General features: G+C 74.1%; 48 protein-coding genes and 1 tRNA gene. 31 read left to right on the top strand and 18 right to left on the bottom strand.

Annotation, left to right across the window (positions count from 1 at the left end):
* Window positions 1-32: 32 nt before the first annotated feature.
* Together IF45_RS0126290 and IF45_RS0126295 are read left to right on the top strand one after the other, a co-directional pair.
* Entirely contained in the window at window positions 33-1,229 is a 1,197-nt protein-coding gene (locus tag IF45_RS0126290) for a P1 family peptidase (protein WP_051720741.1), read from the top strand.
* A gap of 407 nt (window positions 1,230-1,636) precedes the next feature.
* Window positions 1,637-2,389, top strand: coding sequence for a DUF6227 family protein (locus IF45_RS0126295; protein ID WP_008408836.1), 753 nt, complete (start codon window positions 1,637-1,639; stop codon window positions 2,387-2,389).
* Between the two features lie 362 nt (window positions 2,390-2,751).
* Here IF45_RS0126295 and IF45_RS0126300 read toward each other — a convergent pair whose 3' ends face one another.
* Window positions 2,752-3,750, bottom strand: coding sequence for a sigma-70 family RNA polymerase sigma factor (locus IF45_RS0126300; protein WP_003950213.1), 999 nt, complete (start codon window positions 3,748-3,750; stop codon window positions 2,752-2,754).
* 173 nt (window positions 3,751-3,923) lie between these two features.
* Here IF45_RS0126300 and IF45_RS0126305 point away from each other — a divergent pair, with 173 nt between their 5' ends.
* Window positions 3,924-4,469, top strand: coding sequence for a GNAT family N-acetyltransferase (locus IF45_RS0126305; RefSeq protein WP_030309927.1), 546 nt, complete (start codon window positions 3,924-3,926; stop codon window positions 4,467-4,469).
* A gap of 45 nt (window positions 4,470-4,514) precedes the next feature.
* Here the strand turns inward: IF45_RS0126305 and IF45_RS0126310 are convergent, their stop codons facing one another.
* Window positions 4,515-5,297: a dioxygenase family protein gene (locus IF45_RS0126310; protein WP_008408846.1), complete on the bottom strand. Its 783-nt coding sequence runs from the start codon at window positions 5,295-5,297 to the stop codon at window positions 4,515-4,517.
* 109 nt (window positions 5,298-5,406) lie between these two features.
* On the opposite strand from IF45_RS0126310, the gene IF45_RS0126315 reads away from it, so the two are divergent.
* On the top strand, window positions 5,407-5,925 hold the full coding sequence (locus IF45_RS0126315) for a MarR family winged helix-turn-helix transcriptional regulator (protein WP_003950210.1): 519 nt from the start codon (window positions 5,407-5,409) through the stop codon (window positions 5,923-5,925).
* A gap of 37 nt (window positions 5,926-5,962) precedes the next feature.
* Here IF45_RS0126315 and IF45_RS0126320 read toward each other — a convergent pair whose 3' ends face one another.
* Window positions 5,963-7,528 carry an MFS transporter gene (locus tag IF45_RS0126320; RefSeq protein ID WP_030309928.1) on the bottom strand — a complete coding sequence of 522 codons (1,566 nt, stop codon included), beginning with the start codon at window positions 7,526-7,528 and terminating at the stop codon, window positions 5,963-5,965.
* A gap of 164 nt (window positions 7,529-7,692) precedes the next feature.
* Window positions 7,693-8,340 (bottom strand): TetR/AcrR family transcriptional regulator, encoded by a 648-nt coding sequence (locus tag IF45_RS0126325; RefSeq protein ID WP_030309930.1) that lies wholly within the window; start codon window positions 8,338-8,340, stop codon window positions 7,693-7,695.
* Window positions 8,341-8,584: 244 nt separating this feature from the next.
* Between IF45_RS0126325 and IF45_RS0126330 the strand changes: the two genes are divergently transcribed.
* From IF45_RS0126330 to IF45_RS0126360, 7 genes are all read left to right on the top strand, one after another.
* On the top strand, window positions 8,585-9,862 hold the full coding sequence (locus IF45_RS0126330; protein WP_003950207.1) for a M6 family metalloprotease domain-containing protein: 1,278 nt from the start codon (window positions 8,585-8,587) through the stop codon (window positions 9,860-9,862).
* 144 nt (window positions 9,863-10,006) lie between these two features.
* Entirely contained in the window at window positions 10,007-10,408 is a 402-nt protein-coding gene (locus IF45_RS0126335; protein WP_008408854.1) for a hypothetical protein, read from the top strand.
* Window positions 10,409-10,552: 144 nt separating this feature from the next.
* Entirely contained in the window at window positions 10,553-11,062 is a 510-nt protein-coding gene (locus IF45_RS0126340; RefSeq protein WP_030309932.1) for a helix-turn-helix domain-containing protein, read from the top strand.
* A gap of 349 nt (window positions 11,063-11,411) precedes the next feature.
* Window positions 11,412-11,645: a chaplin gene (locus IF45_RS0126345; RefSeq protein ID WP_010643146.1), complete on the top strand. Its 234-nt coding sequence runs from the start codon at window positions 11,412-11,414 to the stop codon at window positions 11,643-11,645.
* Window positions 11,646-11,804: 159 nt separating this feature from the next.
* The gene (locus IF45_RS0126350; RefSeq protein ID WP_030309936.1) at window positions 11,805-12,587 is read left to right on the top strand and encodes a chaplin; all 783 of its coding nucleotides are present in this window, start codon (window positions 11,805-11,807) and stop codon (window positions 12,585-12,587) included.
* 359 nt (window positions 12,588-12,946) lie between these two features.
* Window positions 12,947-13,270: a hypothetical protein gene (locus tag IF45_RS0126355; protein ID WP_008404251.1), complete on the top strand. Its 324-nt coding sequence runs from the start codon at window positions 12,947-12,949 to the stop codon at window positions 13,268-13,270.
* Between the two features lie 176 nt (window positions 13,271-13,446).
* Window positions 13,447-13,677 carry a hypothetical protein gene (locus IF45_RS0126360; protein ID WP_008404254.1) on the top strand — a complete coding sequence of 77 codons (231 nt, stop codon included), beginning with the start codon at window positions 13,447-13,449 and terminating at the stop codon, window positions 13,675-13,677.
* A gap of 198 nt (window positions 13,678-13,875) precedes the next feature.
* On the opposite strand, the gene paaK is transcribed toward IF45_RS0126360, so the two are convergent.
* Both paaK and paaI read right to left on the bottom strand, forming a co-directional pair.
* Window positions 13,876-15,231 (bottom strand): phenylacetate--CoA ligase PaaK, encoded by a 1,356-nt coding sequence (gene paaK / locus IF45_RS0126365; protein ID WP_030309938.1) that lies wholly within the window; start codon window positions 15,229-15,231, stop codon window positions 13,876-13,878.
* Window positions 15,228-15,605, bottom strand: coding sequence for a hydroxyphenylacetyl-CoA thioesterase PaaI (gene paaI, locus IF45_RS0126370; RefSeq protein WP_165397968.1), 378 nt, complete (start codon window positions 15,603-15,605; stop codon window positions 15,228-15,230). The genes paaK and paaI overlap by 4 nt, the downstream gene beginning before the upstream one ends.
* Window positions 15,606-15,881: 276 nt before the next feature.
* Between paaI and paaN the strand changes: the two genes are divergently transcribed.
* The 9 genes from paaN to paaE all read left to right on the top strand — a co-directional run bounded on the left by paaN (window position 15,882) and on the right by paaE (window position 24,497).
* Window positions 15,882-17,600 carry a phenylacetic acid degradation protein PaaN gene (gene paaN, locus IF45_RS0126375; RefSeq protein WP_003950199.1) on the top strand — a complete coding sequence of 573 codons (1,719 nt, stop codon included), beginning with the start codon at window positions 15,882-15,884 and terminating at the stop codon, window positions 17,598-17,600.
* A gap of 1 nt (window position 17,601) precedes the next feature.
* On the top strand, window positions 17,602-18,813 hold the full coding sequence (locus IF45_RS0126380) for a thiolase family protein (protein ID WP_003950198.1): 1,212 nt from the start codon (window positions 17,602-17,604) through the stop codon (window positions 18,811-18,813).
* A complete protein-coding gene (locus IF45_RS0126385; protein ID WP_030309941.1) occupies window positions 18,810-19,604 on the top strand; it encodes an enoyl-CoA hydratase/isomerase family protein in 795 nt (264 codons plus the stop codon). The genes IF45_RS0126380 and IF45_RS0126385 overlap by 4 nt, the downstream gene beginning before the upstream one ends.
* On the top strand, window positions 19,601-20,485 hold the full coding sequence (locus IF45_RS0126390; protein WP_030309943.1) for a 3-hydroxyacyl-CoA dehydrogenase family protein: 885 nt from the start codon (window positions 19,601-19,603) through the stop codon (window positions 20,483-20,485). Before IF45_RS0126385 ends, IF45_RS0126390 begins: the two co-directional genes overlap by 4 nt.
* Before the next feature lie 5 nt (window positions 20,486-20,490).
* On the top strand, window positions 20,491-21,471 hold the full coding sequence (gene paaA, locus IF45_RS0126395) for a 1,2-phenylacetyl-CoA epoxidase subunit PaaA (RefSeq protein ID WP_003950195.1): 981 nt from the start codon (window positions 20,491-20,493) through the stop codon (window positions 21,469-21,471).
* Window positions 21,468-21,785 (top strand): 1,2-phenylacetyl-CoA epoxidase subunit PaaB, encoded by a 318-nt coding sequence (gene paaB / locus IF45_RS0126400; protein ID WP_003950194.1) that lies wholly within the window; start codon window positions 21,468-21,470, stop codon window positions 21,783-21,785. The genes paaA and paaB overlap by 4 nt, the downstream gene beginning before the upstream one ends.
* Before the next feature lie 61 nt (window positions 21,786-21,846).
* Complete coding sequence (gene paaC / locus IF45_RS0126405) at window positions 21,847-22,707, top strand: 1,2-phenylacetyl-CoA epoxidase subunit PaaC (RefSeq protein ID WP_008404268.1); 861 nt, start codon at window positions 21,847-21,849, stop codon at window positions 22,705-22,707.
* Window positions 22,704-23,375 (top strand): 1,2-phenylacetyl-CoA epoxidase subunit PaaD, encoded by a 672-nt coding sequence (paaD, locus tag IF45_RS0126410; RefSeq protein ID WP_030309944.1) that lies wholly within the window; start codon window positions 22,704-22,706, stop codon window positions 23,373-23,375. Before paaC ends, paaD begins: the two co-directional genes overlap by 4 nt.
* A complete protein-coding gene (gene paaE / locus IF45_RS0126415) occupies window positions 23,376-24,497 on the top strand; it encodes a 1,2-phenylacetyl-CoA epoxidase subunit PaaE (RefSeq protein ID WP_030309945.1) in 1,122 nt (373 codons plus the stop codon). It begins immediately after the preceding gene.
* Between the two features lie 164 nt (window positions 24,498-24,661).
* Here paaE and IF45_RS0126420 read toward each other — a convergent pair whose 3' ends face one another.
* The gene (locus IF45_RS0126420) at window positions 24,662-25,072 is read right to left on the bottom strand and encodes a rodlin (protein ID WP_030309946.1); all 411 of its coding nucleotides are present in this window, start codon (window positions 25,070-25,072) and stop codon (window positions 24,662-24,664) included.
* 283 nt (window positions 25,073-25,355) lie between these two features.
* On the opposite strand from IF45_RS0126420, the gene IF45_RS0126425 reads away from it, so the two are divergent.
* The gene (locus IF45_RS0126425) at window positions 25,356-25,766 is read left to right on the top strand and encodes a rodlin (RefSeq protein WP_008404278.1); all 411 of its coding nucleotides are present in this window, start codon (window positions 25,356-25,358) and stop codon (window positions 25,764-25,766) included.
* Window positions 25,767-25,985: 219 nt separating this feature from the next.
* Here IF45_RS0126425 and IF45_RS0126430 read toward each other — a convergent pair whose 3' ends face one another.
* Together IF45_RS0126430 and IF45_RS0126435 are read right to left on the bottom strand one after the other, a co-directional pair.
* Window positions 25,986-26,486, bottom strand: a complete 501-nt coding sequence (locus IF45_RS0126430; protein ID WP_003950188.1) for a DUF5949 family protein — start codon at window positions 26,484-26,486, stop codon at window positions 25,986-25,988.
* 109 nt (window positions 26,487-26,595) lie between these two features.
* Entirely contained in the window at window positions 26,596-27,921 is a 1,326-nt protein-coding gene (locus IF45_RS0126435) for an ArsB/NhaD family transporter (RefSeq protein WP_030309948.1), read from the bottom strand.
* Between the two features lie 373 nt (window positions 27,922-28,294).
* Here IF45_RS0126435 and IF45_RS0126440 point away from each other — a divergent pair, with 373 nt between their 5' ends.
* Window positions 28,295-29,941 carry a hypothetical protein gene (locus IF45_RS0126440; protein WP_030309950.1) on the top strand — a complete coding sequence of 549 codons (1,647 nt, stop codon included), beginning with the start codon at window positions 28,295-28,297 and terminating at the stop codon, window positions 29,939-29,941.
* On the opposite strand, the gene IF45_RS0126445 is transcribed toward IF45_RS0126440, so the two are convergent.
* Together IF45_RS0126445 and IF45_RS0126450 are read right to left on the bottom strand one after the other, a co-directional pair.
* On the bottom strand, window positions 29,929-32,016 hold the full coding sequence (locus tag IF45_RS0126445; RefSeq protein WP_030309952.1) for a hypothetical protein: 2,088 nt from the start codon (window positions 32,014-32,016) through the stop codon (window positions 29,929-29,931). The genes IF45_RS0126440 and IF45_RS0126445 overlap by 13 nt on opposite strands.
* Before the next feature lie 53 nt (window positions 32,017-32,069).
* A complete protein-coding gene (locus tag IF45_RS0126450; protein ID WP_030309953.1) occupies window positions 32,070-32,594 on the bottom strand; it encodes a YbaK/EbsC family protein in 525 nt (174 codons plus the stop codon).
* A 232-nt stretch (window positions 32,595-32,826) separates the two neighbouring features.
* Between IF45_RS0126450 and IF45_RS0126455 the strand changes: the two genes are divergently transcribed.
* A tRNA-Arg gene (locus tag IF45_RS0126455) sits at window positions 32,827-32,902 on the top strand.
* A gap of 65 nt (window positions 32,903-32,967) precedes the next feature.
* Here the strand turns inward: IF45_RS0126455 and IF45_RS0126460 are convergent.
* Both IF45_RS0126460 and IF45_RS0126465 read right to left on the bottom strand, forming a co-directional pair.
* Window positions 32,968-33,342 (bottom strand): VOC family protein, encoded by a 375-nt coding sequence (locus IF45_RS0126460; RefSeq protein WP_051720739.1) that lies wholly within the window; start codon window positions 33,340-33,342, stop codon window positions 32,968-32,970.
* A 131-nt stretch (window positions 33,343-33,473) separates the two neighbouring features.
* The gene (locus tag IF45_RS0126465) at window positions 33,474-33,953 is read right to left on the bottom strand and encodes a cold-shock protein (RefSeq protein WP_008404291.1); all 480 of its coding nucleotides are present in this window, start codon (window positions 33,951-33,953) and stop codon (window positions 33,474-33,476) included.
* Between the two features lie 264 nt (window positions 33,954-34,217).
* Between IF45_RS0126465 and IF45_RS0126470 the strand changes: the two genes are divergently transcribed.
* Together IF45_RS0126470 and IF45_RS0126475 are read left to right on the top strand one after the other, a co-directional pair.
* A complete protein-coding gene (locus IF45_RS0126470) occupies window positions 34,218-35,054 on the top strand; it encodes a hypothetical protein (protein ID WP_174905228.1) in 837 nt (278 codons plus the stop codon).
* Between the two features lie 122 nt (window positions 35,055-35,176).
* Window positions 35,177-35,878, top strand: a complete 702-nt coding sequence (locus tag IF45_RS0126475; RefSeq protein ID WP_242536791.1) for a hypothetical protein — start codon at window positions 35,177-35,179, stop codon at window positions 35,876-35,878.
* Window positions 35,879-35,919: 41 nt separating this feature from the next.
* Here the strand turns inward: IF45_RS0126475 and IF45_RS0126480 are convergent, their stop codons facing one another.
* A complete protein-coding gene (locus IF45_RS0126480) occupies window positions 35,920-36,216 on the bottom strand; it encodes a helix-turn-helix domain-containing protein (protein WP_003950145.1) in 297 nt (98 codons plus the stop codon).
* 107 nt (window positions 36,217-36,323) lie between these two features.
* On the opposite strand from IF45_RS0126480, the gene map reads away from it, so the two are divergent.
* On the top strand, window positions 36,324-37,091 hold the full coding sequence (map, locus tag IF45_RS0126485; protein ID WP_030309959.1) for a type I methionyl aminopeptidase: 768 nt from the start codon (window positions 36,324-36,326) through the stop codon (window positions 37,089-37,091).
* 18 nt (window positions 37,092-37,109) lie between these two features.
* On the opposite strand, the gene IF45_RS0126490 is transcribed toward map, so the two are convergent.
* Both IF45_RS0126490 and IF45_RS0126495 read right to left on the bottom strand, forming a co-directional pair.
* Complete coding sequence (locus IF45_RS0126490) at window positions 37,110-38,942, bottom strand: DUF8823 domain-containing protein (protein ID WP_030309960.1); 1,833 nt, start codon at window positions 38,940-38,942, stop codon at window positions 37,110-37,112.
* Window positions 38,943-39,096: 154 nt separating this feature from the next.
* Entirely contained in the window at window positions 39,097-41,835 is a 2,739-nt protein-coding gene (locus IF45_RS0126495; RefSeq protein ID WP_030309961.1) for a serine hydrolase, read from the bottom strand.
* A gap of 199 nt (window positions 41,836-42,034) precedes the next feature.
* Between IF45_RS0126495 and IF45_RS31620 the strand changes: the two genes are divergently transcribed.
* From IF45_RS31620 to IF45_RS0126510, 3 genes are all read left to right on the top strand, one after another.
* On the top strand, window positions 42,035-42,796 hold the full coding sequence (locus IF45_RS31620; protein ID WP_008404303.1) for a GOLPH3/VPS74 family protein: 762 nt from the start codon (window positions 42,035-42,037) through the stop codon (window positions 42,794-42,796).
* Window positions 42,797-43,161: 365 nt separating this feature from the next.
* Window positions 43,162-44,019, top strand: coding sequence for a helix-turn-helix domain-containing protein (locus IF45_RS0126505; protein ID WP_008404305.1), 858 nt, complete (start codon window positions 43,162-43,164; stop codon window positions 44,017-44,019).
* A gap of 415 nt (window positions 44,020-44,434) precedes the next feature.
* Window positions 44,435-44,644, top strand: coding sequence for a DUF397 domain-containing protein (locus tag IF45_RS0126510; RefSeq protein ID WP_003950139.1), 210 nt, complete (start codon window positions 44,435-44,437; stop codon window positions 44,642-44,644).
* Window positions 44,645-44,741: 97 nt separating this feature from the next.
* Here the strand turns inward: IF45_RS0126510 and IF45_RS0126515 are convergent, their stop codons facing one another.
* Both IF45_RS0126515 and IF45_RS0126520 read right to left on the bottom strand, forming a co-directional pair.
* Window positions 44,742-45,857 (bottom strand): ADP-ribosylglycohydrolase family protein, encoded by a 1,116-nt coding sequence (locus IF45_RS0126515; protein ID WP_030309964.1) that lies wholly within the window; start codon window positions 45,855-45,857, stop codon window positions 44,742-44,744.
* Between the two features lie 165 nt (window positions 45,858-46,022).
* Window positions 46,023-48,764, bottom strand: a complete 2,742-nt coding sequence (locus IF45_RS0126520) for an ATP-binding protein (protein ID WP_030309965.1) — start codon at window positions 48,762-48,764, stop codon at window positions 46,023-46,025.
* A 232-nt stretch (window positions 48,765-48,996) separates the two neighbouring features.
* Between IF45_RS0126520 and IF45_RS0126525 the strand changes: the two genes are divergently transcribed.
* Both IF45_RS0126525 and IF45_RS33640 read left to right on the top strand, forming a co-directional pair.
* Window positions 48,997-49,617 carry a DUF4291 domain-containing protein gene (locus IF45_RS0126525; protein ID WP_030309967.1) on the top strand — a complete coding sequence of 207 codons (621 nt, stop codon included), beginning with the start codon at window positions 48,997-48,999 and terminating at the stop codon, window positions 49,615-49,617.
* Window positions 49,618-49,853: 236 nt separating this feature from the next.
* On the top strand, window positions 49,854-52,155 hold a 2,302-nt coding region (locus tag IF45_RS33640), incomplete at its 3' end, for a hypothetical protein (RefSeq protein ID WP_051720740.1).

Consider the following 52,155-nt stretch of genomic DNA (forward strand, 5'->3'; position numbering starts at 1 on the left):
CCACCGTCGTCCTGACCGGGCCCGGCGGGGCCGTGGCCGCTGTCGACGTACGCGGCGGGGGCCCCCGGGCGCGGGAGACCGAAGCGCCCGAACCCCCCACCCCCGGCCCCCAAGACGCCCTCACCGACGTCCCCGGCCTCCAGGTCGGCCATGCCACCCGCCAGGGCGACGGCTGGCTCACCGGCACCACCGTCGTCCTGACCGGGCCCGGCGGGGCCGTGGCCGCTGTCGACGTACGCGGCGGGGGCCCCGGGACGCGGGAGACCGACGCGCTCGACCCCCGCAACCTGGTGGAGCGGGTCGAGGCAGTGGTGCTGACCGGTGGTTCGGCGTTCGGCCTGGACGCCGCTTCCGGGGTGACGGCCTGGCTGGAGGAGCAGGGCCGCGGGGTCCGGGTGGGCCCCGGTCCGCACCAGGTGGTCCCCGTCGTCCCCGCGGCCTGCCTCTTCGACCTGGGCCGGGGCGGCGACTGGCGGGCCCGACCGGGGGCGGAGCTGGGCCGGGAGGCAGTGGAACGGGCGGCCGCCGCAGGGCCGGTCGGCCAGGGCGTCGTGGGTGCGGGCACGGGAGCGGTCGCGGGTGGGCTGAAGGGCGGGGTGGGGACGGCGAGTCTGCGGCTGGCGTCGGGCCACACGGTGGCGGCGCTGGTCGTCGTGAACGCGGTGGGTTCGGTGTGCGATCCGGCCACGGGGGTGCTGTACGGCAGGTACTTCACCCAGCTCCCCGGCGCGCGTGGCCGGGCGGTGTGGCCGTCGCCCGAGACCCACGAGCGGGCCCAGGCACGCTGGGCGGCCGCGATGGCGGAGACCGAGCGGCGCGGTGCGCCCACGGTCCGCCCGGGAGCCGCGGAGCCCCCGTCACCCGGCGCCCCGGCACCCGGAGCCCCGCCCGCCGGCCAGCCCCCGCTGAACACGACGATCGCCGTGGTGGCCACCGATGCCGCGATGACCCGCGCCCAGGCGCAGAAGCTGGCGGGGACCTCGCACGACGGTCTGGCCCGTGCGGTGCGCCCCGTGCACCTGCTGCACGACGGGGACACGGTGTTCACCCTGGCCACCGGTGACAGGCCGGTCGAGGGCGCCGCCGTCAACGAGATCCTGGCGGCCGGTGCCGACGCGATGACCCGCGCCATCGTGAAGGCGGTCCTGTCGGCGGAGTCGGTGGAGACACCGGCGGGCGTGTTCCCCTCGTACCGCGAGCTGTACGGGGACCTCGCCCCGGAGCCCTGACCAAGGGGCGGTCACCACCTGCCCGGCGTCTTTGGCACCGCCGACGACGGCCCGTTCCAGCGGCGCCGGCCTTCTGCTCGAGGTTCCCTCGTTCCCTCACCGCCCACGGGGTGTTCCAGAAGGCGGACCCCGCCCGCGTGCCCGCCCCCTCCGCCCGCACGACCGGTTTTCGGTGACGCGCGTCACACATCCAGGCGGGTTCGAGGTCGTCGGCGCGAGGCGGGATGAACGGCCGGAAGAGGGGTACGGACACGCATGGGTGACGGGCCGTCGGGTAAGAAAAGGCTGCCCTTACTGCGGGAACTCCGACGGGGCGTCACGCGTTTTCCGTTTCCCGGGCACGATGTCCGAGCCAGGGGCTACGGTATGCACCCACCAGGTGACATGGAGCAACGCCGGGAGAAACCTTGAGCGTTCCGTACGAGACATGTGGGACCCACGAGGCATTCGAGTCGCCGGACGCCTGCCTTCAGCGACTCCTCGCCCGCACCCTCAACTCCTTCGAACTCCCCGACGAGACGCTGTCCCGGCTCGATACGGCGCTCGCCTACGACAGTTGCCTGCACTCCGCCGCGCACCACAGCGACGGCAGGCGCCGGGAGACGTACCGGCATGTGTGGCTGGTGGCCGACGGCAGCGCCGTCACCCTGTGGGAGCTGACGCACAACACGGGCCCGGACGGGCAGCTCCACCACGAGGTGTACACCGATCAGGAGGAGCTGCGGATCGCCACGGCGAGACTGCCGCTCCCGAGCGCCGAGCCCGAGGCGCTGGAGGGCGCGCCGCCGCTGGTGGTGGACGACCGCACGGCGCAGCCGCTGCCCGGGCGCGAATACGAGTGGGGCGACTCCCCCGACCACGCGCGGCGGGTGCTGCGCCGGGCGGAGAATGCCGACCGGCCCGGCGAGGAGGTGGCCGTGCTGCTGGCGGGCGCCTTCGCGCACCAGATCACCCAGGCGTTCGGCCGGCTCGACCCGTTGCGGGGCCGCCGCCCTGGGTTCTCCCTCTACGAGCACGCGTTCCTCCTCGCGGACGGCCGCGAGGTGAGCCTGTGGGAAGTGGAGCACACGGCGACGCCCGACGGGCGGCACATGTGCGAGGTCTACGAGACGGAGGACGCGGCCCAGTCCGCGATGGAGCGCAGGGCCGCCTCGCTCTGACGTCCGGCCCGTCCGGTCGGCCCTGCCTGTCGGACAGGCTGCCGGGTGGGGGCGGTGTCGGCGGCCCGGGAGGGCCGTCGGGGCGTCCGGGGTGGGGTGTGGGCCGCAGGATGCCCTCGTAAAGGAGGGTCCGGGCAGAGAGGGACCCCAGCACCCCGGGGGGGATGGAGTGCTGGGGCCGGGCCCCGGCACCAGGGGGGGCGGGTGCCGGGGGTTCAGGGGAGCCGGGTGGCTCAGGGGCCAGCCTGGCTCATGTGGGTCGAGCGTAGGGCGAGCCACGCCGGAGTGCAGGGCCAGGAGGGCCGATCGGGGGCCGGGCGGTCGCCCCGCCCCCGTCACGGCCCGGTCGGGCCGCCGAGGGATCAGGCCGCTGCGTCGAATCCGGTGTCGTGCGCCATGCGCTTGAGCTCCAGGAGCGCGTGCTTCTCTATCTGGCGGATGCGCTCGCGGGTCAGGCCGTGCTGCTTGCCGACCTCGGTGAGGGTGCGCTCGCGGCCGTCCTCGATGCCGTACCGCATCTTGATGATGGAGGCGGTGCGGTCGTCGAGCTGGCCGATGAGGTCGTCGAGCTCCTCGCTGCGCAGCAGGGTCAGGACGGACTGCTCGGGGGAGACCGCGGAGGTGTCCTCCAGGAGGTCGCCGAACTGGGTCTCGCCCTCGTCGTCCACCGACATGTTGAGCGAGACCGGGTCGCGGGCCCAGTCGAGGACGTCGGTGACGCGCTCGGGGGTGCTGCTCAGCTCGGCCGCGATCTCGGCGGGCTCGGGGTCCCGGCCGTTCTCGCGGTTGAACTCGCGCTGGACGCGGCGGATGCGGCCCAGCTCCTCCACGAGGTGGACGGGGAGCCGGATGGTGCGGGACTGGTCCGCGATGGAGCGGGTGATGGCCTGCCTGATCCACCAGGTGGCGTACGTGGAGAACTTGAAGCCCTTGGCGTAGTCGAACTTCTCGACGGCGCGGACCAGGCCGGCGTTCCCCTCCTGGATGAGGTCGAGCAGGGGGAGGCCGCTGCGTGGGTAGCGGCGGGCCACGGCGACGACGAGGCGGAGGTTGGACCGGATGAAGACGTCCTTGGCCCGCTCCCCCTCGGCGACGAGGGCTTCCAGCTCCTCGCGGGAAGCTCCGGCGGAGTCGCTGTCGACCTCGCCGTCGAGGATCTTCCCGGCGTAGACACCGGCCTCGATGGTCTGGGACAGCTCCACTTCCTTCGCGGCGTCCAGCAGCGGTGTGCGGGCGATCTCGTCGAGATACATGCCCACAAGGTCGCGGTCGGCGATCTCGCCGGTCGCGCGGACGCTGCCTGCCGCGCCGGTCTCGCCGGAGGCGGCGGGCTGACGACGGGCGACGGCACGGGTTGCCATGCGTGCTCCCTTGCGATGAGTGGTGGACGACCTGGCGGACTCCACATCCGGCGGCCCGGTTGCGGCATCCGTAGGAATCAACGATTGCAATCCGGACAGAATTCCCCACCTGCTCATTGTTTTTCCGGATCATGCAGTACCCTGTCCGGCCACAGGCGGGGAGGATGATCGGAATGACACCGCGCGGGACGGCGGAACCGCAGGTCAGGCCAGGGATAGCGGAGGACCTCACGGGCCTCACGAACCTCTACAACCACTACGTTCTCCGGACTCCGATCACCTTCGACACGGTGCCGCTTACCCCGGAGGGACGCATGCAGTGGTTCCTCTCCCACCCGAAGGACGGCCCGCACCGCCTGATGGTTGCCACCAAGCCCGCCCCGTCCGGCCCCGAGCGCCTGCTCGGCTACGCGACCAGCTCGCCCCTGCGCCCGAAGGCGGCGTACGCGACCTCGGTCGAGGTCAGCTTCTACTGCGCCCCCAACGCGGCGGGCCGCGGCGTGGGCACCGCCCTGTACACGGCCCTCTTCGACGCCCTGGCCGGCGAGGACCTGCACCGCGCCTACGCCGGCGTCACCCAGCCCAACGACGTCTCCCACCGCCTGCACACCCGCTTCGGCTTCCGCCCGATCGGGACGTACGGCCAGGTGGGCCGCAAGTTCGGGCGGTACTGGGACGTGCGGTGGTACGAGAAGGAGCTGGGCGGGGGCGGCGCCTGACGGCGGGGCCGGGCGCCTGGATCAGCCCGGCCGGCATGTGAGGCCCTAGCCGAACTGCACCGATCGCTTCGCGAGCCCCATCCAGAAGCCGTCGATGACGCTGCGCTGGGTGGCGAGGTCGCCGGCGGCGTCGGCGGCGCCGAGGGTGACGAAGAGGGGGGCGAAGTGTTCGGTGCGGGGGTGGGCGAGGGTGCCGGCGGGGGCAGCGTGGGTGAAGTCGAGGAGGGTGTCGATGTCGCCGCCGTCGAGGGCGGCGCGGCCCCAGTCGTCGAACTCGGCGGACCAGGAGGGGGTGCCGCCCTGCCGCAGCGCGGCCAGGTTGTGGGTGAAGAAGCCGGAGCCGACGATCAGGACGCCCTCGTCGCGCAGGGGCGCCAGTTTGCGGCCGATGTCCATGAGGCGGCGGGGGTCGAGGGTGGGCAGCGACATCTGGAGGACGGGGATGTCGGCGTCCGGGTACATCTCGACGAGGGGGACGTAGGCGCCGTGGTCCAGGCCGCGGTCGGGGATGTCCTGGACGGGGGTGCCGGGGGCGGCCAGGAGTTTGCGGACCGAGTCGGCGAGGGCGGGGGCGCCGGGGGCGGCGTACTGGACGCGGTAGTAGTGCTCGGGGAAGCCCCAGAAGTCGTAGACCAGGGGGAGGGTGCGGACGGCGCCGAGGGCGAGCGGGGCCTCCTCCCAGTGGGCGGAGACCATGAGGATCGCGGTGGGGCGGGGCAGCTCGGCGGACCAGGCGGCGAGCTGGCCGGGCCAGACGGGGTCGTCGGCGAGGGGCGGGGCGCCGTGGCTGAGGTAGAGGGCGGGCATCCGCTCGGCGGTGCTGTTCATGGCGACTCCACTCCTGGATACTGAACCCGATACTTGAACTCTCAAGTTCTACGCCGACCGTACCGCCGTTTTGTTCAACTTTCAAGGAGAGTTCCGTAGAGTGGATGACATGACCACCTATCCCGGCGACCGGCCCGGGCCACCGGAACCCCGCTGGCTCTCCGACGACGAACAGCGCACCTGGCAGGCGTACCTGCACGCGACGACCCTGCTGGAGGACCACCTCGACCGGCAGCTCCAGCGCGACGCCGGGATGCCGCACGTCTACTACGGGCTCCTGGTCCAGCTCTCGGAGGCGCCGGAGAAGCGGCTGCGGATGACCGAACTGGCCGAGGGCGCGAAGATCACCCGCTCGCGGCTCTCCCACGCGGTGGCACGGCTGGAGAAGAACGGCTGGGTACGGCGTGAGGAGTGCCCCTCCGACAAGCGCGGCCAGCTCGCGGTCCTGACCGAGGAGGGCGAGGCGATGCTGACCCGCAGCGCGCCCGGCCACGTCGCGGCGGTCCGCCAGGCCCTCTTCGACCGGCTCACCCCGGAACAGACCGAGTCCCTCGGCGCGATCATGGCGATCGTCGCCGAGGGACTCCAGCCCTCGGGCAGCGGGGCGGACCTGCCCTGGCGGCGCTGACGGCGCACCGCCCGCCGGCCCGCCCCGGCCGCGTCGGTCAGCCCAGGTGGACGGCGACCGGAGCCGCCTCGGCCTGCTCCCCGGCACCCTTGTCCCGCGCGTCCCCGGAGGCGGCGGCCGGGCCGCCGGGCCGTCCGGCGGTCACCAGGGTGACGGCCAGCGCGGCGGCGACGGCGAGGATGCCGACCGCCCACCAGATGGCCTGCGTGAACCCGGCCACCATCGCCTCGGCCTGGACCCGCCGGACCGCCTCGCCGGTGGCGGCGTGGGTGGCGAGGTAGGAGGCGGTCGCGGAGGCGGCGATGGTGTTCAGCAGCGCGGTGCCGATGGCGCCGCCGACCTGCTGCGAGGTGTTGACCATCGCAGAGGCGACCCCGGCGTCGCGCGGCGCGATGCCGTGCGTCGCCATCGACATGGCGGGCATGAACGCAGTACCGAGGCCGAGCCCCAGCAGCACCTGCGCGGGCAGGACGACGGCGGCGTACGAGCTGCCCACCTCCAGCTGGGTCAGGAGCAGCATGCCGACGGCGGCGGCGAGGAAGCCCGGGCCGAGCAGCAGCCGGGGCGGGACGCGGGTCATCAGCCGGGCGCCGATCTGCGTGGAGCCGATGATCATGCCCGCGCTCATCGGCAGGAAGGCGAACCCGGTCCTGACCGGCGAGTACCCCTGGACGACCTGGAGGTAGTAGGTCAGGAAGAGGAAGAGCCCGAACATCGCGATGACGGCGAGACCGAGGGAGAGGTAGACGCCGCCCCGGTTGCGGTCCATCAGCACGCGCAGCGGCAGCAGCGGCGCGGCCACCCGGCGCTCGACCAGGACGAAGGCGAGCAGCAGCACTCCGGCGGCGACGAACGAGCCGACGGTCAGCGAGTCGGACCAGCCGTGGGTCTCGGCGCGGGTGAAGCCGTGGACCAGGGAGACCAGGCCGGTGGTGGAGAGGACGACGCCGGGGATGTCCAGCGGCGCGCGGTCGCGGGCCCGGGCGGGCTCGCGGATCAGCAGGTAGGCGCCGATGAAGGCGACGGCGGCGATGGGGATGTTGACGAAGAAGGTCCAGCGCCAGTTCAGGTACTCGGTGAGGACGCCGCCGAGCAGCAGGCCGATCGCGCCGCCGGCACCGGCGATGGCGCCGTAGACGCCGAAGGCCTTGGCGCGCTCGCGGACGTCGGTGAAGGTGACGGCGAGCAGCGAGAGGGCGGCCGGGGCGAGCAGCGCGCCGAAGACTCCCTGGAGGGCGCGGGCGCCGAGCATCAGGGCCTGGCCGTCGGCGGCGCCGCCGAGCGCGGAGGCCAGCGCGAAGCCGACGAGGCCGGTGAGGAAGGTGCGCTTGCGTCCCCACAGGTCGGATATGCGGCCGCCGAAGAGGAGCAGGCCGCCGAAGGCGAGGGCGTAGGCGGTGATGACCCACTGGCGGTTGCCGTCGGTGATGCCGAGGTCCTGCTGGGCGGAGGGGAGCGCGATGTTCACGATGGTGGCGTCGAGGACGACCATCAGCTGGGCCAGCGCGATGAAGACGAGCGCCTTCCAGCGGCGTGGGTCGGGCGCGTCGGCAGCCTGGTCCGGCGGGAGGGCCCGGCCGGCGGGGGCGGAGGTGGTGGACATAGGGGTACCTGCGTTCTGGTGGATCGGGTGGGCCGCGGACAGGAGCGGCGTTCCGGGGGAAACGGGGAGGAAAGGGTGCGCCCGAGGGGCGTGCGGGGGCGCGCCTCGGCGCCGGTGGCGGTCGGGGCGTGCGGGGAGCGCGGGGCGGGTCGGAGGGGGCGCCGTCAGCGGGCGGCGCGGAGGTCCTCCAGCGTGACGGCGCTGCCCTGGAGGGTGGAGCGGGCGGGGGCCCGCAGTCCGTCGAGGAGCAGCTGGATGTGGCGGTGGACGAAGCGGTCGTTGGCGGGGCAGGTGGTGCCGGGCAGGGGCCGGGTGAGCTGGGAGAGGGCGACCATGAGGTCGCCGGTCTCGCTGTCGGCGCGGAGCTGTCCGGTGTTGCGGGCCCGTTCCATGAGCGCGTCGACGGCGGTGTCGAAGCGTTCGCGGGCCTGGACGAGGTCGGGGTGGTAGGGGTCGAAGCCGGCGGAGAACATGGCGCAGAGGGCGCCGATCCGCTCGTCCACGGCCGTGTGGGCGAAGCGGCTGACCGCCTCGAAGGGGTCGCCCTCCTCGGCGGCGGCGCGTTCGGCGTGGCCGGTGGCGCGTTCGATGACGGAGAGGACGACCTGCCGCATCAGCGCGGAGCGGTCGTGGAAGTGCCGGTAGAGGGTGGCGTTGCCGACGCCGGCGCGGCGCGCGACCTCGTCGAGCGGGGCGTCGGCGCCGTACTGCACGGCGAGTTCGCGGGCGGCGTCGATGATCCGCTCGCGGTTGCGCAGCGCGTCGGCGCGCGGCCGGGGTCCCGCTGTGGTCGCGGTGGTGGTGCGGCCCACGGCAGTCTCCCTCTCGTACCGGGGAGCTGGTCCCCGTTTCGTCGGACATCGCTTCCAAACGGGGAGAGGGTCCCCGCTTATTTCCGCCGTCGGCCCCGGAAACGCCTTTGTGACCCACTTCACGAAGTGCCCGGGCAGGGACCCGTTCGGTCGCACCCAGCGAGCGTCCGTTCACCCTCCGGCAGAGGGTGAACGGACAGGCGCAGCCGGGCCGGTCGGCTGCCGCGACCGGAAGGGCCACCGCATGTCGCGCACCCGTCGGCGGATATCCGGAACCCGGCGCCACGTCCTGTTCGCCGGGGCCACCGCGCTCGCCCTCGCGGTCACCACCTCGGCGAGCACCGGCCGCCTGCTGGAGCAGCCGCCCACGGCGGGCCCGGCCGCGATGGCCAGGTCGACGATGCTGGGACCCTGCATGATCAGCGGCCCGCTGGGGGTCCAGATGTCCGAGGGGCTGCCGACCGCCCCCGGCTACACCCGCTCCACCGGCACCGTCCGCGCCCTCAACCTGATGATCGACTTCCCCGACGCCCCCGGCGAGGGGAGCGCCCAGGACCGGCTGGCGGAGTTCTTCCCGCAGACCACCGACTGGTTCCGCACCAGCTCCTACGGCCGCCTCGACTACCGCCCCGACGCCCCGATAGCCGACTGGCTGCGAATGCCCGCCCCCTTCGCCGCGTACGGGATAGACCGCGGCGCCCCCTTCGACCCGGGCTACCGGGAGCTGGTCCAGGACATCGTGGCCGAGGCCGATCCGGACGTGGACTTCAGCGAGTACGACCTGCTCAACATCCTCATCACGCCGAACGCCGGGCCCGACGCCCTGGAGACCGTGCTGTCGGTGACCTTCGCCGGGAACCAGGAGGCGCCCGTCGCCGACGGCGTCCCCGTCGCCAACGCCTCGTTCGTCTACAGCCGCCAGGACGACGGCTCGGGCAGCTACGAGCAGACCGGTTACCGCGTCCTGCCGCACGAGAACGGCCACGTCTTCGGCCTCCCCGACCTGTACACCGCCGACGGCGGGGCGGCGGTCGGCCACTGGGACATCATGAGTGAGGACTGGGGCGCCAACAACGACCTGCTCGGCTGGCACAAGTGGAAGCTCGGCTGGCTCGACGACGAGCAGGTCCGCTGCGCCTCGACCCCGGGCACCACCGAGCACCGCCTGCGCCCCCTCGCCGAGAAGGGCGGCACCAAGCTCGTCTTCATCCCCCTGTCCGGCTCCACCGGTTACGCCCTGGAGGTGCGCACCCAGGACGGCAACGACGAGGCGGTCTGCCGGCCGGGGGTGCTCGTCTACCGGGTGGATGCCGAGGTCGACACCGGGCTCGGCCCCGTCGAGGTGGTCGACGCCACCCGCGACAGCGGCGGCTGCACCCGGCGCCCCAACGTCCACGCGGAGCTCTCCGACGCCCCGTTCCGCCCGGGCGAGAGCTTCGACGCCGACGAGGACGGCGTCCGGGTCACCGTCGCCGGGGCCGACCTCGAAGGCACGTACACGGTGCGCGTCAGCCGCAAGTGAGCGGTGCGCGGCGCCCTCACACGGAAACGGGGGCACCGCCGCCCGGACGGCCCAGTGCGCGTGACCCGGTCGGCCCCCTGTCGTTGGCGTCTTCGTCCGCCGGCCTCGGCGGACACCCCGCGACACCCCCGACCTAGGAGCATCATGCGCAACCGCCGCACCGCCCGCGCCGCCACCCTCACCGTCCTGATGAGCGGCGCCGCGCTCGCCGCCGCGGGTACCGCGCAGGCCGACCCGGGCCAGTCCCCGCAGCCGGCCGGCCAGGGCGCCGCCGCGCAGGACACCCTCCAGGGCCTGCCGATCGTGGGCGACCTCGCCAAGGGCCTGCCCACCCAGGCGATCTCGGGACTGATCCCCGGCGGCCTCCCCACCGACCAGGTCCTGGGCAGCCTGCCGACCGACGCGATCACCGGGCAGCTGCCCGCCGCGGCCGACGCGGTCACCGGCGCCACCTCCCGGGCGCTGCCCGCCGACACGGCCGGCAACACCCTGCCCCTCGACGGCCTGCCCCTCAAGGGACTCCTCGGCGGTCTGCCGGTCGGCTGACCCCGCCCGCCACGGGCGCGGGGGCGCCGACGCTTCCCCCCGGGAGCGTCGGCGCCCCCGCGCCGTGGCCGTCGGTGCCCCGCCCCCGGCCCGGGCACCGGCCCGTACGCGACCCACCCTCCCCCCACACGGACGGAGCAGCACATGCCGACGCGGAAAGGCCGCCAGCAGAAGGCCCGCAAACAGAAGGGCCGCCGCCACCGCACCGTCAACCGCACCCCACGCCCCGTCACCCGGACCCGGCCCCCGGGCTCCGCCGGGCAGGGCACCGGCCCCGCCGCACCGACGGCCACCGCCCGCCAGGCCCCCGCACGCCCGGCCTCCGGCACGACGACGGCACCGCCCCCGGCGCAGGCGCGACCCCCCGCCGCCGAGGCGCCCCGGACCGGCTCCGCCCCGCTCCCCGAGGTCCCCGCCGAGGTCTTCGCCCCCGTGGGCGCGGGCGGGCTCGGGCGGACCGCCGAGCGGAGCTGGCGCCACCTGGCCGCCGCCGGCGCCCAGGGCGCCGCCCTCGACGAGGTGAGCGCCGCCGCCGGCTACCAGCCGGCCACCGTCACCCGCCATCTGGAGGGGCTCGCCGAGCGCGGGCTGGCCCGCCTGGACGGCGAGCGCTGGTACGCCGTGACCCCGCAGGGCGCGCCCGCCCCCGCCTGACGGGGCACCGGCCGCGCCCGTACCGCGCGGCACGCAAATAGAACTATTCGCGCCCTCCGTTACGTGCCCGGCGCGAGCGGCGTTGGGCACTGCGGTTCGTTCCCTGGCCGGGTCTGGGCGGCATCCAGCTGCCCCGGCCCGGCGCCGCAGCAGAAACCGTTCCTCAATTTCCGGCCGGCATCCGACACGGGCGTTCGGGTGGTGGAGGAAAACCGCCCGCATTTCCGCAGTTTCCTCACACCTTTCCGGTCGTTACCGATATCGACGGCGACGAAACGGGGCGTGACACCGACTCGTGCAGCGCGAAAGACGTGGCTGTGTAGGGCGTCGCCGCCGGAAAGGTACAACCGTGAAGTACATGAAGAGCGCCGCATTCCTCGCCGGTTCCCTGATGGCCGTCGGCGCGGCCACCCCGGCCCTGGCCGACGCCGGTGCCGGTGCCGCCGCCACCAACTCCCCCGGTGTCCTCTCGGGCAACGTGGTCCAGGTTCCGGTCCACATCCCCGTGAACCTGTGCGGCAACACCGTCAACGTCATCGGCCTGCTGAACCCGGCCTTCGGCAACAAGTGCGCCAACGTCTGACGGCGCCTTTCGGGCGCCTGGCGCCCGTACTCGTGGAACGGCCCGTGAGCGCACGCCATGCGTTCGGGGGCCGTTCCCCCAGCAGCACGGGCGGGCATCGGGCCCTCCCGACCTGAAAAGACAGGGAACGATCTAGTGCGACAGGTTATGAGCAGGAGCATGCTCGCCGCCGCGGCGGCGACCGGCCTCCTCTCGGTGACGGGCGGAGCCGCCTACGGCGACGCGGGCGCGGCGGGAGCCGCCGCGAACTCCCCGGGCGTCGCCTCCGGCAACACCGTGCAGGCCCCGGTCCACGTGCCGGTGAACCTCTGCGGCAACACCGTCAACGTCATCGCGCTCCTCAACCCGGCGTTCGGCAACGCGTGCGCCAACGTCGGCGACGGGGGCGCCGAAGCCGAGGGCGCGGCCACCAACTCCCCCGGCGTGGCCTCGGGCAACGCCGTCCAGGCCCCGGTCGACGTGCCGCTGAACGTCTGCGGCAACTCGGTCAACGTGGTCGGCCTGCTCAACCCGGTCTTCGGCAACGAGTGCGTCAACAGCGACGGCAAGCCGCCGACGAAGCCGCCGACCGAGGAGCCGCCCACGGAGCAGCCCCCGACCGAGGAGCCGCCTACGGAGGAGCCGCCCACCGAGGAGCCCCCGACGGAGGAGCCTCCGACCGAGGAGCCCCCCACGGAGGAGCCCCCGACGGAGGAGCCGCCCACGGAGGAGCCGCCCACGGAGCAGCCTCCGACCGAGGAGCCGCCCACCGAGGAGCCCCCGACCGAGCAGCCCCCCACGGAGCAGCCCCCGGCCGAGGAGCCCCCCACCGAGCGGGAGCAGCCCAAGGAGGAGCTGGCCGAGACCGGTGCCGGTGAGATCGGCACCGCTGCCGCCCTCTCCGCCGCCCTGCTCGGCGGTGGCCTGCTGATGGTCCGTCGCGGCAGGTCCGCGCGCCGCTGACCGTACGGGCCCCCGGGCCCCACCTCGTCCCGCCCGGCGACTCGCCGGGCGGGACGACTCGTTCCGGGCCGCCCCGCTTCAACGCGCGGGGCGGCCCGGGCGGCGTTCGGGCGGCGAACTCTCCGGAATTCCGCGGGACATGAGGGAAAACCTTTCGTCGTATTCACTCCGGGTGCGCGCGCCACGCGTCCGGGTGAATCCGGCGGCCGTGAGTGGTCCGCCGGGTTTCCCGGGCGGGGGCCTTTCGTTGAGCAGAGGCATTCACGCAGTCGAATTCACGCGGCCGTATGCGAGCAGTCGCCGGCGGGCGGATTCGACCGGAGCGCCGGGCCGTCTCCCGGCACGGAAGAAGGACGCACATGAACCGCAGGACCGTCTCCGCGCTCGCCGTCTCGATGCTGGCGGCCGGTGCCGCGGCCGCCGCCGCGACCCCCGCGCTCGCCGTCGACACCTCGGGGGTGCCGATGAGCCTCAACGCGGGCGCGGACAAGCTGACCGAGTCGCTGGAGACGCACCGCCTCGGCGGCCAGGTCACCGACCCGCTGCTGCGCGGCGCCGACAGCGCCGTGGACCAGGTGCGCGGCAGCGACCTCGGCAAGGCCGGGGAAGGCGTCAGCCAGGTCGCCGGCGGGGCCAAGACGCTGCTGGGCGGGGTGCCGCTGAAGGGCCTGCCGCTGAGCTGAGGCGCGTACCGGGCGGCCGGACGGACACGGCGGGGCGGCCCGCGCATCCGCTGGGCGCCCGTCCGGCCCCGGAAGACCGCTCGGTGTGCTGGCGGGGCGGCGCGGCACGCATAGAGCGGCGGCGGGCGGAGGTAGGGCTCCTGACGTCCCCATTTCCTCCGCACACAGGAGCAACCATGCGCAAGACGCTCGGCCGCACGGCAGCCGCCGCGGCCCTCGCCGCCGCCGCCCTCGTCCCGTTCGCCGGTGCCGCCTCGGCCGCGGACCAGCACGGCACGCCCGTCGGCAACCAGGCCGCCCTCCATGACGACCCGGGCAACGAGTACACCCAGAACCAGAACCAGGACAACGACCTCCTGGACCTGGACCAGGTGCTGAACGACGTGCTCGACCTCGACCTGCTCTGACCGGCGGTCGGCACCGGGAGTGATCCCGGGCACACGGGAAGGGGCTCCGCGCCGCACGGTGCGCGGGGCCCCTTCCGCGTGTGGTTTCCCGTCGGCCCCCGGATCGTCGCACGCGGTGCGATGATCACCCCGCCCGCGACGCGGCGCGGCGCGGCCGGATCCCCCGGCCGGCCCAGCCGGCCGGGTCAGCCGGCCGGGTCAGGCCGGGGCCGCCGCCCGCTCGTCGACGATGCGGCGGATCTTGCCGACGGAGCGTTCCAGCGTCTCGGGGTCGACGATCTCCACGGCGGCGGTGACGCCGACGCCGTCCTTGACCGCCTTGCCGATGGCGGCGGCGGCCCGCTCGCGCAGGGCGGCGTCGGCGGTGGGCCGGGCCTCGGCCCGTACCGTCAGGTGGTCCATGCGGCCGCGCTTGGTCAGGTGGAGCTGGAAGTGGGGGGCGACGCCCTCGGTGCGGAGCAGGATCTCCTCGATCTGGCTGGGGAAGAGGTTGACCCCGCGCAGGATGATCATGTCGTCGGAGCGGCCGCTGATCTTCTCCATGCGGCGCATGGCGGGGCGGGCGGTGCCGGGGAGCAGCCGGGTCAGGTCGCGGGTGCGGTAGCGGACGACCGGCATGGCCTCCTTGGTGAGGCTGGTGAGGACCAGTTCGCCGTGTTCTCCGTCGGGCAGGACCTCGCCGGTGACCGGGTCGACGATCTCCGGGTAGAAGTGGTCCTCCCACAGGTGGAGGCCGTCCTTGGTGTCGACGCACTCCTGGGCGACGCCGGGGCCCATGACCTCGGAGAGGCCGTAGATGTCGACGGCGTGGAGGTCCATGCGGTCCTCGATCTCGCGCCGCATCTCCTCGGTCCACGGCTCGGCGCCGAAGACCCCGGCGCGCAGCGAGGTGGTACGCGGGTCGATCCCCTGCCGCTCGAACTCGTCGAGGAGGGTGAGCAGGTAGGACGGGGTGACCATGATGATCTCGGGCTGGAAGTCCTGGATGATCTGGACCTGCCGGGCGGTCATGCCGCCGGAGGCGGGGATGACGGTGCAGCCGGCGCGCTCGACGCCGTAGTGGGCGCCTAGGCCGCCGGTGAAGAGGCCGTAGCCGTAGGCCACGTGGACCTTGTCGCCCCGGCGGGCGCCGGCGGCGCGCAGCGAGCGGGCGACGAGGTCGGCCCAGACGGAGAGGTCGTGGTCGGTGTAGCCGACGACGGTGGGGCGGCCGGTGGTGCCGCTGGAGGCGTGGATGCGGCGGATGTCGGCCTGCGGGACGGCGAACATGCCGAAGGGGTACGACTCGCGCAGGTCGCTCTTGGCGGTGAAGGGGAAGCGCGCGAGGTCGTCGAGGGTGCGGCAGTCGTCCGGGGTGACCTGGGCCTCCTCGAACTTGGCCCGGTACAGCGGCACGTTCTCGTAGGCGTGGCGCAGGCTCGCGCGCAGCCGCTCCAGCTGGAGGGTGCGCAGTTCGGGCACGGTGAGGCGCTCGGCGGGGTCCTTCAGCTCGTCGGGCAGCGGCTCGCCCAGCCGGGACGTCCCTGTCCCGGCCGCAGTGCTGTTCATGATCATCCTTCCACGGCTCGTATCACGCGGCTGTGGCCGCGGAACTCGGCGACGACCTGGTCGTCCCGGGTGATGCGGACGTCGTAGACCCCGCTGCGTCCGAAGCGGGTGCGTTCCACGGCGTGAGCGGTCAGTACGTCGCCCTCGCGGGCGGGGGCGACGAAGACGATGTCGGCGGCGGCCCCCACGGCTTGCGGACCGTAGCTGTTGCAGGCGCAGGCGAAGGCGGTGTCGGCGAGGGTGAAGAGGAAGCCGCCGTGGGCGTTGCCGTGGCCGTTGACCATGGCGCCGGTGACGGTCATGCCGACGCTCGCGGTGCCTTCGCCGACGGCCTGGAGGGTCATCCCGAGCCCCCGGGAGGCGGCGTCGGCGGCGAACATCCGGGCGGCGGGACCGTGCGCGCCGGCGGGGTCCGGCGTCACCCGGCCGGGCGTACCGCCCGTAGCGGCCGCGGCGGACCGGCCGGTGGTCCCGGTACCGGGCGACACCCCCGGAATCCCGGGCTCCGCCCGCTCCTGGAGCCCGGTGCGCGGGCCGGTCGTCACGTCCTCGCCACGTCCCATGTGGCCATCACCCCTTGCTGCCCGACCGAACATTCGGTTAGCTTGCGACCAGCTCAGTAATTCAGCATCCGATCTGCCTGTCAAGGGGTGCCCATGCCTTCTCCCGACGCCACCGCCACCACCGGTGCGGCCGACTTCTTCGCCCGCCACGAGACCCTGCTGAGCAGGGCTTCGGCCGAGATCACCGCCCGCGGGTACTGGTCGGCGTACCCGGAGTCGCCGAGCCGTTCCGTCTACGGCGACGGCGCGGCCGAGGCGGGCGAGGCGGCCTTCGAGGCGCGGCTCGGCCGCGCCTTCGAGCTGCCCGGCCACCCCGGCGAGGCGGGCGCCGTCGGCGGCGAGGTCTCCCCCTACGGCCGCACCCTCGGCGTGACCTACCCGCGCCTGGCCCCGGCCGACGCGGTGGCCGCCGCCAAGGCCGCCGGGCCCACCTGGCGCCGGGCCACCCCGGACCAGCGCGCCGGGGTCGCCGCCGAGATCCTGGCCCGGCTCAACGCGGCCTCCTTCGAGATCGGCCACGCCGTCCACCACACGACGGGCCAGCCCTTCGTGATGGCCTTCCAGGCGGGCGGCCCGAACGCGCAGGACCGGGGCCTGGAGGCGGTGGCGTACGCCTGGGCGGAGCAGAAGCGGCACCCGGCGGCGGCGCGGTGGGAGAAGCCCGCGCGCAAGGGTGAGCCGACGGTGCTGGAGAAGACGTTCACGCCGGTCGGCGCGGGTGTCTCGCTGCTGGTCGCCTGCAACACCTTCCCGACCTGGAACGGCTACCCGGGCCTGTTCGCCTCGCTGGTCACCGGCAACCCGGTGGTCGTCAAGCCGCACCCGGGCGCGATCCTGCCGCTGGCGATCACCGTCGGCATCGCCCGTGAGGTGCTGGCCGAGGCCGGGTTCGACCCGGACGTGGTGCTGCTCGCCGCCGAGGAGGCGGGCGGGCGCAGCGCCGCCGAGCTGGCCGTCCACCCGGACGTGCGGATCGTCGACTTCACCGGCTCCTCGGAGTTCGGCACCTGGCTGGAGCGCAACGCCCTGCAGGCCGCCGTCTTCACCGAGAAGGCCGGGCTCAACACGGTCGTCCTGGACTCCACCGACGACTACAAGGGCCTGCTGCGGAACCTCTCGTTCTCGCTCTCCCTCTACAGCGGCCAGATGTGCACCACCCCGCAGAACCTCTACGTCCCGCGTCAGGGTTTCGCCACCGACCAGGGCGTGAAGACCCCGGCCGAGTTCGGCGCGGACCTGGGCGCGGCCCTCGACAAGCTGCTCGGTGACCCGGAGCGGGCGGCCGGGACGCTGGGCGCGCTGGTCGGCGCGCCGGTGGTGGAGCGGGTCGAGCGGGCCGCGAAGCTGGGCGGCACCAGCTGGGGCGGGCAGGCCCTGGTCCACCCGTCCTCGGAGGCGGCGGTGCAGCGTTCGCCGCTGGTCACCCTGCTGGACGCCGACGCGGACGCGGAGACGTACCGCAGCGAGTGGTTCGGGCCCATCTCCTTCGTGGTCGCCACCGACTCCACCGACCACTCCCTGGCGCTCTTCCGGGAGACCGTCGGCGAGCACGGCGCGCTGACTGCCACCGTGCACTCCACCGACGAGGAGGTGCTGGAGCGGGCCCGGGAGGCGGCGCTGGACGCGGGCGTGCACCTGGCCGAGAACTTCACCGGCCCGGTCTTCGTCAACCAGTCGGCGGCCTTCTCCGACTTCCACGGCTCGGCCGCCAACCCGGCCGCCTCCGCCACCCTCACCGACCCGGCCTTCGTCACCGGCCGCTTCCACACCCTCCAGTCCCGCCGCCCGGCCCGTCCCGTCCAGGGGGCCTGAGGTGCCGGAGGAGGTCTACCTGATCGACGGGGCGCGCACCCCGCAGGGCAAGTACGGCGGGGCGCTCGCCCAGGTCCGCCCCGACGACCTGGCCGCGCTGGTCGTCGGCGAGGCGGTGCGGCGCGCCCGGGTGCCGGCCGACGCCGTCGACGAGGTGATCCTCGGCGCCGCCAACCAGGCGGGCGAGGACAACCGGGACGTCGCGCGGATGGCGGTGCTGCTGGCGGGGCTGCCGCACACGGTGCCCGGCTACACCGTCAACCGGCTCTGCGCCTCGGGCCTGACCGCCGTCGCCTCGGCCGCGCAGGCCGTCCGCTCCGGCGAGGCCGGGGTGGTGGTGGCGGGCGGCGTCGAGTCGATGACCCGGGCGCCGTGGGTGATGGCGAAGCCGGGCACGCCCTGGGCCAAGCCCGGCGAGGTCTTCGACACCTCGCTGGGGTGGCGGTTCACCAACCCGAGGTTCGCCGCGGCCGACCGGGCCCCGGCGCCCGGCGAGGGCCCGGTGACCCTCTCCATGGGCGAGACGGCCGAGGAGGTCGCCGCGCTCGACGGGATCACCCGCGAGCAGTCCGACGCCTTCGCGCTCCGCTCGCACCAGCGGGCGGTGGCGGCCCAGCGCGCCGGGCACTTCGACCGCGAGCTGGTCCCCGTCCCCGTCAAGGACGGCGAGGTCACGGCGGACGAGGGCCCGCGCCCCTCCACCACGCTGGAGAAGCTGGCCACGCTGCGGACCGTCTTCCGGGCCGACGGCATCGTCACCGCCGGCGCCTCCTCGCCGCTCTCGGACGGCGCCTCGGCGCTGGTCGTGGCGAGCGGCGCGGCCGTCGAGCGGTACGGGCTGACGCCCCGCGCCCGCGTCGTCACCTCCGCCTCGGCCGGGGTCGAGCCGCACCTGATGGGGCTCGGCCCGGTCCCCGCGACGCACAAGGCGCTGGAGCGGGCCGGGTGGACGGCGGCCGACGTGGAGGCCGCCGAGCTGAACGAGGCGTTCGCCGCGCAGGCCCTCGCCGTGATCGGCCGCCTGAAGCTCGACCCGGAGCGGGTCAACGCGGACGGCGGCGCCATCGCGCTCGGCCACCCGCTGGGCTCCTCGGGCTCCCGCATCCTGCTGACCCTGCTGGGCCGCCTGGAGCGCGAGGACGCCCGCCGGGGCCTGGCCACCCTCTGCGTCGGCGTCGGGCAGGGCGTCGCGATGCTGGTGGAACGCGTATGAGTACGGGGACGCGTACGGGCGCCTTCACCACCCTCGCCGTCGAGGAGCGGGACGACCGGGTCGTGGTGACCCTGGACCGGCCCGAGGCGCGGAACGCGATCAGCGCCCGCATGATCCGCGAGCTGCACACGGTCTGCGAGGCGCTGGAGGACGAGCCGCGCTTCCTGCTGCTGACCGGCGCCGGGCGGGTCTTCGCGGGCGGCGCCGACATCGCGGAGCTGCGCGAACGCGGCCGGGACCAGGCGCTCCAGGGCGTCAACAGCCGCCTCTTCGAGCGGGTCCGCCGGCTCCCGATGCCGACGGTGGCCGCCGTCGACGGCTGGGCGCTGGGCGGCGGCGCGGAGCTGGCGTACGCCTGCGACCTGCGGATCGCGGGGCCGGACGCGGTCTTCGGCAACCCGGAGCCCGGCCTCGGCATCCTCGCCGCCGCCGGGGCCTGCTGGCGGCTGCCGGAGCTGGTCGGCGAGTCGGTCGCCAAGCAGGTACTGCTGGCCGGCCGGCGGCTGGACGCCGAGGCGGCGCTCGCCTGCGGCCTCGTCGCCGACGTGGTCCCCGCCGAGGAGCTGACCGGCGCGGCCCACCGGCTGATCGACCGGATGGCCCGCCAGTCGGCGACCGCGCTCCGGCTGACCAAGCTCGTCGTGGACTCCCCCGGCGCCCACCCGGTCGCCGACGACCTCGCGCAGGCCGTCCTCTTTGAGGGCGCCGACAAGCGCGAGCGCATGACCGCCTTCCTGGAGCGCGGCTCCGCCCGCTCCACCACCCCCGCCCCCTCGGAGGCCCGCTCATGACCACCGGAACAGGACCGGCCCCCGCCCTTCCCCGCGGCGTCGCCGTGATCGGCGGCGGGCGGATGGGCGCGGGCATCGCCCAGTCCTTCGCGACGGCCGGGGCGCCGGTCACCGTGGTCGAGCAGAGCCGCGAGGCGGCCGAGGCGGTCCGCGAGCGGATCGCCGGGTCGCTGGAGCGGGCCGCCGGGCGCGGGCTGATCGACGCCGACCCGGCCGAGGTGCTGGACCGGATGGCCTTCGCCGACGCGGTGACCGGGCTGGACCCGGCGACCGAGCTGGTCGTGGAGGCCGTACCGGAGGACGCCGGGCTGAAGGCGAAGGTGCTGGCCGCCGCCGAGCAGGTGGTGGGTGAGACCACGGTGCTGGCGACCAACACCAGTTCGCTCTCGGTCACCGAGCTTGCGGCCGTGCTGGAGCGGCCCGCGCGCTTCCTCGGCCTGCACTTCTTCAACCCGGTCCCGGCCTCCGCGCTGATCGAGCTGGTCGTCGCCGAGTCCACCGGAGCGGACGTGGTGGACCGGGCGCTGGCCTGGACGGCGGCGCTCGGCAAGAAGGACGTCGTCGTCAGGGACTCGCCGGGCTTCGCCTCCAGCCGGCTCGGCGTGGCGCTCGGCCTGGAGGCCATCCGCATGGTCGAGGAGGGGGTGGCCTCCGCCGAGGCCATCGACGACGCCATGCGGCTCGGCTACAAGCACCCCATGGGCCCGCTGCGCCTGACCGACCTGGTCGGTCTCGACGTGCGCCTGGCCATCGCCGAGTACCTGCACGCCACCCTCGGCGAGCGGTTCGCGCCGCCGCGGCTGCTGCGGGACAAGGTGGCCCGGGGCGAGCTGGGGCGCTCCACCGGACAGGGATTCCACACGTGGGAGAAGCAGAGGTGAGCCAGATGACCGAGACCGAGGCGCCCGGCGCGGACGCGCTCCAGGAGTACTTCGACGCGACCATCGCCCGCGACCAGCGGGTGGAGCCGCGCGACTGGATGCCCGAGGGGTACCGCAAGACGCTGATCCGGCAGATCGCGCAGCACGCCCACTCCGAGATCATCGGGATGCAGCCGGAGGGCGACTGGATCACCCGCGCGCCCTCGCTGCGCCGCAAGTCGATCCTCTTCGCCAAGGTGCAGGACGAGGCGGGCCACGGGCTGTACCTGTACAGCGCGGCCGAGACGCTCGGCGCCGACCGCGACGACCTCACCGAGCGGCTGATCACCGGCCGCCAGAAGTACTCCTCGATCTTCAACTACCCGACGCCGACCTTCGCCGACGTCGGCGTCATCGGCTGGTTCGTGGACGGCGCCGCCATCTGCAACCAGGTCCCGCTCTGCCGCAGTTCGTACGGCCCGTACGCGCGGGCGATGGTGCGGGTCTGCAAGGAGGAGTCGTTCCACCAGCGGCAGGGTTACGAGCTGCTGATGACGATGATGTCCGGCACCGAGGGCCAGCGGGCGATGGTGCAGGACGCGGTGGACCGCTGGTGGTGGCCGTCGCTGATGATGTTCGGCCCGCCGGACGACAACTCGCCCAACTCCGAACGATCCATGGCCTGGAAGATCAAGCGGCACTCCAACGACGAACTGCGCCAGCGCTTCGTCGACATGACCGTCCCGCAGGCCGAACACCTGGGCGTCACCCTCCCCGACCCCGAGCTGAGGTGGAACGAGGAGCGCGGCCGGTACGACTTCGGCACGCCCGACTACGCCGAGCTGATGCGGGTCATCTCCGGCGACGGCCCGTGCAACGCCGAGCGCGTCACCCGCCGCCGCACCGCCCACGAGGACGGCGCCTGGGTCCGCGAGGCCGCCGCCGCCCACGCCGCCAAGCACACCGCCCGCCACACCGGGCCCGACCGGACGGAGGCCGCCGCATGAGCGAGACCCCTACCCCCGCCACCGGGAGCCCGCGCGGCTCCTGGCCGCTCTACGAGATCTTCGTCCGCGGCAAGCGCGGCCTCAACCACGTCCACGTCGGCTCGCTGCGCGCCGCCGACGACCGGATGGCCCTGCTCAACGCCCGGGACCTCTACACCCGCCGCAACGAGGGCGTCTCCATCTGGGCGGTCCGCTCCACCGACATCGCCGCCTCCGCCCCGGACGAGAAGGACCCCTTCTTCGCCCCCAGCGGCGACAAGGTCTACCGCCACCCGACGTTCTACGACATCCCCGAGGACGTCCCGCACATCTAGGCACGCCCCCACCCCACCTCACCCCGCGCAGCAGAGAACCACGGAACAAGGAGCACCCCCGATGAGTGACGAGCACCTCTCGGCGTCCCTGGCCGCCGGAGCAGAGGACGGCGAGGGCCGCTGGGCGTTCGGCACGGGCTTCGAGGACCCGCTGCACGGCGTGGACACCACCGTCCCCGACGGGGTCGACGCCGGCGCGCTGGCCGCGCTCTGCCTCGCCCTCGGCGACGACGCCCTGGTCGGCGCGCAGCGCCTGGCCCAGTGGACCACCGACGCCCCCGAGCTGGAGATCGAGCTGGCCCTCGCCAACATCGGCCTCGACCTCCTCGGCCAGGCCCGCCTGCTGTACGCCCGCACCGGGCAGGTGGACGGCACCGGGCGCGGGGAGGACGACTTCGCCTACTGGCGCGACGCGGACGCCTTCCGCAACGTCCGCCTCGCCGAACTCCCGCGCGGCGACTTCGCCTTCTCCATGGCGCGGCTGCTGGCCCTCTCGGCCTGGCGGCTCGCCCTCTTCCAGCGCCTGGCGGCCGCCCCGGACCCGGTGCTGGCCGCCATCGCCGCCAAGGGCGTCAAGGAACTGGCGTACCACCGCCAGTTCGCCGCCGACTGGATCGTGCGGCTCGGCGACGGCACCGAGGAGTCGGCCCGCCGGATGCAGGCCGGGTACGACGAGGCCGGGCCGTGGCTGGGCGAGCTGGCCGCCGACACCTCCGCCGACGCGCTCGGCGGCGACGCGGCGGGGGCCGCCGCCGAACTGCGGCAGGTGTGGGAGGAGACGGCGCGTGCGGCGGGGCTGACGGTGGGCGCGTACCCGGCGCACCCCGGCGCCGGCCGTTCCGGTGAGCGCACCGAGCACCTGGCGCCGCTCCTCGAAGAGCTCCAGTCGGTGGCCCGCGCCCACCCCGGGGCGGCGTGGTGACCCGGCCCGGCGCGGCGGTCACCGTCCCGGCCGCGCTCTTCGACGCCGGCCTCGACGCGGTCCTCGCCGAGGCGGCCCGCGACACCGGCGGCCCGGCCCTGCGCGCGGTCCCGGACGGCGGGCCGGCCGTCGCCTCGGACGCGGACGGAGACGGAGCCGGGGACGGCCTGGAACTGGCCCGTGCCGCCGCGTCCGCCGTCCGCGACCCCGAACTGCCCATGCTGACCCTGGCCGACCTCGGCGTGCTCCGCTCGGTGGCGTACGCGGCGGACGGCGCGGTCGAGGTGGCGCTGACCCCGACCTACTCGGGCTGCCCGGCCCTCGCCGAGATGCGCGCGGAGACCGTACGGGCCCTGCACGACGCGGGCTTCCCCGAGGTGCGGGTGGTCACCGTGCTGGACCCGCCGTGGTCGACGGACTGGATCAGCGAGGCCGGGCGCCGGGCCCTCGCCGCGCACCACATCGCGCCGCCCGGCCCCGCTCCGCGCCCCTCGGGCCCGGTGCCGCTCACGCTGTCGCCGACCCGCACGGCCGCGCCCGAAGTGGCGTGCCCGCTCTGCGGGTCGGGGCGGACGGAGGAGATCTCCCGGTTCTCCGCCACCTCCTGCCGGGCGCTGCGCCGCTGCCTCGCCTGCCGGGAACCCTTCGAGCACGTCAAGGAGATCTAGATGTCCGCGCCCACCTCGCCCGCCCCCGCCGCCCCGGCCCCGGCCCCCGCGCGCCGCAGGCCCCGGTTCCACGCGCTGCGGGTGGCCTCCGTGGAGCCGCTGTGCGAGGACGCCGCCGCCGTCACCTTCGAGGTGCCCGACGCCCTCGCGGAGGCCTTCGCCTTCGCCCCGGGCCAGTCCCTGACGGTCCGCCGCACCGTGGACGGCCGCGACGAGCGCCGCTCGTACTCGCTCTGCGCCCCGGTGGGCGCCGCGCCCCGCATCGGCGTGCGGGTGGTGCCGGACGGCCTCTTCTCGACCTGGCTGGTGCGCGAGGTGCGGCCCGGCGACGTGGTCGACGTGATGGAGCCGACCGGCCTGTTCACCCCGGCCCTCGGCGAGCCCGGGCACCACGTCCTGGTCGCCGCCGGCTCCGGCATCACCCCGATGCTCTCCATCGCCGCCTCGCTCCTCGCCGGCCACCCCGACGCCCGCGTGACCCTGCTCTACGGCAACCGCCGCTCGGGCACGGTGATGTTCGCCGACGAGCTGGCCGACCTGAAGGACCGGTACGCCGACCGCTTTCAGGTCGCGCACATCCTCTCCCGGGAGCCGCGCGAGGCCGAGATCCTCTCCGGCCGCCTGGACGCCGACCGCCTCGCCGCCCTGGTCCCCGCCCTGCTGGAGGTGGCCGACACCGACCACTGGTGGCTCTGCGGCCCGCACGGCATGGTCCGCGACGCGCAGGCGCTGCTGGAGCGGCTGGGGGTGCCGGGCGACCGGGTCCACCAGGAGCTGTTCTTCGCCGACGACCAGGAGGAGCCGGCCCCCGTCCGCCGCGACGAGAACGCGCTGCCCGAAGGCCCGGTCTCCGAGGTGACCCTGGTCCTGGACGGCCGCTCCTCCACCTTCCCGGCGAGCCGCGCCGAAACCGTCCTGGACGGCGCCCAGCGGGTCCGCCCCGACATGCCGTTCGCCTGCAAGGGCGGCGTCTGCGGCACCTGCCGCGCCAAGGTCACCTCCGGCGAGGCCGAGATGCGCCGCAACTTCGCCCTGGAGGAGGCCGAGGTCGAGCAGGGGTACGTCCTGACCTGCCAGACCCGGCCCGTCTCGGAGCAGGTCACGGTCGACTTCGACGTCTGAGCCGGAGCGCCCGTACACAGCACGAAGCCCCTGACACGTGGTCAGGGGCTTCGTCGCCGGTCGGCCGGTCACCGGCGGGGTCGCCCTCGGTGGCTCGGTGGGCTCGCGTCCGCTGCCGACGGGGATTGCGGCGCGGCGCCGGCCCGGGAGCCGGGCGGGGGGCGTCAGCTGTTGCCGGCGCCGTTGCCCGAGAGGATCGGGATGTTGCTCAGGAGGTGCGAGAGCGGCTCGTCACCCTTGGTCTGGGTGGAGTTCTCGACACACTGCTGCTGCTGCGGCGACGACAGGATCGGGATGTCCTGGACGGAGACCGGCACGAGGCCGACGAGCGAGCCGACGTTGGCGTCGGCGGGCAGGCCGATGCACGGCTTGTTGAACGAGCCCTGGATGAGGCCGATCTGCGGGCTCATGTCACCGGAGGTGGAGGAGTTGCCGTAGTACTGCTCCGCGCCGTTGCCGCTCAGCGAGGTGTGGCCGTTGTCGTCGCCGATGGCCATCGCCGGAGCGGCGGTGGCGGCCCCCATACCGATCGCGGAAGCGGCCACGGCCGCGGAGACCATCATCTTCTTCAGCATCTGCTTTTCCTCTTCGTCCGATGTGCACGGGTCGTGCTCCCCGCGCTCTCTGGACAACTCGCCACTCCGTCATTGGTGACGGCCGTTCACTCGAACGGAAGGGGCCGCGCACACCTTCTCCCCTTTTCCCGAATTCGGCCGCCGACTCCGATAATCACAGCATTCCACGCCCCCTCCCCCACCATTGGAGTGACACCGCCCGAACAGGCATAACCTCCCCGATGGCGACGAGTTGTTCAGAGCGCCTCATCCCCGGGGCACTCCATCGGAAAGAGGAATCACTGTGATCAAGAAGGTCATGGCTACCGCTGCCGTCGCCGTCTCCATCCTGGGTGCGGGCGCCGCCGCGGCCGCTCCGGCGATGGCCATCGGCGACGACGGCGGCCACACGTCGCTGAGCGGCAACGGTGCCGAGCAGACCTACGGCAACACCTCGATCGCCGGCGACCAGAGCCCCCAGCTCGGCCTGGTTCAGGGCTCCCTGAACAAGCCCTGCGTCGGCGTGCCGATCGACGCCAACGTCGGCTCGCTGGTCGGCCTCGTGCCGGTCACGGTCCAGGACCTGGACATCCTGTCGTCGCCGCAGCAGCAGCAGTGTGTCGAGAACTCCACCCAGACCAAGGGTGACGAGCCGCTCTCGCACATCCTGAGCAACATCCCGGTCCTCTCGGGCAACGGCGCCGGCAACAGCTGAGCCGTCCCCCGCTCGCCGGGACGCGACACCGGAGCAGACCCCGCCGCACGGCGGGGTCTGCTCTGCTTTTCCCACCCCGTTACGCGTGATTCCCCGCCCCCCCCTTTTCGCCGCGCCCCCGGCGAAATATGAGAACGGGAACGAGAACGGGACCGGGAACGAGAAATCGGCGCACCGGGAATTCCGGTGCGCCGACGAAAAGGTGCCGGGGGCGCGCGCTCAGCGCAGCGTGCTGACCGGTACCAGGCAGTGGGCCGAGGCCATGATCACGTCCTCGTCGCCGATGAACCCCTTCAGGGCCTCCTCCTCCACCGGCACCCCCGGCGCCGCCTGGGGCCAGGGCTTGGTGGTGAACATGAAGTACACCTGCCCCCGGGCGTGCGCGGCGTCGGTCCACTCCGGCGGCACCACGCAGTTGGCGTTGAGGTGCTGCACCGTCAGGGTCGCGCTGTTCCCGGTGACGAGGACCGACACGGGGACGCTGGAGGACGAGCCGTCGACGAGCCCGCCGCCGACCGGCAGTGCCGAGCGCTCCAGCAGGGCTGCCACGGCCACCTCGCCCGCCTCGGGGCCGGCCGCCCCGTCGCCGAGGGAGTAGGCCAGCAGGAAGGGCATGTCCTGACCGTCGTTGACGTTCTCACCGGCCCAGGCGATCACCGTGATGGTGCCGAGGTGGCTCGGGTCGAGCGGGGTTCCGGTGGCTGAGGTAGCAGAGGTCATAGCCCCGGACCCTAGGGGCGCCCGGACCTGCCGGACACCCCGCGTCACCCGAACGGCCCAGCGCCGGGCCGCCCTTGTAGCCCGTACGGGGACACCGGCGGGCGGAGCGTCACGCGGGCCAGCCGAGCACGAAGTACCTCAGCCAGACGTAGAACGCGGCCACGGCGATCGACAGGGCGGTCACCACGAGGCCGTACTTGCTGAACTTCCAGAAGGAGATGTGGTGTCCGTGGCGGGCGGCGATGCCGACCACCACGACGTTGGCGGAGGAGGCGATGATCGTGGCGTTGCCGGCGAGGTCGGCGCCGAGGGCGAAGGCCCACCACAGCACCCCGGCCTCGCCGGTGCCGCCGGAGGCGGCGACGATCTCCTCGACGATCGGGCTGACCGAGGCGACGAAGGGGATGTTGTCGATGACGGCGGAGGGCACCACCGAGCCGACCAGCAACACCATCGAGGTACTGAGCAGCTCGCCCCCGGCGGCGTCGGCGGCGGCCTTGCCGATGTCGGCGATGATCCCGGTCTGCACCATCGCGCCGACCATGACGAACAGGCCCGCGAAGAAGGCCAGCGTCTCCCACTCGACGTCCTTGACGACCTCGCCGGTGTCGAGCTTGGCGACGATCTGGAGCCGGGAGAGGCCCAGCAGCAGCAGACCGCCGGTGATGGCGACCACGGAGGGCTCCAGGTGGAGCCAGGTGTGCAGGACGAAGCAGGCCATCACGATCGTGATCACCACCCCGCAGACCCACAGCAGCCGCGGGTTGCGGATCATCTCCTTCTCGTCCAGCTCCAGCGCGGCCCGCGCCCGTTCGGGGTCGTAGCGGAAGGCGGAGCGGAACAGGAAGCGGCTCAGGACGCAGAGCAGGGCGATCAGCACCACCACGATCGGCGTCATGTGGAACAGGAAGTCGTTGAACGACAGGCCGGCGCGGGCGCCGATGATGATGTTCGGCGGGTCGCCGATGAGGGTGGCGGCGCCGCCGATGTTGCAGGCCATCACCTCGGCGATGAGGAAGGGGATGACGGGGACGCCGAGCCGCTCGCAGATGAGGATGGTCACGGGCGCCATCAGCAGCACCGTGGTCACGTTGTCGAACCAGGGCGAGAGCACGGCCGTCGCCAGGATCAGCAGCACCATCAGCCGGTACGGCTTGCCCTTGGCGCGTTTGACGGCCCACACGGCGACGTACTCGAACATGCCGGTGCGTTTCAGCACGGCCACGATCAGCATCATGCCGAGCAGCAGGACAAGGACGTTCCAGTCGATGCCCTCGTGCTCCGAGAAGAAGGCGTGTTCAGGGCGGGTCGCCCCGATCAGCAGCATGATGACGGCGCCGCCCAGCGCCACCGTCACCCGGTGCACCTTCTCGGTTGCTATGAGTACGTAAGCACCGACGAACACCGCCACGGCCAGCCAGCTCGTGACCCCCACAACAGCACCCCCACCTGTTCTCCCGCTCCCCCCACCCCGACCAGAACGGAACAGGAACTGCCCAGCACGCCCGACGGAGGCGGAACGGGACATGCCCATGTCGGTGCCCCCCACACTCGCCCGCACCCCACGACCCGCACCATGGGTGCCAGCACCCATATCCCGGCCTCCGTCACCCCCAAACCCGGAGGCGGGGATACGGGGTGGGCCCCATGGATACCGAGCGCCGGTCCGGAGGGCGCACGCGCGGGCTGAGAGACGCACCGGCGCACGACACCTGGATACGATCGGGACCATGCCGCAGCCGGCCTCCCCCGACCCGTACGACGCCACCAGGCGCGCCCCCCGCTCTCCTGTCACCCGGAGGCGGGCGGTGGCGGGCGGGCAGCGGGGCGTGCTGGTCGCGATCCGCTCGGCGGTGGCGCTCCACCGGCTGCTGGACGTGCTGCCGGTCTTCGACGGCGACGACCGCGTCCGGGTCCGCTTCACGCTGGTCCCCGGCTCCCGCTTCGACGTCGACGCGCTGACCGCGCTGGACCGGACCGGGGCCCGCACGATGCCCTGGCAGGAGGCCATCTCCACCCGGCACGACCTGGTCCTCAGCGCCAGCCCCAAGGGCGACCTGCACCTGCTGCCCGGGCCCCGGGCGCTCCTGCCGCACGGCGCCGGGTTCGGCAAGGCACTCGGCGACGAGGGCTCGGCGGACGTGCCCTCGGGGCTGGACCCCGTCCACCTGCTGGCCGACGGCGAGCCCTGGGCCGACCTGCACGCCCTGGCCCACGAGGAGCAGGCGCTGCGGCTGGCCCGGTACTGTCCCGAGGCCCGCCCCGCCGTCGTCGTCGGCGACCCCACCGCCGACCGCCTGCTGCGCTCCCTGCCCGCCCGCGAGCAGTACCGCGCGGCCGTCGGCACCGGCCCGCGCCACCTGGTCGTCCTCTCCTCGACCTGGGGCCCCGAGTCACTGGTCGCCCGCCGCCCCGGGCTCGCCGCCGAGCTGCTCGCCCTCCTGCCCCACGACGCCTACCAGGTCGCGCTGGTCCTGCACCCCAACGCCCACAGCCGGACCGGCGGTTTCGACCTCGCCCGCTGGATGGCCCCGGCGCTGCGCGCGGGCCTGGTCCTGGCCCGCCCGCACGAGGAGTGGGCGGCCCTGCTGGTCGCCGCCGACGCGGTGGTCACCGACCACGGCTCGACCGGCCTGTACGCCGCCGCGCTGGGCCGCCCGGTCGTCGGCGCCTACGACGGCGGCCGCGAACTGGTCCCGCACAGCCCCATGGCCCGCCTGCTCGCCGAGACCCCCCACCTGGCGGCCGCCCGCGACCTGCCCGCCGCCCTGGAGGCGGCCCGCGCCACCGACCCGCGCGGCCCCGCCGCCCACGCCTTCGCCCACCAGGGCGAGGCGCTGACCCTGCTCCGCGGCCACCTCTACCGCCTGCTCGGCCTCCGCCCGCCCGCCACCCCGGTCGTCGACGCCCCCGCCTTCCCGGCGCCCACCACCACTCCCCGGCAGCCGGCCGCCCTCGCCGTACGCGCCGAGGTCTGCGGGGACCGCGTCACCGTGCACCGCTTCCCGCCGGACACTCCCGAGCGCGTCCATCACCTGGCCGCCGAACACCCCACGGCCGGGCCCGGCCCGCTCCAGAGCGCGGCGGTGCTGTGGCACCACGCGCGCACCCGGCCCCTGACCGGCCATCACGCGGCGTGGACGGCGTCCGGCTGGACGGCTTCGGCGCTGGACGAGATGCCCGGCTGCCGGACCGCCGCCGCGATCCTCACCCGGGACCGTCTCCTGCTCCGCCCGCGAGGCCGCGCCCCGCTCACCGTGACCATCGAGCCCGACCGGGAACAGGGCCGTTCCCGGCACGCCGACCCGACCGCCGTGGTCAGCGCCGTCCACGCCTGGCTGGCGGCCGGTCCGCCGCCCGGGGCGCGGGGGACCCTGCTCTGCGACACCGGTCCCGTGGCGGTCCGCGTCCATCTGGCGCCCGCCGAGGACCGGGACCTCGACTACGAGGTGTGAGGCGTGGGCAGCCCGCCCCGCAGCGCCACGATGCGGTCCGCCTCCGCCCGGTGCTCCTCGGCCCGCCCGGCCTCGCCCAGCGCGTCGGCCAGTTCGGCCAGCTCCCGCAGCGCGCGCACCTCGTCGGTGGCCGAACCACGCCGGCGGGCACTCTCCAGAGCCGCCGCCACCAGCGCGTCCGCCTCCTCGGGCCGGCCCACGGCCCGCAGGGCGCGCCCCAGCTCGAAGCCGGTGCGCGCGGCCATCCGCTCCCGCCCCTGCTCGACGGCGGCCGCGTGCGCCCGCTCCAGCAGCCCGACCGCCTCCTGGCTCTCCCCGCGCCGCAACGCCACCTTGCCCTCCTGGTGAGTCAGGAGCAGCACCCCGTAGGCGTTGCCGATCCGCGCGTGGATCTCCCGGGAGGCGGTGAAGTCGGTGACGGCGCCCGCCAGATCGCCCGTCTCCGCCTTCAGCAGCCCCTGGAACTCCAGGGCCGAGGCCCGCAGCCGGTCCTCCTCGAAGCTGGTGCCGAGGGCCTGCGCGGCGTGCACCGCCCGGTCGAGCTGGCGCGCCGCCTCCTCGTGCCGCCCCGCCTCCCACAGCGGCCGGGCCAGCTGGCACCGCATCCGCACCATCGCCGGCAGGAACTCCGTACGGTCGGCGGCCTCCACCCCGGTGCGGAAGGCGGCCAGGACCTCGCCCGGGTGCGGGTGGTCCAGGTAGTGCGTCCACAGCGGTTCGCACAGCCCCCACGCGTCCTCGTACCGCCCCGCGTCGAAGGCCAGCCGCACGCAGCCGAACAGCGCCGCCCGGTTCCGCTCCAGCCACCGCAGGGCGTGTGCCTTGTCCTCGAAGAGGAGGTCGGCGGGGCCGTCCCCGGCGGGGTCCGGCTGCGGGGCGAAGGTCATCCGGGGCCCGGCGGCGGTACGGTCCGCACGCGCCGCCTGCCGCCGGTACCAGCGGACCAGCGCGGCGAGCGCCCGGTCGCGCTCGGCGCCCGCCGGGTCGGCCTGGCCGAGCCGCCGCTCGGCGTGGCCGCGCAGCAGGTCGTGCATCCGCCAGCCGTCGACTCCCTCGTCCAGCAGCCCGGCGCGCTGCAACTCCTCCAGCAGGTCGGCCGCCTCGTCGTAGCCGCTGCCCAGCAGGGCCGCGGCCGGCTCCTCGCCGATCACGGGGGCCGGGAGCAGGGGCAGCAGGCGGTACAGCCGGGCGGCCTCGTCGTCCAGCCCCTCGTAGGCGGCGTCCCACACGGCCTCGACCATGGGCAGGCCCTTCTCGCGCAGCTCGGCGGTGAGTTCCCCGACCAGCCGCGACAGGGGCCGCCGCCGGTACTTGCGCACCCAGCGCCCGGCCACCAGCAGGGCGGCGGGCAGGCCGGCGCAGCCCTCGACGAGGTCGGCCAGGGCCTCCGGTTCGGCCGCCAGCCGGGGATCGTCCACCAGGTGGCGCAGCAGCTCCACCGCGTCCGGCGCCGGCAGCGGGCCGAGAGGCACCTCCACCGCCGCCACGTCCAGGTCGTAGAGGGTGCCCTGGCTGGTGACGAGGGCCAGGCTGCGGTCGGAGGCGGGCAGCAGGGGCGTGACCTCGCTGCCGAAGCGGGCGTTGTCGATGACCACGAGGAGCTGCTTGTCGCGGGTGAGGGTCCACAGCTGCTTGACGCGGGCGGCGAACGCACGCTCCCGCCAGTCCTTCTCCACCTTGAGCCCGGCCAGCATCTCGCCGACCGCCTCGGCCAGCTCGACGGCGCCCTCGCGGCGGTGGTCGTCGAGGTCGACGTGGAGGACGCCGTCCGGGTAGCGGTCGGCGAGGTGGCGGGCGACGTGGAAGCCGAGCGCGGTCTTGCCGACCCCGCCGATCCCGGTCAGCAGCGCCACCAGCGGCCCGGCCTGCGGCACGTGGTCCTCCACGGCCCGCCGGATCCGTTCCTGCTCCGCCACCCGGTTCGCGAACCGGTGCCCGGCGGGCGGAAGTTGGAACGGCACGGCCGCCTCCGCCTCCGGCCCGCCGCCGATGTGCTGGTGCAACTGCTCGATCCGGCCGCTCTGGACGACGACGTGAGCCCGCCCGTCCAGGTGGTTCCGCGTCTCGTCCGCCATGAACCCACAGTATTGCCTCGCCCACGGTCGGCCAGCAAGAAGCGCCAGGCCGGTCAGCCGGGCTGCCGGGGCGCGGCCTCCGCGGGCGGCTGGGCCGGTGCCGACGGCGCGGCGATGGAGGCCACCACCGGCGCCACGATCCGTACGTAGTCCGCCGTGGCCATGACCACCGACCGGTCCAGCCGCCCCGCGTTGAACGCGATCTCCTCGTGCCCGGCGAGGAACTCCTCGTCCACGACGACCGGCACCTCCGCCAGGAGCGGCAGCGGCGGAATGGCCCCGACCACACACCCGGTGAGCCGCTCGGCCAGCTCCGCCGGCGCGAACCCGCCCTTCCTGCCGCCCACCGCCGCCACGATCCTCTTCAGCTCCGCACGCCGGTCCCCCGCCAGCACAGCGAGCACCCCCGGCGCCTCGATCCCCTTCACCCGGCACACCAACGCCTTGGCCCCCTGCGACACACTCGTCCCCCGCACCGCCGCCACCTCCAGAGACCGCCCCTCGGCAGCATGCTCGACCACGCGGTACGCGGCCTCCTCACGGTCGAGAAGCGCGGTGATCTGCTCGAACGGGGTCAACTGGGGGCTCCTGGGGCATAGCGGTGTGTCACTGGTCGCCCGGCACGGTACGCCATACGGGCGGCCCTTACCCCGAAGTACCCCCATCCGCCGCCGTGTTGCACCTCCACGACCTGACCAGCACGACCGCCCCCACCCAGCTCACCAGTAACGAGGCGACCCCCGCAGCCTCGATCCGCTACGCTGTCAGCGGTCGGCGACGACCAGGGCGCACCCCTCACGGACGCGCCCCGCCTCCGTAGCTCAGGGGATAGAGCACCGCTCTCCTAAAGCGGGTGTCGCAGGTTCGAATCCTGCCGGGGGCACCAGGCGGAAGGCCCCGGACCGGTCTTGGTTCGGGGCCTTCGGTGTTTCTGCGTGGGCTCGTCGAGACCTACCCCCGCCCCTCGATCAGCGTCACCCTGTTCCCCTCCGGGTCGTGGAGGGCGGCGAAGCGGACCGTTCCGCCGGCGCCCTCCTGGGGGGTGTCTGCCTCCAGGCCCCGCTCGGCCAGTTCCGCCAGTGCGCTGTCCAGGTCCGGGACGCCGATGTTGATCAGGGTCGACCCGGCGTGTTCCGGTGAGTGGAAGAGCTGGAGCCAGGTGTCCGGGGTGAGCTGCCATTCCGCGAGGGAGGGCATGGGGTGGGTGTCGGCGGGGCGGCCGAGGAGGTGGGTGTACCAGGTGGTGGCGCGGGGGAGGTCGGTGACCGGGGCCACGGCGAGGAGGGTGGTGACGGGCAGCGGGGGGCCGGCGGCGGGGGTGCTCATGGGGGTGATGGGTACCGGAGGGCGACGCCCGGCAAACCCCCTGGGGGTCCCAGGAAACCTTCGAGGCTCCGAAAGCGACCGGCCCCGTCCCGCCCACCGGGCGGAACGGGGCCGGGGAGTCTCGGCGCTGCCTACGAAGCCACCCACCCGTGTACCCGGGCCAGTTCCGTCACCCGGGTGCGGATGCGCTTGATCTGGTCGGCGGTGAGGGTGTCGTCGGTGTCGAGGAGGAGGTCGGTGAGTTCGGTGCGGAGTTCGGCGACGGTGAGGGTGTCGGCCTCGTCCTGGTCGTCGTACTCGTCGAGTTCGGTCTCGGGCTCGTCGACGCCGGGGTTGGTGATGCGCGGGGCGTCGGGGCCGCCGGAGGAGAAGCCGACGGCGGGGGTGGAGCGGCGCGGGGAGGAGCGGTAGACGAGGCGGATCTGGGAGGCCTTGGGGCCCTTCTCGCCCATCTCCTCGAAGAACTCGACCTCGCGGCCGCTCTGGTACAGGTACTTCTCGTCGACAAGGTCGTTGGCGTGCATGAAGACGTCCTCGCCGCCTTCGTTGGGCACGATGAACCCGTAGCCGCGCACCTCGTCGAAGCGCAGGATCTTCCCGGTCTTCAGCACAACACCACACCTCCGCTGTATCTCGCACGCTGCCGGTGAACCGTTTCCGGCGTGCTGTGCGTGGCCGTCCCCTGGGCGCGGCCGTACCCGTCCGCGCCGCGTCCGCCTCCGGCGGCGCGGCGTCACTCGGCCGGATGATACGCGTCCCGGTGCGGCCGGGGGGAGCCGCCGGGGTTCCCGTGACACGGCCAGGACCGGCCGGGAGCGGGGGACGGTACAGTCGCGGGCGGCCTTCGGCCGAGGTACCGGGACCGGAACGGGGTGGTGTGGGTGAGCAAGAAGCAGGTCCGCGAGATGTTCGAGCTGATGGGGCACGGGCAGCCGGTCGTGTTGACGAGCCCGATGGCGTCGGTGAAGAAGCTGGCCAAACTGGCCTGCACGGCGCAGCTGTTCGGCTACGAGTACATCGACGTGCGGCAGGGCGGCGGGCGTAACACCGCGCTCCACATGTATCTCGCCCCCGACCCGAGCCCGGCGGCCCGGCAGCGTGCGGCGGCCAACTGGCAGCAGTACCCGCAGGCGGCCAACGACGGTCCGCTGCCGCCCTATCCCTCGGACATGTTCGAGCTGCTCAAGGCCCGCATCAACTTCGACCTGACCGGCCGGCTGACGGAGACCAACCGGCTCGTGATGGCGGGGCTCGGGCTGACGCTCGCCTCCGGCGTCCTCGCCCTGCGGGACCTGCCGACGGGCTTCGTGGTGGGCTTCTGGGTGGTGGCGATGGTGGCGCTCGGCATCAGCGTCGTGGTGCAGCGGCAGCGGAACGCCAAGTTCGCGGCGTACCTGGAGGGTTACGGCTTCCAGCGGGTCACCGACCAGGAGGGCCGCGCCCGCTATCTGCCGCCGGGGGCGCAGACCGGCTGGGGCGCGCCGGTGCAGCAGCCCGGCCCGTACGCCCAGCCGCAGCAGCCCCAGCCCGCGCAGTACGGCTACCCGCAGCAGGGACAACCCCAACAGCCCGCGGCGCCCTACGGATACCCGCAGCAGCCCCCGCAGCCGCAGCCGGGCCCGTACGGCTACCCGCAGCAGGGACAGCCGCAGCCCCCGCAGCCCGGTCAGTGGCAGCAGCCCGGCCCCTACGGGCAGCCGCCGAAGCAGTAGGCCGAAGCGGCAGGCCGAAGCAGCAGGCGGAGCCTTTCGGCGTCCTGCGGCCCCTTTTGGGGCTCTTTCGGCATGAGCCGGAACCCCTGGCCCGCCCACGTCCCGCCTGCCAGCATCGGTGCATGAGCAAGCACTTGGGCCCAGGAGCCGGCCCCTCCCACGTCGACCCGTCCCTGATACGACCCCGGCGGGGGGTGCTCGCGGGGGTGTGGGTGGCCGCGGGGCTGCTGCTGCTCGGCGCGGTCGCCGGGTTCGTGCTGACGCTCGTGTCGGCCGTCGACGCGATCGACCGCGACCAGGCGTTCCGCAGCGGCGGCAGTGCCCGGGTGGAGGTGACGGCCGGCGGCGAGCCGGCGGTGTACGGACAGGCGCCGGTGCCGGAGGGGGCCGAGTGCACGCTGGACGGGCCCGGCGAGGCGAAGTTCAGCGCCTACGGGGCCAGGTACACCGTGAAGCTCAACCGGACGACCTGGGTGCGGCTCCTCCGGATCGAGGCCGACACCCCGGGCACCTACACCCTGCGCTGCACCGACCCGGCGGGCTCGGCCACCTTCGCGCCGGGTGACGGCGCGGGGCTGGGTGCCCTCGCCAACACGCTGCTGCTCCGTTCCGCGCTGCCCGGCCTCGCGGGACTCGCGGTGGCCGGTGTCGCCATCGCCCTCATCGTCAAGCGCTCCCGCCACCGCAACCGCCTGGCCGCCGAGGCGCTGGGCCGCTCGGGCCCGCCCCCGCACGGCAACGGCCCTTCCTACGGTCCTGGTGGCCCCGCCGGTCCCCAGCACGACCCGTGGCAGTCGCCGCCCGGGGCGCCGCGCAAGGAGTGAAGCCGCGCAACGAGTGACGGAGTGGGCGCCGTCCGGCCCGGTCAGGCCGACCGGGCGACCCCGGCCCCGTCCCCTTCCGCCACGTCGTCCCCCGCCGCCAGCGCCGCCGCCCGGGCCAGTTCGTCCAGGGAGAGGCCGAGCGTGGTGGCGAGGGCGGCGACCGTGAAGAAGGCGGGGGTCGGGGCGCGGCCCGTCTCGATCTTGCGGAGGGTCTCGGCGGAGACGCCGGCGGCGGCCGCGACGTCGACCATGCTGCGGTCGCCGCGGGCCCGGCGGATGAGGGCACCGAAGTGTTCGCCGCGGGAGCGTTCCCAGGGGGTCAGAGCTGTTCGCACCATGACCGTGATACTAATACCGGTATAGAAATTGGATGCGCCGGGGAGGCGGCATGCCGTCCTCCGGCGCGCCCGCATGCCCGGAGACCGGAGTGAGGCGGGGCCAGGGCATGGTGGAGATCAAGACCGACGGCGAGCTGGACGCGATGCGGGAGGCGGGCCGGGTCGTGGCCCAGGCGCTGGCCGCCGTCCAGGAGGCGGCGGCCCCCGGCGTCTCGCTGCGCGAGCTGGACGAGGTGGCCCGGGGCGTGCTGGCCGGGGCCGGGGCGACCTCGCCGTTCCTCGGGTACCAGCCGGGGTTCGCGCCGATCCCCTTCCCTGCGGTGATCTGCGCCTCGGTCAACGACGCGGTGCAGCACGGCATCCCGACGGACCACCGGCTCCGGGACGGCGATCTGCTGAGCGTCGACTGCGGGGCCCGGCTGGACGGCTGGACCGGGGACGCCGCCACCACCTTCCCGGTCGGCACGCCCCGCCCCGAGGACGCCCGCCTGGTCGCCGACACCCGGGCCGCCCTGGAGGCGGGCATCGCGGCGGCCACCGTGGGCCACCGGATCGGCGACATCTCGCACGCGGTCGGCTCGGCCGCACGGCGCGGCGGGTACGGGGTCCCCGAGGACTTCGGCGGGCACGGCATCGGCCGCCGGATGCACGAGGACCCGCACATCCCCAACCGGGGCCGGCCGGGACGCGGCTTCGCGCTCCGGCCCGGTCTCGCCCTCGCCATCGAGCCGATGTTCCTCGCCGGCGGCTCGGACGCCTGCTGGACCGGCGAGGACGGCTGGACCATGTACACCGCCGACGGCAGCCGTGCCGCCCACATCGAGCACACCATCGCCGTGACGGAGGAGGGCCCGCGCCTCCTCACCGTCCTGTAGGGCCTCCCGCCGCCGGGGTCAGCGCAGCTCCTCGGGGCAGGCCGTCCCGCGCGGGATCTCGTACGGGGCCGCGATGCGGTACGTGCCGGCCTTCGGGGCGACCAGTTCGGTCCAGGTGGCGCCGGTGGCGTCGGGCTCGGTGGGGGCGAGGCAGCCGTGGCGGTTGGCGTACTCCTTGGGCCGGTCGGGGTCGGCCTCGGTGCGGGCCCGGGAGGCGGCGGTCTCCTCGGGGGCCCGCAGGGTGGAGCCCTCGGCGTCGACCAGGCCGAGCCACGGCGAGTACGGGAGGCGGACCAGGACGCGGCCGGGGCGCAGCACGTCGAGGGTGATGGCGCCCTGTTCGGCGCGGCGGACCAGGGCGGGCGGGTCGGCGATGGGGGTGGGGTTCTCGACGGCGTAGAGGCGCCAGTTGGCGTCGCTCCAGATCAGGTCGAGGTAGGGCATGCCGCGTTCGATGAGGGCGCGTTCGCGTTCGCCGCCGTCGCCGTCCAGGTTGCCGTGGGGCAGCACCACGTGGTGGACGGCCCAGCGGTCGAGCCAGGCGCGGTAGGTGGCGGCGTTGAGGGAGCCGTCGTAGAAGAGGGGGTTCCGGTCGACGTCGGCCTGGCGGTTCCAGCCGCGGGCGAGGTTGACGTAGGGGGCGAGGGCGGAGGCCTCGCGGTGGCTGCGGGAGGGGACGACCTCGACGCGGCCCTGGTCGGCGCCGGCCTGGTCGAGGTGGCTGACGAGGGGGGCCAGTTCGCGATTCCAGGAGGCGATGGGGGTGGTGTTGACGACGTCGTCGACGGACTTGACGCCGATCCACCCGGTGAAGAGGACGAGGGAGGCGACGAGGGCGTACCACTTGCGGCTGGCGCGGACGGTGAAGGGGAGGGCCGCCGCCAGTACGACGCCCGCGAAGAGCATCGGGAGGCGGGTGACGTTGGAGCCGATCTGCGAGTGGACCGCCCAGACCAGCAGCACGGCGAGGGCGTAGACGCCGCTGGTGAGGCGGACCGTCACCCAGTGCCGGGGCACCAGGACGCAGACCAGCACGCCGAAGACGAAGGGGAGCGCCGCCGAGCCCAGCGACATCGGCTGGGTGCCGGAGAAGGGGAAGAGCCAGGTGGAGACGGCGACGACGGCGACCGGGGCGAGCCCGAGGGCGTAGGCGGCGGGGCGGCGGCGGCTGACGAAGAGGGCGGCGGCGACGAAGCCGACGAAGAGCCCGGCCACCGGTGACCCGGCGGTGGCGAGCCCGGCGAGGACGGCGGCGACGGCGCCCTTGGTCCAGCGGCGGTGCCGCCAGCGGTGCGGCCAGCAGAAGAAGGCGGCGACGGCGGCCAGCCCGAACATCATGCCGAGGCCGAAGGTGACCCGGCCGGAGACGGCGTTGCAGAGCAGCCCGTACACACCCGCGAACGCGGGAAGCAGGGCGCGCCGCAGGGCCCCCGGCCCGCTCCCGGGCCTCGGCACCGCGCCGCTGCGGATCAGCAGCAGCGTGAGCAGCGCCGCCGAGACGGTGCCGACCAGCATCATCGTGGTGCGTACGCCCAGCACGTGCATGAGGTAGGGCGAGACGACGCTGTACGAGACGGGGTGCATCCCGCCGTACCAGGCGAGGTTGTACGCCGAACCGGGGTTGCGCCCGACGAACTCGGCCCACGCGTCCTGCGCCGCGAGATCGCCCCCGCTGTTCGCGAAGGTGAAGAACCACAGGACGTGGAGGGCGGCGGCCAGGGCGGTGGTGAGGGTGACCGGGTGGCGGAGCAGGCGGCGGGCGCGGGACTCGGCGGCGGGCGGCGCGGGCGGTATGGCCTCGGGCGGCGCGGGCGCGGGCGGCTCGGCGTGCCCGGTCTCGGCGGTGGTCACTGGCGGCTCTCCCCGTTCGTCCCCGGCCGGTGAGGCGCGGGTGCCGTGCAGCGCCGCCACGTCCGATTTGGTCCCGATGCCCGGGACGCTAACACGGCTCCGGCGGCGCTCCCCGGGTGGGGCAACGCCGCCGGAGCGGGTCCTGCGGCCGGGCTCAGCCGATGCGCTGGAGCTTGGCGCCGAAGGAGGGTTCGGCCAGGTCGCTCTGGAGGGCGACGGGCACCTCGACGGCGTCCCCGGTGCCGTCGCCGACGCTGAGCACGCCGACCTTGGTCCCGGCCTTCGCCTCGTGCGGCAGGGCCTTGCCGCCGTCGTCCAGGGCCAGCTTCACGGTGAGGCCGGGCCAGCCGACGGCCGGAACGTCCTTGGTGGCGACGACCGGCGTGGTCGAGCCGAGCCCGTCGTCGACGTGGCCGACGACGTCGCCCTTCCTCACCACCGGCTTGGAGGTGAGCAGCTCCTGGGTGCGCAGGATCAGGTCCTTGGAGCGGGCGGTGGCGGTGTCCAGGATGGGCGGCGCGTGCTGGCCGAAGACGGCGCCGATGATCAGCTGCTTCTCGCCGTCGACCACCTTCTCGGCGGCGAAGAGCAGGTTGCCGCCGGCCTTGGTGGTGGAGCCGGTCTTGATGCCGACGACGCCGTACATCGGGACGAGGAAGTTGTAGTTCTTCTCCCGCTGGCCCGAGGTGGTGGACTCGTAGTTCGGCAGCCGCACGACCGAGCTGAAGGTCTCGAACTCCATGACGGCCTTGCCGAGCTTCACCTGGTCCTCGGCGGAGGAGACGGTGGTCTCCTTGAGGCCGCTGGGGTCGGTGTAGGTGGTGTTCTCCATGCCCAGCTCGGCGGCGTACTTGTTCATCTTCTCGACGAAGGCCGCCTCGTCGCCGTCGCTGTCCCAACGGGCCAGCTGGCGGGCGATGTTGTTGGCGGAGGGCAGCATGATCGCCTCGATGGCCTCCTTGACGGAGATCTTCTGGCCCTCGGTGACCTTGACGGTCGACTCCTGCCCGGCGTTCTCGTAGTCCCGCTGGGCCTTGGCGTCGATGGTGAGCCGCTCGCCCTCGGTGCCCTTCTTGACCGGGTGCTCGCGCAGGATCGTGTACGCCGTCATGACCTTGGCGACCGAGCCGATCGGGATCGGCTTCTGCTCGCCGTACGAACCGAGCGAACCGATGCCGTCGACGGTGACCGTCGCCTGGCCCTCGGTCGGCCACGGCATGGCCGGCTCCTCGCCCTGGAAGGTGTACGTCTCCTCGGCGGTCAGCGCCAGCGTGCCCTCGGGCAGCGGCCGCACCGACTGGACCACCGCGAAGACGATGAGCAGCAGGATGACCAGCGGCGTCCAGATCTTCACCCGGCGCACGGCGGTGCGCAGCGGCGTCTCCGGCGGCGGCGGGGTGTTGGTCAGCTCGGCGAGCAGGTCCAGCGGCGGCAGCGGCTGCTGGGTGGTGCGCTCGGCGGCGGGCAGCGCGGCCGTCTCGTCGGCGGGCGCGGCGGGCGCCGGCACGGCGGCCTTGGCCTGCGGCGCCTCCTCCCCGGCCTCCGCCGGCTTCGCCTCGGCGGGCTTCGGCTTGACCGCCGCCGGCCCGTCCAGCCCGCGCAACGGCACGAACTTGCTGGTCCGCTCGGCCTCCGACTCACCCCCGACGGCGCCCTTACCGGCCTTCCCGCCCTTCTCGGCCTTCTCGTCCTTCCCGTCCTTCCCGTCCTCGTCCTCGGCCTTGGTCTCGCCGACCTTCAGCATGGTCGTCGGCTGGTCGACCTCGGGCCCGGACTTCGGCGCCCGGAACACGGCGGTCGGCTGGTCGACGCCCTCCCGCTTGCCGACCTTCCGGAGCTTCACCCCGGTGGACACGACAGCGGCGTCCTCCCCGTCCGCCGCCTCCTCGTCCCCGCCGTCGGCCTTCTCCGCCCCGCCCGCCGGCTTCCCGCCCTGCGCGGGCACCCCGCCGTCCGCGACATCCTTCTTTACGCCGGATTCGCCCGCACCGTCCGACTCCCCGCCCGCCGTCGCCGAGGACTCCTCCCCATCGGCCTCCGCCTCGGCAGGCTTGTCACCGGCGGCAGCGGCCCCGTCAGGCTTCGGCGCGTCGTCCTCGTCGACCCCGTCATCGTCCGAACCGTCCGCTTCCGCATCGCGCTCGGACTCGCGCTCAGACTCACGCTCGGGCTCGCTGTCGCCCGCCTCACGCGCCGCAGGCACCTTGGGGCCATCCGTACCCCGTACGGGCTCCTCGGGCGCCTCTGAAGCGCCTTCAGCCTCTTCCTCGCCCTCACCAGCGGCCTCGCCAGCGTCGGCATCGACGGAATCCGCCTCCACCTTGCCCGACTTGCCCTTTTCGTTGGCTTCTTCAGCTTCGTCGGCGTCGTCGGTGGCCACCCAGGCGGCGACGGCGTCCCGCAGCCGCCCGTCGGTACCGGCCTCGGTGCCGCTCTTCCCGGATACGGCGTCGGCGGCGTCGTCGGCAACCTCGTCACCCGCCACGTCCTTCTCGGCGGAACCGCCGGCCTCGCCGTCGGCGTCCTCACCCTTCGCGGAGCCGCCCGCCTCCCCGGCCGTACCGGCGCCCTCCGCACCGGAGTCGGACTCGGTGCCGGCCTCGGCGTCGCGAGCCTCCCCCGCGGCGCCGGCGTCGGCGTCGGCGTCGGCGGGCTTCACGCCCTCGCCCTTGCCCTCCGCGTCACCGTCATCATCGCCGCCGCCGCCACCATCGCGCCCCTCGTCCGTCCTCAGGACAGTCGTGGCGTGGTCGACGGGGTCCGGGGTCTCGCGGGCGACCGCGATCCGGGGGTCACGGTCGTCCGTGGCCGGGTCCGGAGCGTCGGTGGCCGGGGCCTCGGGCTCCCCCGCCGCCTTCTTCTGCTCCGACCTGTCGGGGATCTCGCCCGCCACCGATGCCTCCTCGATAAGCCGTCCGTCGTGCCGGACGACGTCGTGTCCGAACCATGTACCAGTGTCCTGTGTGACCCACGGGCCCTCTTGCCAGACGAGAACGACATACCTACTGGTTCCCGTACATAGCGCCCACGTGCTCTCGACAGACCAATGTGAGAGGGGTCACCCTGTCACTCATCCACGCGGGGAGGCATGGATGGGCAGGAGCCGCAGAACGATTCCGGAGGAGCTTCTGCTGCTCGCTCTGGACCCGGCCACGGGTACCACAGCGCAGCCGCAGTCGCTCGACCTCGGTCTGGCCGGAGCACAGCTAGTGGAGCTGGCGCTGGCCGGACGTATAGCCCCGGACGGGGATCGTATCGCCGTGGTCGTACCACGGCCGACCGGAGATCCGACACTGGACTCCGCACTGGAGCTGCTGCGCAGACGCGGCGCGCCGGTGCGGGCCGTGCACTGGATCGGCGGGCCCCGGCTGGGGCTGCGCCAGACCTATCTCTCGCATCTGGAACGGTGCGGCATGGTGCATGCCGTCGAGGGCCAGATGTGCGGGGTGCTGCCGACGACGCGCTACCAGGCGACGGAGTCGGCGGTCAGCCGGGAGATCAGAGCCCGGCTGGACAACGCGATCCGCACCGGCGTCCCGCCGGACCCGCGGACCGCGGCGCTCGCCGCACTGGCCCACGCGGTCGGTCTCGGCAAGCACCTGTACCCGGGGAACGAGGGGCGCTCCTCGCGCTCCCGCCTCCGGGACCTCATCAGGCACGACCCGATGGGCGGACTCGTGGCGCACGCCGTGATGGACGTCCAGAACGGCGCGGCGACCCCGCCACGCCGCGGGGGTGCTCCGGCGGTGCGCCCGGCCCACGGGCCACGCACCCCGGAACCGGCGGCCGGCCCCGGGCACCACGCCCCGGTCCAGCCTCACCGCTCGACGATGGCCCGCGCCGCGGCCCACTGAGAGCGACAGCGCACCGAGCACCACAACCGAAGAGCAGGACCCCAGTGCGCCGTACCGCCACGCCGCCGCCCGACCCGGTCGGGCGGCGGCCCCTGAACCGGTCCGGGAGCCGCGAGGTGGCCGCGCGGGGTGGCGGGAGGACGTCCGGACGACGCCTCCGACCGTCACCCCGCGCGGCCGTGCGCGCGAGGGGGCCGGAGCATACCGGCCGGGGGCCGGACGGACACGCTGGGCCACCGTACGGATACGGCATCGGCCATTTCCCAGCGCTGGCCGGGCCGTTGGTGGCACTCTGCTGAACAGCAGATAAGCAGAACCCGCCAGGCCCTGCCCCGCAGGGCCCGCAGCCGGAGGTGCACGTATCCGTGGCGTCCAGTGTCAACCCCACCGTCAGGCGCCGCCGCCTGGGTCAGGAGCTGCGCAGGCTCCGCGAGCTCAAGGGCATGACCGCCGAGCAGGTCGCCGAACGCCTCCTGGTCTCGCAGTCGAAGATCAGCCGCCTGGAGAACGGCCGCCGCTCGATCAGCCAGCGTGACGTACGTGACCTCTGCGGCGTCTACGAGGTCGAGGACCACCGCATCGTCGACTCGCTGATGCAGATGGCCAAGGACTCGCGCCAGCAGGGCTGGTGGCACAGTTTCGGCGACATCCCCTACAGCGTCTACATCGGGCTGGAGACCGACGCGGCCTCGCTGCGCGCTTACGACCCGCAGGTCGTACCGGGTCTGCTCCAGACCCGGCCGTACGCGGAGGCGCTGATCCGGGGTGCCATCCCGGAGATCAGCCCGGCCGACGCGGAGAAGCGCGTCCAGGTGCGGATGCGCCGCCAGGACCGGGTCTCCTCGCCGGAGAACCCGCTGCGGCTGTGGACGGTGATGGACGAGGCGGCGCTGCACCGGGCGGTGGGCACGCCGGAGGTCATGAAGGAGCAGCTGGAACATCTCGTGCAGATGTCGGAGCTGCCGCACGTGACCGTCCAGGTCATTCCGTTCTCGACCGGCGCCCATCCCGGACTCAACGGCCAATACGCGATTCTGGAGTTCCCGGACTCGACCGATTCCAGCGTCGTCTACATCGAAGGCGTCACCAGCGATCTGTACCTGGAGAAGTCGAACGACGTGCAGAAGTACAGCGTCATGTACGAACATCTGCGGGCACAGGCACTGAACCCGGAAGACTCGCGCGACTACATCGCGAAGATGGCCCGCGAGCACGGCGGCTGACCGCGAACTCCGCTCGCCCCCGCCACTTTCTCGGCCGTTTCCCGAACCGTTTACCGCACGCCGTCCGGCAGGTACGCATCTGCCGGGCGGCGTCGGCGTGTTCGCGGGTGTCGCCGCAGGCGGGAACGGGTGCCGGGGCGGCTCTTCCCAGTGGCCTGAATTACCCTGTCGGCAGAAACCAGGGTTTATTCCGCGGTTTCGCTCAAATGCGCGTACCCGCGAAGTGTGCGCACGGACGATACACGTTCCTTCACCTCTCCCGGCGGTGAACCGGGTAAATTGCCTTCAGTCGGGTGACTGGCTTCTGCTCCGGACGATGTCGGCGAGTAGCGTCAACGACGTCATCGGGACCGGTGACACTCCCCGGCCACTCGGCCGGCGGAACTGCACATCCACCGCCTGAACCGGAGCAATCATGGCTATTCACCAGGGTGCGACCACCGACTGGACCAAGTCCTCCTACTCCACCGGGAACGGCGCCTGCGTCGAGGTGAAGTCCCCCGTCGTGGCGTCCATCGCCGTGCGTGACTCGAAGGTCGTCCAGGGACCGGCGATCGGCTTCGCCGCGAACTCCTGGAACGCCTTCGTCGCCGGGGTCGGCCGGGGGAACTTCGACCTCGTGTGACCCGGCCGCCCACGTGCGGCACCTACGGCCCTCTCGACTGGATCGCCGTCCCGGCCGAGGGGGCTTTCCCCTGCCCCGGCCCGGAACCCCGCGCCCGTCACGCCCGCGGGTACCGGGTGAGCCAGCCGGGCGAGGCGCCCTCGGGCCCGTGCAGGGCGGCGCCGTGGGTCATCTCCAGCGCGAAGTCGTCGGCCAGCTCCAGCACGGTGGCCCGTCCCTCCAGCTCGGCCAGCCAGGCCGGCGGCAGCGCCGTCTCGCCGTGCAGCGCGCCGAGCAGCCCGCCGCAGACCGCCCCGACCGCCGGCGAGGGCCCGCCGTGGCGCACCGCGAGCCGCAGCCCCTGGGAGACGTCCTCGCAGACCAGGGCCGCGTACAGGGCGGCCGCGAGGACCCCTTCGGCCCCGCCGCCCCCGGCCAGCTCCTCGACCAAGGCGGGGTCGGGCGGCCCCTGGCGCACCCCGTGGACGGCGGCGCGCAGCGCCTCGCCGACCTCCTCGCCGCCGGGCTGTTCGGCGGCGAGGGCCAGCACCCGGCCGGTCGCGGTCTCCAGGGGTTCGCCGCGGGCCGCGCCGTGCACCAGCAGGGCGTACGCCCCGGCCGCGAGCCGGGCCGCCGGGTGCCCGTGGCTCTGCGCGGCGCACTCCAGGGCCAGTTGGAGGACGAGCCCCGGGTCCCAGCCGACCAGCAGCCCGAACGGCGCCGACCGGGTCAGCGCCCCCGGCCCGCGCTCCCCCGGATTCCGTACGGCCTCCAGAGTGCCCATCCCCCGGTCCCCGAACCCGGAGAGGCAGCTGCGCTCCGGCCCGCGCCTGCTGTACAGCCACTCCTGCCGCGCCAGCCAGCCGTCACCGGTACGCCGTTCGTCGGGGCCCCAGTCGGACTGGGTGGCGGCCCAGCGCCGGTAGGCGAGGTGGACGTCGGTCGGCGGGTGCCAGGCTCCGGTGTCGCGGCGTACCTGGGCGCGGATCAGGCCGTCCACGGTGAAGAGGCTGAGCTGCGTGTGAGCGGTGACGGCCCCCCGCCGCCCGTACGCCTCCCCGGGCCCGGCCGGACCCTCGTCGCCGCAGGCCTCCCGTACCGCCGCGGCGCCGAGCCCGGCGAGCGGCGCCCCGAGGGCGTCGCCGAGCGCCGCGCCGAGCAGCGTCCCGCGCACCCGGCTCCGGAAGTCCTGCTGCTCCGCCCGCCCCCAGACGGTCCCGACAGCCGTGCCCACGGCATCCCTCCCGTCCACCGTCCTACCGTTCCGCTTACGCCTCGTCCCGCACTGTAATTGACCGGAGGTGAGCGGACGGGGGCGAAAGCGGTATGTGAACGGTCGTCCTGGTGGCGGGGTTTGAGGGGGTGGGGGTGGGTCTGGGGTGCCGGGGGCTGGGCCGGTTCACCAGCCCGCGCTGGTCCCCCCGTGGCCCCAGGAGCTGTCGCTGCGCCCCCAGGAGGTGGCGTCCGGGGTCTCCGGCGCCGGGGCGGTCTGCTCCCCCTCACTCGCGGCCTCGTACGCGCGGGCCCACTCCTCGGCCAGCTCCCGGACCCGCTCGTCGTCCGGCTCGATCCGCAGCGCCCGGTCGAAGTCCTGGAGCGCGCGCTCGGACTCCCCGTGGGCGGCACGGGCCTGGGCCCGCAGGACGTACGGCCGCGCCAGCCGGCCCCCGGTGGCCGCGACCGCCTCGTCGTACTCCGCGAACTCCGCCTCGCACGCGCCCTGTTCGTGGTGGATCTCGGCCAGCCGCAGCCGGGCCCAGAGGTAGTCGGGCTTGCCGCTCAGGGCGTGGCGGAGGTCGGCGACGGCGGCTTCGGTGTCGCCGAGGGCGTGGTGGGCCATGGCGCGGCCCCCGTACGCCCAGAGGTAGCCGGGGTCGGCGGCGATGGCGTCGCCGAAGGCGGCGACGGCGGCGGTGTGCTCGCCCGCCCTGCGGTGGATCTCGGCGCGTTCGCCGATGACGACGGCCGGGTCCTGGGCGAGTTCGGCGGCGCGGGCGAGGTCGGCGAGGGCGGCTTCGCGGTCGCCCAGGGAGTCGTGGGCGCGGGCCCGCTTGAGGAGCGCCCAGAAGTGGCCGGGGCGGGCACCGAGCGCCTGGTCGAGGTCGGCGACGGCCGCCTCGGGCAGGCCGAGGGAGAGGTGCGCGGAGGCGCGCGAGACGAGGGTGCCCGGGTCGCCGGGGGCGAGGCCGAGGGCCTGGCCGAGCAGGGTGACGGCCTCCTCGAACTGGCCGAGGTGGCGGCGGGTCTCCCCGCGTTCGCGGGTCAGCCGGGCGAGCGAAGGCGTGTCGGGTTCCGCCTCGGCGGCGGCGAGGCGGGTCTCGGCCTCGTCGAGGTGGGCGAGGGCCGCCGCGTAGGCGCCGGTCTGGCGGTGGGCGACGGCGCGTTCCATGGCGGTCCGCCAGTCGCCCGGACGCAGGGCGTCGAGCCGGTCGTAGTCGGCGAGGGCCTTGGCGAGCGCCCCGGCCTCGCGGTGCAGCGCCGCCCGCGCGTGCAGCGCCTCGGCGCGGGCCTGTTCGCCGAGGCCCGGCCGGTCGACCAGCAGCCCGGCGAGGCGGGCCCGGCCCTTGGGCCCGTCGTCCTCGTCCAGGACGGCGAGGCAGTCCGCGCCCCAGCCCCGGGTCGCCGCGTCGCCGTTGTCGCGGCCCGCGTCGGCGAGGGTGCGGGCCCAGCGGCGGGCGGGGGCGGCGCCGAGACGGGCGGCCGTGGCGCCCTCGGCCAGCAGCTCCGGCAGGGCGGTGGCGGGGTGGGCGCAGAGCCGGTGGTAGGCGGCCTCCAGGCGGGCGTGGAGCCGGGCCGGGTCGGCCTCGTCGCGCCCGCCGGCCCCGCCCGCCGGCGCGCCGCCCGCCAGTTCCTCGTACCGCCGTTCGTGGAGCGCGGCGAGGCGCAGGTGGGCGGCGCGCCAGCGGGCGGGGGCGGTGGTGCGGCGCAGGTGGAGCATGGGGGCGCGGACCACGTCGTGGTAGCGCGGGGCGCCCTCGCGGCCGGAGACGAACGGCAGGGCGGTCAGGTGCGCGAAGAGGGCGGCGGGGTCGCCGGGTTCCTCGGTGGCGGCGGCGCAGACGTCCTCGTCGAGGGTGCGCGGCAGGGCGCAGGCGAGGGCCGCCTCGCGCTGCTCGGGCGGGGCGTCGCGGCCGAGGAAGCGGTCGACGGCGGTGGCGCCCGCGAGGACGGTGTCGCCCGGATGGTCGGCCAGGGTCGTGACCAGCACGGGCAGCCCGGCCGACCCCTCCCAGACGGCGCGCCGGGCGTCCTCGTCACGGATGCCCCGCGCGTCGAGCAGGCGTCCCGTCTCGTTCTCGGTGAGCGGTTCGAGGGCCAGGTGGGCGGCGAGGTCGGGATGGTCGCCCCAGAGCACGGGGTCGGGCCGGTTCCGCCCGGCGAGGGTCAGCACCAGATTGCCCGGCGCCTCGCCGTACCGGTCGGTGGTGGTCAGGTCGCGCAGCCACGCGTCGAGGAACGGCGCGGTGTTCTCGTACGTGTCGAAGAACAGGGCGGTCCACGGCACCTCCTCGGCCACCCGCCCCAGCTCGGCGAGGAAGACCGGGCTCAGCGCCGGCAACGGGTCGAGCACCAGCCGCACATCGTCCTGGTCCCGGAACCGCGCGCTGAGCGAGGCCGCGAACCGGTCCGCCCCGCGCGCCAGCCGCTCCCCGTCCACCACCGGCGCGAACGCCCCCACCACCGGCAGCATCCCGGCCCCCACCAGCCCCGCCCGTACCGCCGCGGAACTGACCACCGAGGCCCCGTCCCCCTCCCCGCCGCCCGCGTCGGCCCCGCTCGCCGCCAACGCCTCGTGCACCCTGCGCCGATGCGCCTCCAGCCGCTTCTCCAGCGCCTTCAACGGCCGCCCCTGCCGGGCGAACTGCTCCGCGACCACCGCCATCACCTCGGGCACGCTGTGCACCGAGTCGTCCACGTACGCCGTGAGCGCCCCCCGCCCGACCGCCAGCCGCTCCCACTCCCGCACCAGCGTCGACTTCCCGACCCCACCGACCCCGTGCACGTGGAAGAGAAACCGGTGCGTGGGATCGGAGGGCGCCCCGTCCAGATTCCGCGCGAACAGCTCGATCTCCTGCTCCCGCCCGACGAAGGCACCTTGCCTGCGCCGACGGATGAGGTCCTGGAGGGAGGGGCGGGACATGGGTGGGGTCCCCCTGGGGGTTGGGTGGGTGTGGGATGGGCTGGGGGTCAGTATGGGCGTTCGGAGAGTGGAGTGGCAGTGGTGTTAAGGGAGTTGGGGGCTTGGTGGGCGGGGGGGGCGGGGTGCGTGAGAACGGCTGCGGCGGGGACCACCGAGAACTGAAGCCCATCCCCGAACCCCCCACCCCGAAATCCACTGGCCACCCCACCCCCCGCCCCCGCACCCTCTCCCCATGACCAACCTGACCAACCCGACCAACCTCCCCCGCCCCACCCACCAGATCCGCGCCCGCCAAACCCCCACCACCGTCACCGTCTACCAGGCGTACCCCCCGTCCATAGCCCTCCCCGCCGCCCGGGACCAGCGCTTCCCGGCGGCCTGGAAGCGGGACCGGATGACGTGGATCAAGCCGTCGTTCCTCTGGATGATGTATCGCTCGGGCTGGTCCCGGAAGGAGGGTCAGGAGCGGGTGCTGGCCGTCGAGATCAGCCGGGCGGGGTTCGACTGGGCGCTGGGGCACGCCTGTCTCTCGGCGTATCACCCGGGTGTCCATACCGGTCGCGACGGCTGGCGGGAGGCGCTGCGTGGTGCGCCTGCCCGGGTGCAGTGGGATCCCGAGCGGGACTGGCGGCTGCGGCCGTTGCCCTGGCGGGCGTTGCAGCTCGGGCTGAGCGGGGAGGCGGTGCGGCGGTACGCGGAGGAGTGGCTGGTTTCCGTCGTCGATGTGACGGGGCTGGCGCACGCCGTGCAGGAGCGGGTGCAGGCCGGGGACGAAGCGGGGGCGTGGGAGCTGCTGCCGGAGGAGCGTGTGTACGTGCCGGAGGGCGGGCTGCCCCCGTCGTTGGTGGGGTGACGGGGTGACGGGGTGTTGGGCCGGATGGTGGGGAGGGAGGTTTCCCGCACTCGTATGAATTTCTGACGACTTGCCGCCGGGGTGGCGGGCTGCCCGGGTGGGGCCGTGTGCGATGGGCCGACGAGAGCCGGACGGGCGAGTCGAGTGGAGGCGTACGGGTGCGTGTGAGGAGTGTGGTGGCCGTCCGTGAGCGGGCCGGGCAAAGAGGGCGGCGCGGGGCGGCGCGGTGGTGGGGGGTGGCGGCGGCCGTGCTGCTGGCGGTGCCGGCGGGCGGGCCCGCGGGCGGGGCGGCGGCGCAGCCGGTGGCGGTGGCCGCGGACCGGCCGCTGTCGATCACGTACGTGGCGCGGGACTGCCCGCAGTACTCGGACATCATGGCCAACAAGGCCCGTAACAACATCCAGGAGTCCCTGCGGGACCTGGGGCCGGACTCCAACTACAGCTCCTCCGAGGCGGTCTCGGCTCAGAAGGAGGCGGCGGGCACCCCGCTGCCGCCGTGCGAGCCGCTGACGGACTGGACGTTCTCCACCGGTACGGGCTACACCGGCCGGACGCCGGCGACGGAGAACCTCTCCACGGTCACCGGCCCGATCCGCCAGGACATCACCACGGGCGCCGGGACGCCGGAGCTGGACGCGCAGGGCGAGCCGACCGGCCGTACGCTCCAGGGCGCCGTCACCGTCGAGCTGACCGCCGCCGAGCAGCAGGCGCTGGCCGCCAACCGGCTCTCCGTGCAGGGCGGCACGCCCGGCGCGCCGCTCAACGGCAAGCAGCAGCAGTACGGCTTCGGCGCGTTGCGCTGCGCGCAGGACTCCCTCAACGGCGACAACGTCGAACGGGTCACCTTCCCCTCCGGCGCCCGTCACGTCTTCTGCTACTACTACGCGGTCACCCCGCCGCCGGGCGCGGGCACCATCCGCGTCGTCAAGCACATCGACGGCGCCGGCCAGGGCGACTTCCGCTACGACGGCAACCTGTCGTACGCCGACACCAACAACGATGGGGTCAACGACTTCGTCCTCTCCGCCCGCTCCGGCCAGGACGCCTCGCAGAGCTTCATCCGCGGCGAGTCGGACATCGACACGAACCCGTGGGTGTTCAAGGAGTACGTGCCGCCGGGAAGCGGCTGGGAGCGGGAGAACCCCATCGTGTGCGCGGCGGTCTCGGCCTCGGGCGGCGCCGGGTCGAGCCAGATCCGCACCGACTCCGCCGGTGAGGTGCGGGTGGGCCTCGTCGAGGGCGAGACGGTGACCTGTACGTACACCAACCGGCGCACCGGCGGGCCGGGGGTCCTGGCCAAGCAGACGCTCGGTTCCACGGGCACCTTCGACATCGGGCTGGAGACTCCGCCAGGGGCGCCGCCGGCCGAGCCGGGACCCACCACGACCACCGAAGAGGGCGTTCCGGTGCAGGTGGTCGGGTCGCAGGACACGCCGGTCGGTACGTACACCGCGGTGGAGCGGAAGCCCGCTCCCGACGGGCGCGGCACCTGGGAGCTGACCAGCGCGGTCTGCGACGGCCAGGACGTGCCGGTCGTCGACGCGGGTGACAGCTGGCGCGCCTCGCACGAGGTGACGGGCGGGGAGAACCCGCAGTGCCTGCTGACCGACACCTTCACCCCGGGCGGCGCCATCAGCGTCGAGAAGACCACCGAGGGAGCCACCGGCACCTTCGGGTACGCGGTGGTGCCGCACCCGGCGACGCGGGGCCCGGCCGACGGTGACACGGAGTACCGGGGCACCGCGGTCACCACGGAGCAGGACACCGCGACGCCCGCCGTCCGCGAGGACGGTGCCGCGGGTCCGCTCGCGACCGGGCTGGAGGTCGACGACGCGATGCGGTACACGGTTCAGGAGTTCCTGCCGCCCGACACCGCCGAGGGCAGGTGGCAGGCGACCGGGGTGGAGTGCGAGGGAGCCGAAACGGGGGACATGACGCCGGGTTCCACCAGCGTGGAGCTTCGTCTCACCCCCGAGAACCCCACGCCCACCTGCCGCTTCACCAACGTCTACGTGCCGGCCGGGACCCTCGACGTGGTCAAGACGACCAGCGGGGACCAGGAGCTGCGCCCGGACGCCGCCCGGGTCGAGCTGGAGTGCGCGGACGGCACCGAGGAGACCTGGGAGATCGCCCCCGGGCAGACGGAGGCCGCGCTCCCCCGCCGCGCCTTCAACGCCGACACGACGTGCACGGTCACCGAGCCGGCCGACGGGGCCGCCGAGGACGCGACGGTCACCACGACGGCGCAGCTGTCGGTGGACGGCGGGGACCCCGTGCCCGTCACCCTCGGCCGGCCCTTCCCGGTCCGCACGGGCCAGTCCGCCGTCGTGACGGTCACCAACACCTTCACGGGCCCGAGCCCGAGCCCGACGCCGACACCTACGCCTACGCCTACGCCTACGCCCACACCGAGCCCCACCGAGACGCCGACGCCTACGCCGAGCCCCACGGAGACGCCGACGCCGAGCCCGTCGCCGACGGAGACGCCCACTCCCACACCGACACCCACCCCGACCCCGTCGCACACCACCCCTCCCC

This window comes from Streptomyces albidoflavus, assembly GCF_000719955.1.
Taxonomy (GTDB): domain Bacteria; phylum Actinomycetota; class Actinomycetes; order Streptomycetales; family Streptomycetaceae; genus Streptomyces; species Streptomyces albidoflavus.

Excerpts from the sequence above, each read along its gene's own strand:
- paaI (WP_165397968.1), bottom strand. The coding sequence starts at position 15,605 with ATGTTCGCCGCCGACGCCGCCTCCCGGGGGCTCGGGATGACCCTCCAG.
- paaB (WP_003950194.1), top strand. The coding sequence starts at position 21,468 with ATGAGCGAGACCCCTACCCCCGCCACCGGGAGCCCGCGCGGCTCCTGG.
- IF45_RS0126340 (WP_030309932.1), top strand. The coding sequence starts at position 10,553 with ATGCCGACGCGGAAAGGCCGCCAGCAGAAGGCCCGCAAACAGAAGGGC.
- paaK (WP_030309938.1), bottom strand. The coding sequence starts at position 15,231 with ATGATCATGAACAGCACTGCGGCCGGGACAGGGACGTCCCGGCTGGGC.
- IF45_RS0126525 (WP_030309967.1), top strand. The coding sequence starts at position 48,997 with ATGACCAACCTGACCAACCCGACCAACCTCCCCCGCCCCACCCACCAG.
- IF45_RS0126520 (WP_030309965.1), bottom strand. The coding sequence starts at position 48,764 with ATGTCCCGCCCCTCCCTCCAGGACCTCATCCGTCGGCGCAGGCAAGGT.
- IF45_RS0126335 (WP_008408854.1), top strand. The coding sequence starts at position 10,007 with ATGCGCAACCGCCGCACCGCCCGCGCCGCCACCCTCACCGTCCTGATG.
- IF45_RS0126300 (WP_003950213.1), bottom strand. The coding sequence starts at position 3,750 with ATGGCAACCCGTGCCGTCGCCCGTCGTCAGCCCGCCGCCTCCGGCGAG.
- IF45_RS0126360 (WP_008404254.1), top strand. The coding sequence starts at position 13,447 with ATGCGCAAGACGCTCGGCCGCACGGCAGCCGCCGCGGCCCTCGCCGCC.
- IF45_RS0126315 (WP_003950210.1), top strand. The coding sequence starts at position 5,407 with ATGACCACCTATCCCGGCGACCGGCCCGGGCCACCGGAACCCCGCTGG.
- IF45_RS0126510 (WP_003950139.1), top strand. The coding sequence starts at position 44,435 with ATGGCTATTCACCAGGGTGCGACCACCGACTGGACCAAGTCCTCCTAC.
- IF45_RS0126320 (WP_030309928.1), bottom strand. The coding sequence starts at position 7,528 with ATGTCCACCACCTCCGCCCCCGCCGGCCGGGCCCTCCCGCCGGACCAG.
- IF45_RS0126420 (WP_030309946.1), bottom strand. The coding sequence starts at position 25,072 with ATGCTGAAGAAGATGATGGTCTCCGCGGCCGTGGCCGCTTCCGCGATC.
- IF45_RS31620 (WP_008404303.1), top strand. The coding sequence starts at position 42,035 with ATGGGCAGGAGCCGCAGAACGATTCCGGAGGAGCTTCTGCTGCTCGCT.
- map (WP_030309959.1), top strand. The coding sequence starts at position 36,324 with ATGGTGGAGATCAAGACCGACGGCGAGCTGGACGCGATGCGGGAGGCG.
- IF45_RS0126385 (WP_030309941.1), top strand. The coding sequence starts at position 18,810 with ATGAGTACGGGGACGCGTACGGGCGCCTTCACCACCCTCGCCGTCGAG.
- IF45_RS0126460 (WP_051720739.1), bottom strand. The coding sequence starts at position 33,342 with ATGAGCACCCCCGCCGCCGGCCCCCCGCTGCCCGTCACCACCCTCCTC.
- IF45_RS0126330 (WP_003950207.1), top strand. The coding sequence starts at position 8,585 with ATGTCGCGCACCCGTCGGCGGATATCCGGAACCCGGCGCCACGTCCTG.
- IF45_RS0126390 (WP_030309943.1), top strand. The coding sequence starts at position 19,601 with ATGACCACCGGAACAGGACCGGCCCCCGCCCTTCCCCGCGGCGTCGCC.
- IF45_RS0126480 (WP_003950145.1), bottom strand. The coding sequence starts at position 36,216 with ATGGTGCGAACAGCTCTGACCCCCTGGGAACGCTCCCGCGGCGAACAC.
- paaC (WP_008404268.1), top strand. The coding sequence starts at position 21,847 with ATGAGTGACGAGCACCTCTCGGCGTCCCTGGCCGCCGGAGCAGAGGAC.
- IF45_RS0126310 (WP_008408846.1), bottom strand. The coding sequence starts at position 5,297 with ATGAACAGCACCGCCGAGCGGATGCCCGCCCTCTACCTCAGCCACGGC.
- IF45_RS0126445 (WP_030309952.1), bottom strand. The coding sequence starts at position 32,016 with ATGGCGGACGAGACGCGGAACCACCTGGACGGGCGGGCTCACGTCGTC.
- paaE (WP_030309945.1), top strand. The coding sequence starts at position 23,376 with ATGTCCGCGCCCACCTCGCCCGCCCCCGCCGCCCCGGCCCCGGCCCCC.
- IF45_RS0126475 (WP_242536791.1), top strand. The coding sequence starts at position 35,177 with ATGAGCAAGCACTTGGGCCCAGGAGCCGGCCCCTCCCACGTCGACCCG.
- IF45_RS0126355 (WP_008404251.1), top strand. The coding sequence starts at position 12,947 with ATGAACCGCAGGACCGTCTCCGCGCTCGCCGTCTCGATGCTGGCGGCC.
- IF45_RS0126430 (WP_003950188.1), bottom strand. The coding sequence starts at position 26,486 with ATGACCTCTGCTACCTCAGCCACCGGAACCCCGCTCGACCCGAGCCAC.
- IF45_RS0126350 (WP_030309936.1), top strand. The coding sequence starts at position 11,805 with ATGCTCGCCGCCGCGGCGGCGACCGGCCTCCTCTCGGTGACGGGCGGA.
- paaA (WP_003950195.1), top strand. The coding sequence starts at position 20,491 with ATGACCGAGACCGAGGCGCCCGGCGCGGACGCGCTCCAGGAGTACTTC.
- IF45_RS0126305 (WP_030309927.1), top strand. The coding sequence starts at position 3,924 with ATGACACCGCGCGGGACGGCGGAACCGCAGGTCAGGCCAGGGATAGCG.
- paaN (WP_003950199.1), top strand. The coding sequence starts at position 15,882 with ATGCCTTCTCCCGACGCCACCGCCACCACCGGTGCGGCCGACTTCTTC.